Annotated in this window: 48 protein-coding genes (1 of these 48 only partly in view); 30 read left to right on the top strand and 18 right to left on the bottom strand. The window is 67.1% G+C overall.

Going from position 1 to position 52,577, the window contains the following annotated elements:
* The coding region (locus tag ABR323_RS03175; RefSeq protein ID WP_439448159.1) for a MerC domain-containing protein at window positions 1-366 on the bottom strand (366 nt) is incomplete at its 3' end.
* Window positions 367-435: 69 nt separating this feature from the next.
* On the opposite strand from ABR323_RS03175, the gene ABR323_RS03170 reads away from it, so the two are divergent.
* On the top strand, window positions 436-1,761 hold the full coding sequence (locus ABR323_RS03170; protein ID WP_439448158.1) for a GTP-binding protein: 1,326 nt from the start codon (window positions 436-438) through the stop codon (window positions 1,759-1,761).
* 164 nt (window positions 1,762-1,925) lie between these two features.
* Here the strand turns inward: ABR323_RS03170 and ABR323_RS03165 are convergent, their stop codons facing one another.
* A complete protein-coding gene (locus ABR323_RS03165; protein ID WP_439448157.1) occupies window positions 1,926-3,533 on the bottom strand; it encodes an ATP-binding cassette domain-containing protein in 1,608 nt (535 codons plus the stop codon).
* Between the two features lie 210 nt (window positions 3,534-3,743).
* Entirely contained in the window at window positions 3,744-4,643 is a 900-nt protein-coding gene (locus ABR323_RS03160; RefSeq protein ID WP_439448156.1) for a LysR family transcriptional regulator, read from the bottom strand.
* A 227-nt stretch (window positions 4,644-4,870) separates the two neighbouring features.
* Between ABR323_RS03160 and ABR323_RS03155 the strand changes: the two genes are divergently transcribed.
* Both ABR323_RS03155 and ABR323_RS03150 read left to right on the top strand, forming a co-directional pair.
* Window positions 4,871-6,049 (top strand): serine hydrolase domain-containing protein, encoded by a 1,179-nt coding sequence (locus tag ABR323_RS03155; protein WP_439448155.1) that lies wholly within the window; start codon window positions 4,871-4,873, stop codon window positions 6,047-6,049.
* The gene (locus tag ABR323_RS03150; RefSeq protein WP_439448154.1) at window positions 6,046-7,230 is read left to right on the top strand and encodes an MFS transporter; all 1,185 of its coding nucleotides are present in this window, start codon (window positions 6,046-6,048) and stop codon (window positions 7,228-7,230) included. The genes ABR323_RS03155 and ABR323_RS03150 overlap by 4 nt, the downstream gene beginning before the upstream one ends.
* Before the next feature lie 312 nt (window positions 7,231-7,542).
* Here ABR323_RS03150 and ABR323_RS03145 read toward each other — a convergent pair whose 3' ends face one another.
* Complete coding sequence (locus ABR323_RS03145) at window positions 7,543-9,159, bottom strand: EAL domain-containing protein (protein WP_439448153.1); 1,617 nt, start codon at window positions 9,157-9,159, stop codon at window positions 7,543-7,545.
* A gap of 230 nt (window positions 9,160-9,389) precedes the next feature.
* Here ABR323_RS03145 and cycA point away from each other — a divergent pair, with 230 nt between their 5' ends.
* Together cycA and ABR323_RS03135 are read left to right on the top strand one after the other, a co-directional pair.
* Window positions 9,390-10,763: a D-serine/D-alanine/glycine transporter gene (gene cycA, locus ABR323_RS03140; protein WP_439448152.1), complete on the top strand. Its 1,374-nt coding sequence runs from the start codon at window positions 9,390-9,392 to the stop codon at window positions 10,761-10,763.
* A gap of 167 nt (window positions 10,764-10,930) precedes the next feature.
* Entirely contained in the window at window positions 10,931-11,707 is a 777-nt protein-coding gene (locus ABR323_RS03135) for a lytic transglycosylase domain-containing protein (protein WP_135272136.1), read from the top strand.
* 67 nt (window positions 11,708-11,774) lie between these two features.
* On the opposite strand, the gene ABR323_RS03130 is transcribed toward ABR323_RS03135, so the two are convergent.
* Entirely contained in the window at window positions 11,775-13,295 is a 1,521-nt protein-coding gene (locus tag ABR323_RS03130; RefSeq protein ID WP_439448151.1) for a hypothetical protein, read from the bottom strand.
* A 165-nt stretch (window positions 13,296-13,460) separates the two neighbouring features.
* Here ABR323_RS03130 and ABR323_RS03125 point away from each other — a divergent pair, with 165 nt between their 5' ends.
* The gene (locus tag ABR323_RS03125) at window positions 13,461-15,542 is read left to right on the top strand and encodes an NHL repeat-containing protein (RefSeq protein ID WP_439448150.1); all 2,082 of its coding nucleotides are present in this window, start codon (window positions 13,461-13,463) and stop codon (window positions 15,540-15,542) included.
* Here ABR323_RS03125 and ABR323_RS03120 read toward each other — a convergent pair.
* The gene (locus tag ABR323_RS03120; RefSeq protein ID WP_005412102.1) at window positions 15,520-15,927 is read right to left on the bottom strand and encodes a YciI family protein; all 408 of its coding nucleotides are present in this window, start codon (window positions 15,925-15,927) and stop codon (window positions 15,520-15,522) included. The genes ABR323_RS03125 and ABR323_RS03120 overlap by 23 nt on opposite strands.
* A gap of 717 nt (window positions 15,928-16,644) precedes the next feature.
* On the opposite strand from ABR323_RS03120, the gene ABR323_RS03115 reads away from it, so the two are divergent.
* The 12 genes from ABR323_RS03115 (at window position 16,645) to ABR323_RS03060 (ending at window position 28,777) form a co-directional block, all read left to right on the top strand.
* The gene (locus ABR323_RS03115; protein ID WP_439448149.1) at window positions 16,645-17,058 is read left to right on the top strand and encodes a YciI family protein; all 414 of its coding nucleotides are present in this window, start codon (window positions 16,645-16,647) and stop codon (window positions 17,056-17,058) included.
* A gap of 61 nt (window positions 17,059-17,119) precedes the next feature.
* A complete protein-coding gene (locus tag ABR323_RS03110) occupies window positions 17,120-17,542 on the top strand; it encodes a VOC family protein (protein ID WP_043403337.1) in 423 nt (140 codons plus the stop codon).
* Window positions 17,543-17,575: 33 nt separating this feature from the next.
* Entirely contained in the window at window positions 17,576-17,986 is a 411-nt protein-coding gene (locus tag ABR323_RS03105; RefSeq protein ID WP_439448148.1) for a VOC family protein, read from the top strand.
* A 58-nt stretch (window positions 17,987-18,044) separates the two neighbouring features.
* Window positions 18,045-19,307, top strand: a complete 1,263-nt coding sequence (locus ABR323_RS03100; RefSeq protein ID WP_439448147.1) for an RNA polymerase sigma factor — start codon at window positions 18,045-18,047, stop codon at window positions 19,305-19,307.
* Window positions 19,308-19,414: 107 nt separating this feature from the next.
* On the top strand, window positions 19,415-20,611 hold the full coding sequence (locus tag ABR323_RS03095) for a hypothetical protein (protein ID WP_439448146.1): 1,197 nt from the start codon (window positions 19,415-19,417) through the stop codon (window positions 20,609-20,611).
* Entirely contained in the window at window positions 20,602-21,702 is a 1,101-nt protein-coding gene (locus ABR323_RS03090; RefSeq protein ID WP_136639237.1) for a hypothetical protein, read from the top strand. The genes ABR323_RS03095 and ABR323_RS03090 overlap by 10 nt, the downstream gene beginning before the upstream one ends.
* A gap of 133 nt (window positions 21,703-21,835) precedes the next feature.
* On the top strand, window positions 21,836-22,525 hold the full coding sequence (locus tag ABR323_RS03085; RefSeq protein ID WP_135272145.1) for a hypothetical protein: 690 nt from the start codon (window positions 21,836-21,838) through the stop codon (window positions 22,523-22,525).
* A gap of 16 nt (window positions 22,526-22,541) precedes the next feature.
* A complete protein-coding gene (locus tag ABR323_RS03080) occupies window positions 22,542-24,194 on the top strand; it encodes a CsgG/HfaB family protein (protein ID WP_439448145.1) in 1,653 nt (550 codons plus the stop codon).
* 360 nt (window positions 24,195-24,554) lie between these two features.
* Entirely contained in the window at window positions 24,555-26,204 is a 1,650-nt protein-coding gene (locus ABR323_RS03075) for a M28 family metallopeptidase (protein ID WP_439448144.1), read from the top strand.
* 175 nt (window positions 26,205-26,379) lie between these two features.
* Window positions 26,380-27,639, top strand: coding sequence for a sensor histidine kinase (locus tag ABR323_RS03070; RefSeq protein WP_135272148.1), 1,260 nt, complete (start codon window positions 26,380-26,382; stop codon window positions 27,637-27,639).
* Window positions 27,629-28,399, top strand: coding sequence for a LytR/AlgR family response regulator transcription factor (locus ABR323_RS03065; protein WP_439448143.1), 771 nt, complete (start codon window positions 27,629-27,631; stop codon window positions 28,397-28,399). Before ABR323_RS03070 ends, ABR323_RS03065 begins: the two co-directional genes overlap by 11 nt.
* A gap of 33 nt (window positions 28,400-28,432) precedes the next feature.
* Window positions 28,433-28,777, top strand: coding sequence for a hypothetical protein (locus tag ABR323_RS03060; protein WP_439448142.1), 345 nt, complete (start codon window positions 28,433-28,435; stop codon window positions 28,775-28,777).
* A gap of 39 nt (window positions 28,778-28,816) precedes the next feature.
* Here ABR323_RS03060 and ABR323_RS03055 read toward each other — a convergent pair whose 3' ends face one another.
* Complete coding sequence (locus ABR323_RS03055) at window positions 28,817-29,431, bottom strand: hypothetical protein (protein ID WP_439448141.1); 615 nt, start codon at window positions 29,429-29,431, stop codon at window positions 28,817-28,819.
* Between the two features lie 406 nt (window positions 29,432-29,837).
* Entirely contained in the window at window positions 29,838-30,425 is a 588-nt protein-coding gene (locus ABR323_RS03050) for a TetR/AcrR family transcriptional regulator (RefSeq protein ID WP_439448140.1), read from the bottom strand.
* Window positions 30,426-30,557: 132 nt separating this feature from the next.
* On the opposite strand from ABR323_RS03050, the gene ABR323_RS03045 reads away from it, so the two are divergent.
* Window positions 30,558-31,772, top strand: a complete 1,215-nt coding sequence (locus ABR323_RS03045; RefSeq protein WP_439448139.1) for an MFS transporter — start codon at window positions 30,558-30,560, stop codon at window positions 31,770-31,772.
* A complete protein-coding gene (locus ABR323_RS03040) occupies window positions 31,769-32,962 on the top strand; it encodes an MFS transporter (protein WP_439448138.1) in 1,194 nt (397 codons plus the stop codon). The genes ABR323_RS03045 and ABR323_RS03040 overlap by 4 nt, the downstream gene beginning before the upstream one ends.
* 112 nt (window positions 32,963-33,074) lie before the next feature.
* Here ABR323_RS03040 and ABR323_RS03035 read toward each other — a convergent pair whose 3' ends face one another.
* Window positions 33,075-35,186 (bottom strand): M13 family metallopeptidase, encoded by a 2,112-nt coding sequence (locus tag ABR323_RS03035; RefSeq protein WP_439448137.1) that lies wholly within the window; start codon window positions 35,184-35,186, stop codon window positions 33,075-33,077.
* A gap of 177 nt (window positions 35,187-35,363) precedes the next feature.
* Between ABR323_RS03035 and ABR323_RS03030 the strand changes: the two genes are divergently transcribed.
* Window positions 35,364-38,426, top strand: a complete 3,063-nt coding sequence (locus ABR323_RS03030; RefSeq protein ID WP_439448136.1) for a bifunctional diguanylate cyclase/phosphodiesterase — start codon at window positions 35,364-35,366, stop codon at window positions 38,424-38,426.
* 142 nt (window positions 38,427-38,568) lie between these two features.
* Here ABR323_RS03030 and ABR323_RS03025 read toward each other — a convergent pair whose 3' ends face one another.
* Window positions 38,569-39,450 (bottom strand): LysR family transcriptional regulator, encoded by an 882-nt coding sequence (locus ABR323_RS03025; RefSeq protein WP_439448135.1) that lies wholly within the window; start codon window positions 39,448-39,450, stop codon window positions 38,569-38,571.
* Window positions 39,451-39,546: 96 nt separating this feature from the next.
* Between ABR323_RS03025 and ABR323_RS03020 the strand changes: the two genes are divergently transcribed.
* The 3 genes from ABR323_RS03020 to ABR323_RS03010 all read left to right on the top strand — a co-directional run bounded on the left by ABR323_RS03020 (window position 39,547) and on the right by ABR323_RS03010 (window position 42,544).
* On the top strand, window positions 39,547-39,957 hold the full coding sequence (locus ABR323_RS03020; RefSeq protein WP_439448134.1) for a DoxX family protein: 411 nt from the start codon (window positions 39,547-39,549) through the stop codon (window positions 39,955-39,957).
* A gap of 31 nt (window positions 39,958-39,988) precedes the next feature.
* On the top strand, window positions 39,989-40,777 hold the full coding sequence (locus ABR323_RS03015) for a dioxygenase family protein (protein ID WP_049443501.1): 789 nt from the start codon (window positions 39,989-39,991) through the stop codon (window positions 40,775-40,777).
* Between the two features lie 117 nt (window positions 40,778-40,894).
* Entirely contained in the window at window positions 40,895-42,544 is a 1,650-nt protein-coding gene (locus ABR323_RS03010) for a Na+/H+ antiporter (RefSeq protein ID WP_439448133.1), read from the top strand.
* A 49-nt stretch (window positions 42,545-42,593) separates the two neighbouring features.
* On the opposite strand, the gene ABR323_RS03005 is transcribed toward ABR323_RS03010, so the two are convergent.
* Window positions 42,594-42,842: a DUF3297 family protein gene (locus tag ABR323_RS03005; protein ID WP_012509930.1), complete on the bottom strand. Its 249-nt coding sequence runs from the start codon at window positions 42,840-42,842 to the stop codon at window positions 42,594-42,596.
* Window positions 42,843-42,931: 89 nt separating this feature from the next.
* Here ABR323_RS03005 and ABR323_RS03000 point away from each other — a divergent pair, with 89 nt between their 5' ends.
* Entirely contained in the window at window positions 42,932-43,474 is a 543-nt protein-coding gene (locus ABR323_RS03000; protein WP_135272161.1) for a DUF6630 family protein, read from the top strand.
* Window positions 43,475-43,597: 123 nt separating this feature from the next.
* On the opposite strand, the gene ABR323_RS02995 is transcribed toward ABR323_RS03000, so the two are convergent.
* From ABR323_RS02995 to msrB, 5 genes are all read right to left on the bottom strand, one after another.
* Window positions 43,598-43,873 (bottom strand): DUF4031 domain-containing protein, encoded by a 276-nt coding sequence (locus tag ABR323_RS02995; RefSeq protein WP_439448132.1) that lies wholly within the window; start codon window positions 43,871-43,873, stop codon window positions 43,598-43,600.
* Between the two features lie 13 nt (window positions 43,874-43,886).
* On the bottom strand, window positions 43,887-44,399 hold the full coding sequence (locus ABR323_RS02990) for a hypothetical protein (protein ID WP_135272163.1): 513 nt from the start codon (window positions 44,397-44,399) through the stop codon (window positions 43,887-43,889).
* A 139-nt stretch (window positions 44,400-44,538) separates the two neighbouring features.
* Window positions 44,539-45,501 (bottom strand): flagellar motor protein MotB, encoded by a 963-nt coding sequence (gene motB, locus ABR323_RS02985; RefSeq protein WP_439448131.1) that lies wholly within the window; start codon window positions 45,499-45,501, stop codon window positions 44,539-44,541.
* A 3-nt stretch (window positions 45,502-45,504) separates the two neighbouring features.
* Window positions 45,505-46,359: a flagellar motor stator protein MotA gene (gene motA, locus ABR323_RS02980; RefSeq protein ID WP_089238437.1), complete on the bottom strand. Its 855-nt coding sequence runs from the start codon at window positions 46,357-46,359 to the stop codon at window positions 45,505-45,507.
* A gap of 91 nt (window positions 46,360-46,450) precedes the next feature.
* Window positions 46,451-46,918, bottom strand: coding sequence for a peptide-methionine (R)-S-oxide reductase MsrB (msrB, locus tag ABR323_RS02975; protein WP_439448130.1), 468 nt, complete (start codon window positions 46,916-46,918; stop codon window positions 46,451-46,453).
* Between the two features lie 140 nt (window positions 46,919-47,058).
* On the opposite strand from msrB, the gene ABR323_RS02970 reads away from it, so the two are divergent.
* Window positions 47,059-47,430: a classical arabinogalactan protein 4 gene (locus tag ABR323_RS02970; protein WP_135272166.1), complete on the top strand. Its 372-nt coding sequence runs from the start codon at window positions 47,059-47,061 to the stop codon at window positions 47,428-47,430.
* A 160-nt stretch (window positions 47,431-47,590) separates the two neighbouring features.
* Window positions 47,591-47,773 carry a hypothetical protein gene (locus ABR323_RS02965; protein WP_044569475.1) on the top strand — a complete coding sequence of 61 codons (183 nt, stop codon included), beginning with the start codon at window positions 47,591-47,593 and terminating at the stop codon, window positions 47,771-47,773.
* Between the two features lie 56 nt (window positions 47,774-47,829).
* Here the strand turns inward: ABR323_RS02965 and ABR323_RS02960 are convergent, their stop codons facing one another.
* The gene (locus ABR323_RS02960; RefSeq protein WP_004140558.1) at window positions 47,830-48,309 is read right to left on the bottom strand and encodes an Lrp/AsnC ligand binding domain-containing protein; all 480 of its coding nucleotides are present in this window, start codon (window positions 48,307-48,309) and stop codon (window positions 47,830-47,832) included.
* A gap of 149 nt (window positions 48,310-48,458) precedes the next feature.
* On the opposite strand from ABR323_RS02960, the gene ABR323_RS02955 reads away from it, so the two are divergent.
* Together ABR323_RS02955 and alr are read left to right on the top strand one after the other, a co-directional pair.
* A complete protein-coding gene (locus ABR323_RS02955; RefSeq protein WP_135272168.1) occupies window positions 48,459-49,763 on the top strand; it encodes a D-amino acid dehydrogenase in 1,305 nt (434 codons plus the stop codon).
* Complete coding sequence (gene alr / locus ABR323_RS02950; protein ID WP_439448129.1) at window positions 49,742-50,812, top strand: alanine racemase; 1,071 nt, start codon at window positions 49,742-49,744, stop codon at window positions 50,810-50,812. The genes ABR323_RS02955 and alr overlap by 22 nt, the downstream gene beginning before the upstream one ends.
* A 73-nt stretch (window positions 50,813-50,885) precedes the next feature.
* Here the strand turns inward: alr and ABR323_RS02945 are convergent, their stop codons facing one another.
* Entirely contained in the window at window positions 50,886-51,449 is a 564-nt protein-coding gene (locus tag ABR323_RS02945; protein WP_135272170.1) for a DUF3016 domain-containing protein, read from the bottom strand.
* A gap of 244 nt (window positions 51,450-51,693) precedes the next feature.
* Between ABR323_RS02945 and ABR323_RS02940 the strand changes: the two genes are divergently transcribed.
* Window positions 51,694-52,577: the start of a hybrid sensor histidine kinase/response regulator gene (locus ABR323_RS02940; RefSeq protein ID WP_135272171.1), read on the top strand. The gene runs 1,105 nt beyond the window's last position; the window shows 884 of its 1,989 coding nt (coding positions 1-884); it begins with the start codon at window positions 51,694-51,696; its stop codon lies off the right edge, out of view.

Here is a 52,577-nt window from a genome sequence, read left to right as displayed (position 1 = left end):
GTGCCGGTGCCGTGCGTTCCAGATATGCGTTGCGGCCAGCAGCAGGCTGCCGATGACCGTCATCGGCGTTTCCCAGTCATGCGAGGGCAGTGCGAGCGCGCCGGCCAGCAACAGGCCCAGACCGACGCCGGCGGTGGCCCAGGCCAGCACCGGTAGTGGGTGACGACGCTCGGCCCGCCACAGCACGTAGCCGGTCAACGGCAGGGCGATGGCCACGAACAGCAGGTGCACCCATTCCGCTTCGGCCCAGGTGCCGAACAGCGGCAGCGCGGCGGCAAGCAGGGGCAGCGCCAGGCAGTGCAGCAGGCACAGGCTGGACAGGGCGACCGCGCCGGCATCGAGCAGGGCGGCAGAAGGTGACTTCATCGGGGGAGGTTCCTTGCGCAACAATTGTTATACAGTAACATTTCCGTTCCGCAGCCAACCCGCTCCGACATGAACACTGTTTCCCGCGCCGACCGTCGCCTTCCGGTCACCGTACTGTCCGGCTTCCTGGGGGCCGGCAAGACCACCCTGCTCAACCAGATCCTGCGCAACCGCGAGGGCCTGCGTGTAGCGGTCATCGTCAACGACATGAGCGAGGTCAACATCGATGCGCAGCTGGTGCGCGAAGGTGGCGCCGAGCTGCGCCGCACCGAAGAGACGCTGGTGGAATTCAGCAACGGCTGCATCTGCTGCACGCTGCGTGACGATCTGCTGCAGGAAGTACGCCGCCTGGCCGACGCTGGCCGCTACGACTACCTGTTGATCGAATCAACCGGTATTGGCGAGCCGATGCCGGTGGCGGCCACCTTCGCGGTGCGCGACGAGCATGGCTTCAGCCTGAGTGACATCGCGCGCCTGGACACGATGGTGACGGTGGTCGACGGCAGCGCGTTCCTTGCAGACTTCGGTTCGACTTCGCGACTGGCCGAGCGCGGCCAGCAGGCTGGCCCGGAGGATGACCGCGGTGTGGTTGACCTGCTGTGCGAGCAGGTCGAGTTCGCCGACGTGATCGTGGTCAGCAAGGTGGACCAGGTGGACGACGAAGTGCTGCAGGACACGCTGGCCGTGCTGCGCGGGTTGAACCGCGACGCCAAGCTGCTGCTGTCCAGCTTCGGCGATGTGCCACTGGCCGAGCTGCTCGATACCGGTCGCTTCGACATGGAGCGTGCGCAACGCGCGCCGGGCTGGGTGAAGGAACTGCGCGGCGAGCACACACCGGAAACCGAGGAGTACGGCATCGGCAGCTTCGTCTACCGCTCGCGGCGTCCGTTCCACCCGGCGCGTTTCGCACGCGCGCTGCAGTCGGGGATGCCGGGCGTGATCCGCAGCAAGGGCTGGTTCTGGCTGGCCAACCGCATGGATTGGGTGGGCGAGCTGAACACCGTGGGCGCGGCGACGCGCACGCAGGCGGCAGGCTTCTGGTATGCCGCGCGCGATCGCGTGCGTGCCGGCCTGGAAGATACCGCGCCGTTGTTGCCGCCGACACCGCTGCCTTACAGCGACCTGGGCTGGGCGCGGCAGCAGGCCGATTGCTGGAGCGCGCCATTGCCGGGGCTGGAGGAATTCCCGGATTCAGCCGCGCACGCGGCGATGCAACGGCTGTGGCACCCGTTGTGGGGTGATCGCCGCCAGGAGCTGGTGGTGATCGGCGTGCACATGGATGAGCGCGCGGTGCGTGCGGAGTTGGATGGCTGCCTGCTCAACGACCAGGAGCTGCGCGCGGGGCCGCTGCTGTGGCATCAGCTGCCGCAGGCGTTCCCGGTGTGGAAGCGCTGAGCTAGCGGCTCCTGTAGATCCACGCCATGCGTGGATGGCTGACATGGCGGAGTCGAGCATGGCTCGACTCTACAGAATCGAATCCACGCCATGCGTGGATGGCTGACATGGCGGAGTCGAGCATGGCTCGACTCTACAGAATCGAATCCACGCACGGCGTGGATCTACAAGGCGTCACGCCACTGCCAACCCTCGGTGCTCACCTGCAGCACGTGGGTCGGTTGCAATGCCTGCAGCAGGTGCCGGTCGTGGCTGACCATCACCAGCGCGCCCGGCCATGCCATCAGCAGTTCCTCCAACGCCTGCAACGCACTCAGATCCAGCGCGTTACCCGGCTCGTCCAGCAGCAACAGCTGTGGCGCGGGATCGGCAAACAACACGCTGGCCAGCGCACCCTTCACCCGTTCGCCGTCGCTGAGGCTGCTGGCGTTCTGCTGGATCCGCTGCGCGTCCAGCCCGAGCAGGGCCAGCCGTGTGCGCAGTTCACCAGCATCAGCCGCCGGGTTGGCGGCCTGTACGGTGTCGAGGATGTTGCGTTCGCCGGACAATCCCAGCAGCTGCTGGTCGAGCAGCGCCAATGGGGCATGGCGTTGCACGGTGCCACTGCGTGCAGGCAGCTGGCCGGCCAACACACGCAGCAGGGTGGATTTACCGCTGCCGTTGTCACCGACTACGGCGATGCGCTGGCCGCGACGGATCTCCAGCTGCAACGGCGCACTGCAGCCATGGGGCAGCACCAGCGAATCCGCCTGCAGCAGCCGCGTGCTGCCACGCTCGCCTGCACCGGCAAACAGTGCCAGTTCCGGGGCGGCATGCACTGCGGATGCTGCTGCGCGCAGCTGCTTTGCGCTGGCCTGCAGGCGCTCGGCCTGGACCTGTTGTGCGCGGCCATGACTGGCCTCGGCACGCTGCTTCTGCCGGCCCAGCAGGATCGGTGCCTGGTTGGCTTGCTTCGCCTCGCGGTTGCCACGTGCCTGGCGCTGCTGCTGGCGTTCGTGTTGCTCGCGCGCGCTGCGTTGCTGCTGTCGGTGCTGGGCGCGGGCATGGTCGAGCTGGGTGGCAGCGGCCTCGCGTTCGGCGGCGCGCGCGTCGGCGTAGTGCTGCCATGGTCCGCCATAGCGATGCAGCCCGCGCGCGTCCAGCTCGACGATCTGCTGCATGTGCGCCAGCAGTTCGCGATCATGACTGATCACCAGCAAGCCACCACGCCACTGCTGCAGGTGTTCGTACAGCTGTTGGCGATGGCGTACATCGAGGTGGTTGCTGGGTTCGTCCAGGATCAGCCAATCGGCACCACTGGCCCAGGCACCGGACAGCGCGACCTGCATGGCCTGGCCACCGCTTAGGCGCGCGGCGGGCTGTGCAGGATCAAGATCATCGGGTAGCCGGAGCGCCTGCCAGCGCTGCTGCAGGCGGTCGCGCAGATCCCAGCGCTCGCCGACGCAGGCGAAGTCGGCGTCGTCCACGCTGCCGGCTTCGATGCGTTGCAGTGCCGCCAGCGCTTCGCCCACGCCTGCGAGCTCGCCCACGGTGCCGGACGGTGGATAGCCCGGTGTCGGAAGCACGAACACGCGGCCGCTGCCGCGTACCTGGCCGCTGTCGGGTAGCAGCCGGCCGGCCAGCAGGCGTGCGAGCACGCTCTTGCCGGCGCCATTGGCACCGACCAGACCGGTGGCGATTGGATCAAAGGAAAACGTCAGATCGGAAAACAGCAGGCGGCCGTCGGCCAATCGATACGACACGCGATCGAGCGTGAGGGAATGCGGGGTCATGCGACCTCCATGGATGCCGGGTTCTCCCCTGCGCGCAGGGGCGGGAAGAGTCAGGCCGTCTAGTGGGAAGACGGCGGCATCAATGGCGCATTGGTCGCGAGCCTCTTGGAGGAATGAGGCGCCAGTATAGCGGGGTTGGCTGAATGGCTGGGTGCAACTGTAGAGCCGAGCCATGCTCGGCTGATTGAAGCATCCACGCATGGCGTGGATCTACGGTACGGTTCCCAAGCGCGTTCCGATGAAATCGATGAACACGCGCAGCTTCGGCAGTACGTGACGTCCGGAAGGCCACAGCAGATGGAAGGTGCCGCAGGAGTGCACATGATCGTCCAGCACGGTCACCAGCCGGCCGTCGGCCAGTGCATCGCGCACCGAGTGCACCGGCACGAAGGCCAGGCCGATATCGCGTAGTGCCAGCGCCACCCGCGCTTCGATGGTATTGGCGACCATGTGCACTGGAAGCTCCAGCGGGGTCTCGTCATCGAGCCAGTGGATCGGCCACGGCTCCAGTTTGCCGCTGCTGGGGAAGCGATAGTGCAGCAGCGTGTGCTGCACCAATTCGACCGGCGTGCGCGGAACACCCCGGCGCTGCAGGTACGCGGGCGAGGCAACGATGCGGCGCGGAAACACGCCAAGGCGTCGTGCGTTCATGCGTGAGTCGCTGGGCTCGCCGACACGCAGCACGGCATCGAAACCTTCCTCGATGACATCGACCAGACGGTCGCTGAAATCAAGATCGAGGCGGATGTCCGGGTAGGCCGCCATGAACTCGGCCATCAGCGGCAGGGTCAGGTCGCCAACCAGCGGCAGGCTGATGCGCAAGGTGCCGCTGGGCGTGGCATGCGGTTGCGCAAGCTCGGTGCGCGCGGCATCGCGCTCGTCGAGGATGCGACGGCAACGGGCCAGGAACAGCTGGCCCTCGGCGGTGAGGGTGATGCTGCGCGTGCTGCGGTGGAACAGGCGCACGCCCAGCGCGTGCTCCAGCCGGGCAACGCATTTGCCGGCGGCCGAAGCGGAGATGCCCTGCAGGCGCCCGGTTTCGACGAAGCTGCGGGAATCGGCGGCGTGCACGAAGGTCTGCAGGTTGGCGAGGTTGTCCAGGACTGACATGGGCGTGTGGGCAATGAAAGCAGCAGGGTAGGGGCGCACGAACGCGGTGGGGGCGCCGCCATCGCAAAACTGTGGTGCGGGGCGGAGCGGGAGCCGTTGCGGCCTTGAAGTTCCGGCCATCATGCCGATTGCGGACTGCACGGTCCATGATGCCCGGAGCGGCAACCGGCTTTTTGCGCGGCGGCGGGCTGCCTAACGTGGCGGGCCTCTCCCCACGGACCTTCGCGATGAACGCTGCTCCTTCCCTTGAACCTGTGCCGACGCTGCCTTCGGTGCAGCGGCTGCTGCAACAGGTGCACCCGCAGCGCCTGGTCGGTGCGGTGGTGCTGGTACGCGAGCACGGCGTGCTGCGCCATGCCAGCGCCAGCGGCCTGGCCGATCGCGAGTCGGCCAGGCCGATGCAGCGCGACCAGTTGTTCCGGCTGGCGTCGGTCAGCAAGCCGCTACTGACCACGGTGATCCTGCGCCTGGTAGCGGAAGGCGTGCTCGACCTCGATGCGCCGGTACAACGCTGGTTGCCGGACTTCCGCCCTTCGCTGGCCGACGGCCGCACGCCACCGATCAGCCTGCGCCAGCTGCTCAGCCACAGCAGCGGCTTGGGCTACCGCTTCCTTGAAGCGGATGCGGACGGCCCCTATGCACGCGCTGGGGTCAGCGATGGCATGGACGCGAACCCGCTGTCTCTGGCGGAGAACGTGCGCCGCATCGCGCAGGCGCCGTTGTTGTTCGCGCCGGGCAGCCAATGGCTGTACTCGCTGGGCGTGGACGTTGCCGGTGCCGTGGCCGAAGCAGCGACGGGTGACACCCTGCAGGCACTGTACGAGCGCTTGCTGGCCGCACCCTTGGGTCTGCGCGACACTGCATTTGCGGCACGCGACGCGGCACGGTTGGCCACGCCCTATGTGAGCGACGCGCCGCAGCCGCATCGCCTGCAGGAAGGCGAGTTGGTCGCTCCGTTCGAGGGTACGGTCGGCATCGAGTACAGCCTCGCGCGTGCCACCGATGCCAGCCGTTTCCCTTCGGCCGGCGCCGGCCTGGTCGGCACCGCCGATGACGTAATGGCGGTGCTGGAAGCCTTGCGCGATGTGCGGGCTTCGAATCTGCTGCCGCCCGCACTGGTGGCGGAGATGGCCAGCCCGCAGGTAGGCGAGCAGGGGCCGCCGGAACCGGCCGGCTGGGGCTTCGGGCTGGGCTTTGCAGTGCTGCGCGACGCCGCCGCCAGCGGTACACCCCAGAACGTAGGTACATGGCGTTGGGGTGGTGCCTATGGGCATAGCTGGTTCGTCGACCCTGCGCGTGGGCTGAGCGTGGTGGCGCTGACCAACACTCTGTACGAAGGCATGGACGGTGCCTTCGTCGATGAACTGCGCGATGCGGTCTACGCGGATCTGGAGACGGCCCGATGAGCGGCCATGCCATCGATGCCGCCAGCCCGGCCGGTGAAGCCACGCGCCTGCCGTGGGCGGGACTGTTGGCGCTGGCTGGCGGCGGCTTCATCACCCTGCTGACCGAAACCCTGCCGGCCGGCGTACTGCGGCCGATGGGCGAAAGCCTCGGTGTGAGTGACGCGGCGGTGGGCCAGCTGGTCAGCGTGTACGCACTGGGCTCGGTAATGGCCGCGCTGCCGATGACCGCGTTGACCCAGCGTCTGCCGCGACGTCCGTTGCTGCTGGCCGCCATTGCCGGCTTCGTGGTGGTCAACACGCTGACCGCACTGAGCAGCAGCTACCCGCTGATCCTGGCCGCGCGCTTCCTGGCCGGCGTGTGTGGTGGCCTGCTGTGGTCGCTGGTGGCCGGTTACGCCGCGCGCATGGTGGTGCCATCGCTTCAGGGCCGCGCGATTGCGGTGGCGATGGTCGGATCGCCGCTGGCGTTGTCGCTGGGCGTACCGGCCGGCACGTTGCTGGGCCAGCAGATCGGCTGGCGCTGGGCGTTCGCGCTGATGAGCGTGCTGGCGGTCGTGCTGCTGGGATACGCGCGCTGGGCACTGCCCGCGTTGCCGGCGGCGGCTGCAGGTCAGCGCACGTCGCTGGGCGTGGTGTGGCGCATGCCCGGCGTGCGCAGCGCGTTGGCGGTGATGGTGCTGTACGTGCTGGCGCATAACGTGCTCTACACCTACATCGAACCGCTGGCGGTGGAGGCCGGCGCCGGCCCGTGGCTGGACCGGCTGTTGCTGGCCTTCGGCGTGGCCGCCATCGCCGGCATCGGCATTGCCGGCTGGGGCGTGGACCGCCATCTGCGCACGCTGGTGTGGGCTGCGGTGATCGGTTTCATCCTGCCGGTGCTGACCCTGCTGCTGTGGCCGGGGCAGGCCACTCCGCTGCTGCTGGCGACGATCCTCTGGGGCGTGGCCTTCGGCGCGGTGCCTACGTTGTTCCAGACCGCATTGGCACGGCGTGCCGGTGCCGCTGCGGATCTGGCGCAGTCGATGCTGGTGACCGGCTGGAACCTGGCCATCGCCGCCGGTGGCGTTGCAGGGGGGGTGCTGCTGCAGGCGGGTGGCCCGAGCCAGCTGGGATGGCTGCCGTTGCTGCTGCTGGCGGTGAGCGTGGCGTGGCTGCTGGCACGGCCGAAGGCCTGGGCATAGGCGCAGGCCAAACGTTACGGAGGTGCTGGGCAGCGGCCTGCACCGTGGTCCACGCCATCCACGCATGGCGTGGATCTACCGAGCGCAGCGACCCGCGTTTGCCTTTGCATTCTTCTGTTGATTCCGTGGTGGGACGCCGCCGGAACCTGTCAGAGGTCGGGGCGGTCGGGTTCGCGGGGGTGTCCGCGGCATGGATGCCGCGGCCAAGCCCCCATGGACGGGTTTACGGCGTCCCCCGCGAACCCGACCGTCCCGGCCAACCCTGGGATAGCAGTACGCGATCCACCACGAGGGGCTCCGCCGTTCGCCGTCCTACTCCACTCCCTCACGCTCGATCGGCACGCTGCGCGGATTCTGCATGTGCTCCCGCGCCGCGCCATAGCGCTGCTGCCGCTTGTGGTGGAACACCACGAACTCATCCCGTGGCAGCGGCCGCGAGAACAGCCAGCCCTGCGCGAACTCGACCTTCCGGGTATGCAGATAGGCGAGCTGTGCTTCGGTTTCCACGCCCTCGGCCACTACCCACAGGCCCAGCTCCTTGGCCATGTCGATGATGTGCGGCGTCACCGGGCTGGTTGCGCTCTCGGTGCCGATCGCATCAATGAACGACTTGTCGATCTTCAGCGCATCCAGCGGCAGCTGCTCCAGGTACTGCAGGCTGGAGAAGCCCACGCCGAAATCATCGATGGCCACGCTGTGCCCGGCCCGACGCGCCTGCGCCAGCATCGTGCGTGCGCGGTCCAGGTCCAGGAAGCCGTGCTCGGTGGCTTCCATCCAGATCTGCTGCGGCAGGATGCCGCTGCCTGCCATGTGCTTGGAGATCATCTTCAACGCGCGGCCGCTGCTGATGTCTTCGGCGGCCAGGTTGATCGCGATGTGCGCGCTGCGGTCGGTCACCAGCAGTTCGCGCATGTCGCGCACCACGTTCTCGATCACCAGATCGGTGACGGCGGCGATCATGCCGGCTTCTTCGGCCAGCGGAATGAACAGGTCCGGCCGCACCTGGGTGCCGTCCGGGCGCTGCCATCGCACCAGGGCTTCGGCGCCGACGCAGATGCCGGTATCCAGTTCGATGATCGGCTGGTAGTGCAGGTACAGCTCGCGGCGGCGGATCGCCGTGGCCAGCTCGCCACGCAGCGACAGGCGGCGCCGCGACAGCCAGATCACCAGGCCGGCACCGACCGCGGCCAGCAGAACACCGATCGGCACGAACAGCCACGCCTGCTGGCGGAAGGTTGCAGCGAGCGCGGTTCGCGGCGTGGTCGCGATCGCCAACCACGCCTCGTTGCGGGCGGTGGCGTACAGGGTGTTGTGGTCCAGGCCCTCACCGGGCGCGCGCAGCAGGGTCTCCAGCAATGCGGGATCCATGCCCTCCTGCTGGGCCAGAAGGCGGCCATCCGGGCTGGCCAGGGCAAGGCGTACGTTCGGGTCGGCGATGACGTCGACGAAGCGGCGCGGATCGACCAGCACGTCGTAGTTGCCATACAGGATCGACAGGACCTGGCGCCGTCCGCTTGCTTCGGGGCGCACATCCACGGCGATACCGGCGCCATCGCCGGTGACGTGGTCGGCCTTGGGCTGGCTCACGTCCGACAGGAACGGCCCCCACGACGTGCAGCGCAGCTTGCCACCTTCGAAGTAGCCCATCTGGTCGATCGACGGCGTGGTCATCACCAGCGTCTGCATGCGCCGGATATGGTCGGGCCCACACGCGTCGTGGGCGCCAACCTCGGCCGATTTCAGCGCGGCCAGTGCTTCCTGGTAGGACTGGTCGGCACGGCGCAGGGCGCGGCTGGCGATATCGTGCAGCCGCTGCTGCTCGACGCTGACGGCGCGGTCCCAGGTGGCATAGGCCATCACCGCGATCGGCACCGCCGCGGCCAGCAGCGCCAGTGCGGTGCCGCCGATGATGACGCGCAGCCGGCTCATGGCCGGAGCTCCAGCGGGGCAGGCAGGGCAAGGCGCATGGTCGGGCCGATCCTTGGACAGGTGCGGCTATCTGAGCATGGCGCCGGGCCGGGCGGAATGGGGCGAATCCGGTATTCGGTCACATTGTGATGAAAGCGGCCAAGTTTGACGTGATCGACCCGCTCGGTGCTGGCGCTCCGGCCCGTGGAGGACTACCGTCGAATGCTTCGCCCGCCCTTTTGCCCGCGCCCATGACCGAGCCCGCAACGCCCCCCGAGCACCTGCGCCGCAGCCTGTCCAACCGCCACCTGCAACTGATCGCCATTGGCGGTGCCATCGGCACCGGCCTGTTCATGGGGTCGGGCAAGACCATCAGCCTGGCCGGCCCCTCCATTGTCTTCGTCTACCTGATCATCGGCGCGATGTTGTTCTTCGTGATGCGCGCGATGGGCGAGCTGTTGCTGTCCAACCTGCAGTACAAATCCTTCATCGATTTTTCCACCGACCTGCTCGGCCCTTGGGCAGGCTTCTTCTGTGGATGGACGTACTGGTTCTGCTGGATCGTCACCGCCATCGCCGATGTGATCGCCATTGCCGCCTACGCGCAGTTCTGGTTCCCCGGCCTTGAAGCCTGGAAACCGGCACTGGCCTGCGTGATGCTGCTGCTGGCATTGAACCTGGTGACGGTGAAGCTGTTCGGCGAAATGGAATTCTGGTTCGCGCTGATCAAGATCGTGGCGATCTGCGCGTTGATCATCACCGGCGCCGGGCTGGTGGCGTGGGGCTTCACCTCGCCCAGCGGCCACACCGCCGCGCTGTCGAACCTGTGGAATGACGGTGGCATGTTCCCGATGGGCCTGGTCGGCTTCTTCGCCGGTTTCCAGATTGCGGTGTTCGCCTTCGTCGGTATCGAGCTGGTCGGCACCACCGCCGCCGAAACGGCCGACCCGGAGCGCAATCTGCCCAAGGCGATCAACTCGATCCCGATCCGCATCATCATCTTCTACGTGCTGGCGCTGGTCGCGATCATGGCGGTCACCCCGTGGCGCCAGGTGGTGCCGGACAAGAGCCCGTTCGTGCAGCTGTTCGTGCTGGCCGGCATTCCCGCTGCCGCCAGCCTGATCAACTTCGTGGTGCTGACCTCGGCCACGTCCTCGGCCAACAGCGGCATCTTCTCCACCAGCCGCATGCTGTACGGCCTGGCTGAGGAAGGCCACGCACCGAGCGGGCTGTCGAAGTTGTCGCGCGCTGCAGTGCCGGCCCGCGGCCTGCTGTTCTCGTGCCTGTGCCTGCTCGGCGGCACCCTGCTGATCTACCTGATTCCGAACCTGGTGACCGCCTTCACCCTGGTGACGACGCTGGCGACGGTGCTGTTCATCTTCGTCTGGTCGTTGATCCTGGTGGCCTACATGGCCTATCGCCGCCGCTACCCGGAACGCCACGCTGCCTCGATCTTCAAGATGCCCGGTGGCGTTGCCATGTGCTGGGCCTGCCTGGTGTTCTTCGCTGCCGTGCTGGTGCTGCTGAGCCTGCAGGCCGACACCCGCCAGGCGCTGATCGCCAGCCCGGCGTGGTTCGTGCTGCTGGGCGTGGGGTATTGGGTGCGTCGGAGGACGGCGAAGTAACCCAGCGTTTCCGTTCCATTGATTGAACCATCGTCTCCAGAGGGTTTCATCCACGCATGGCGTGGATCTACTGTCAGCCGCAGGAAATCGGCCGTTGCCGTTGCCGTTGAGGTTGCCGACCCCCATTCACCCAACATTAGCGGGCGCGGCCGGATGATCCGGCCGCCATGTCCCGTCGCCCTCTCCTGCTTGCGCTGTTGCTGCTGCCCAGCCTGTGGCCCGGGCCGGCAGCCGCGCGTACCGTCTACCGCTGCGTGCAGGGCAACACCGTCAGCCTGGCCACCGCGCCGGAACCCGGCTCGCGCTGTACCGCCAAAGAGATCGACGACAACGCCATTCAGACCCCCAACCTGTGGGGCAACATGGGCGTGTTCAGTGGCGTGCTGTACGAACGCGAACAGGACGGCACGCTGGTCTATTCCACCCGCAACCTGCCCGGCTCGCGGGTGTTCCTGAAGTTCACCATGGCCACGCCGCCAGGCGAGCCTGCACATGAAGGCCTGGGCAAGGTTGGCACGCCGCAGCTGGCGCAGCACGCCAAGCAGTTCAAGGCCGCGGCCAAGGCCACGGGCGTCGATGACGCATGGTTGCGCGCGATCGCCCATGCCGAAAGCAACTTCGATGCGCTGGCGGTCTCGACCAAGGGCGCACAGGGCGTGATGCAGCTGATGCCGGACACCGCGCAGGAGTACGGGGTGAATGATCCGTTCTCGCCGCAGCAGTCGATCGATGGCGGCGCCCGCTACATGCGCGCGCTGCTGCGTCGCTACAACGGTGACCGGCCACTGGCGGCGGCGGCCTACAACGCCGGCATCGGGGCGGTCACCCGCTACAAGGGCGTGCCACCCTATGCCGAAACCCTGGCCTATGTGGACAAGGTGATGGCCCTGTACGCACGCTACCGCGAGGCGATGGGCATCCGTACCGAGGTGCCGGCGCGCTAGGCGGGCGGTGCTGGGAGCACGTGGCGTTGTAAAGCCGAGCCCATGCTCGGCTCTACAGGGCATCTGCTCAGCGCGAGGTGGAGGTGCTGACCAGTTCGTAGCGTTCGATGCGACCCAGGCGGGCGACCTCGGCCTGCACGTCGGTGCGCTGCTTGAGTGCGCGCCAGGCCGCATCGATCTTCACGTCACCGGGCAACGACGGATAGGTACGCATGTCCTGCAGGGAAGCCAGCGTCTCGCCGCGCTCAACGGGGGAACGCAGCTGTTCGATCAGCACGGCAGCGGCGCCGTCGAGATTGCCCTCGTCCAGCAGCATTTCGCGATGGAACAGGCGGGCGTCGTCGCCCTCGGCGAGGATCGCAGCGCGAGCGGTCTCCATTGCCTTGGCATCGCCACGTTCGCGGGCGGCAGCGAACTGCAGCAACGCCTGCGCCGCCTTGCCGTAGCCGGCCAGGCCCGGCATGTCGTTCACCGCACCGGCCGCGTCCTGCATGCGGCCCAGCGAACTGAGCACGAAACCCACGTTGAACTGGTGTTCGGCGCCATCCGGGCCCAGCGCACCGATGCGTGCGGCCAGCCTGGCTGTGGCCAGCGCATCGTCGGCACGTCCCAACCGGCGCAGTGCGGTGAGCCGGCTGTTGAGCAGCCACGCCACCCATTCGGCTTCCGCCGCCGAAGGCGACTCGCCCTCGGCGGCCGCACCGGCCATGCCATCGGTCAGCGCCAGCACTTCCTCGTTGCGGTCCAGCATCAACAGCGTGCTGCTGAACTCGGCCATGCGTGCGTCCAGCGCCCGGTCGAGCAGGCCGGAAACCCGCAGTTGGTCGAGATGCTTCTGCGCGGCCTGCACCGGATCGAAGCTGGCATCGTTACGGTCGACATAGCGATCAAACCGCTTGTCACTACGCAGCCGGATGATCTCGGCGGGGGCGGTGATGCGCGCCAACGTGGCCGGGATGTCATCGGCTCGGCCGTTGTCGGCCTGCAGCGTGGCCAACGCCAACCACAGCCCGGTCGGTTCCAGGCCAGCGCTCTTCCAGCCGTTGTCGAACAGTGCCTGCAGCAGTTCCATGCGCCGCTGCGGCTGGTCGCGCAGGCGGAACTGCAGGTAATTGATTGCCTGGCGCTCGATCGGCAGCGGACCCTCGGCATGCTTCAGTGCCTGCACCAGGTACCGGGTAGCCGGTGCAGGCTGGTTCTCGGACAGTTCCAGCGAGACCAGGGTCAGCAGGATCTGCGCATCGTCCGGCAACGACTCCTGCGCCCGCTGCAGATAGCGGCGGGCCTGTGCCGGCTTCTTCTGCACCATCGCGGTCCAGCCGGCGACCTGCGCGGCGCGGCCGCGATGTTCGGCGTCGAAGTCATCCAGCATCGGATCTTCCATCAGCCGTTCCATCGCGATCAGCGCGCCCAGCGTGTTGCCACTGCGCGATTGCTGGATGGCCTCATCCCATCGCGTGGCATAGGCCTGGTGCATCGCATCGGCGGTGACGGACGGCTTCTGTGGCGCCACCGTGATCGAAGCGGTGGCGGATGTGCTGGCCAATACGGCGGCCAGCAGTGCGGCGAGGGGGAGGATGCGGGGCATGGAGGATCTCCATCCGTGGGAACCGCATTGAACCCGCTGCAGCCAGCGAGAACAAGCGCGATGGATGGAACTCTGGCGTTTGACCGCACGATTGACCGTGGCGGATCGTGCGTTCAGCGTCTATTGTCGGTGCCTCTTCAGACAGCAGGCAGGCAGCGCAGCACGATGGCACGGTGGCAATGGATGGCGGCAGGGGTAGCGTTGGCAACGGTGGTGGCATTGGCCGCAACCTGGTGGGAGACTCCGCTGCATACGCTGGCTGAACCGGCAGGCCCGGTTCCCACGCCGCTGGCGTGGACTGCGCAGATCGAGGCGCTGGCCGGTGATGGCCACCCGGGTGACCGTGACGGTGCATCCGCGCAGGCGCGTTTCGCCGATCCCTACGCGTTGCTGCGCAGCGCCGATGGCAGCGTCTATTTCACCGATGCCGGTGACAACAACCGTATTCGTCGCCGCCTGGCCGACGGTCGTGTTGAAACCGTAGCCGGGCAGGGCGAGGGGCGCGTTGATGGCCCGGCACTGCAGGCAAGTTTCAATACGCCCTCGGGCATCGCCGCCGACGCGCAGGGCAATCTGTACGTGGCCGACACCGGCAACCATGCCATCCGCCGCATCGGCACCGATGGCCAGGTGACCACGCTGGCCGGCGGTGAACAGGGATATGCCGATGGACCGGCCGCGCAGGCGCGCTTCGATGCGCCGATGGGCATCGCAGTGGATGCGCAGGGCCAGGTCTACGTGGCCGATACCTTCAATGACCGCATCCGGGTGATCGGTACCGATGGCAACGTGCGCACCCTGGCCGGCGGCGATCGGCCGGGCCTGGCCGACGGCACGGGCGCCACTGCGCGTTTCGATACGCCGGTGGCCTTGGCCTTCGATGCGCAGGGCGCGCTGCTGGTGGCCGATCTGTTCAACAACGCGGTACGCCGCGTAGGCGCCGACGGTACGGTCAGCACCGTGGTCGCCGCCGGTGGCGTGATCAATGGACCACTGTCGCTGGCCACCACCCACGACGGTGTGCTGTACGTGGGCGATCTTGATGGCCGCATCGTGCAGGTGACGCCGCAGGGCCACCAGATCGCGCTGGTCGGCAATGGTCGCCTGCCGCGCCTGGCCCGCCCCAGCGGATTGGCGATGGATGCCGATGGCAGCGTGCTGGTGGCCGACGCCGCCAGCTACCGTCTGCATCGCCTGCGCCCGCTGCCGGTGGGTGAACTGCCGGCACCGGCACTGGTCGGCCCGGCTGCCGATGCCGCGTTGCCGAAGACGGGGGGGCGTTGGCCGCTGGCACCGCAGGACGGTTGGCATGAAGTGGTCGGTACGCTGGGTGAGGTGCGCGGCAACTTCACCGGTGAGAGCCGCCACCACCTGCATGGCGGCTTCGATGTGCGCGGTGATGTGGGCCAGACCGTGCTGGCGATCGCCGAAGGCAAGATCAGCAGCCCGGTGGCGGCCTGGAACCTGGGCGAGCAGGCCGAGGGCCTGGCCGTGGACCGCCTCAAGTACATCCACATGCGGGTCGGCCGCACCCCGCGCGACGAACCCTACGACGCGCGCTGGCAAGCGCTGTACGACGAGCAGGGCAAGCTGCAGCGGATGCGCGTGCGCCGCGGCATGCGCATCCACGTTGGCGACCGCCTGGGCAGCATCAACAACCAGGCGCACGTGCACCTGGCCGTGGGTACCGGTGGTTTCGAGACCAATGCCGTGGCGCTGGGCTTCCAGAACTACGCCGACCACTTCGCACCGCGCATCACCGATGTGGCGCTGCTGGACGACAACGACCAGCCGATGGCCGCCGGCAGCGATGGCGTGGTGATGGTGGCGCGGCAGGGCCGCGGCGTGCAGATCGTGATCGAGGCCTGGGACCAGGTCGACAACAACCTGCCGCGCCGCCGCCTGGGCATGTACCAGGTGGGCTACCAGATCCTCGATGCCGGCGGACAGCCCCTGCAGGGCTACGAACAACCACGTTGGAACATCGTGTTCAACCGCATGCCGCCGCAGAAGGAAGCGGTGCGGGTGGCCTACGCCCCCGACAGCGGCATCACCGTGCATGGCAGTGCGGTGACCCGGTTCCGTTACCTGGCCACCAACACCGTGCGTGACGGCCTGATGGAAACCGGGCGCTGGCAGCCGGCGGCGCTGCCACCGGGCGAGTACACCGTGCGCGCCAGCGTGCGCGACTACAGCGGCAACGAAGGCGTAGGCCCGCGCGAGATCAGAGTACGGCTGCTGCCATAGCCGCAGCCGGGGCGCCGCAGCGTTCGCGCTCGGCGTCCATGTCTTCCAGCGGCCGCACCTCGATGCTGCCGAAGCGCGCCCACGGGAAGTCGCGGGCGATGCGCATGGCTTCGTCGCGATCGCGGGCGACGATCAGATTGAAGCCGGCCAGCAGTTCGCGGGTTTCGGCGAACGGTCCATCCAGTACACGGCTGTGGCCATCACGCACGCGCAGGGTCTGTGCGGTGTCGACCGGCTGCAGCTTCTGCGCGGCCAGCAGCGTGCCCTCGGCCTGCAGCTTGTCGGCATGGGCCAGGCAGTCGCGCATCAGCGCGTTGAACTCTTCGGTGGGCAGGGCCTGCAGCAGAGCAGGCTCGATATAGATCAGAAGCAGGTACTGCTGCATGGCACGGTCCAGGCGGGGCGGGTGCTCATGATGGCGCAGGATTGCGCGTGGGCATGTTGCAGCGCGGGAGGCGGCGCCTTCGGCGGGGGACGGCGAACGGCGGAGCCCCTCCGTGGTGGGGGTGGGTTGGTCGCTGAAAGCTGGGTTTCTGGCGGTTGGCCGGGTGGGGAGGCAGGGCAGGGGGCGCTGCAAGTACGTCCATGTAAGCTCGGTCGCCGCATCCATGCGGCTCACGTCCCTGCCCTGCCTCCCCACCCGGCCTTGGACAGATCTCTGCGGCTGACCCATCACGGGAAATCAACAACAAGGGCAAAAGCGGGTCGCTTCGCTCGCAAAGCCGAGACCGCCAGCCAATCGCTGTTGCTGTTGCTTCTGCCTTTTTTCTTGATCTTCCCGTGGTGGAACGGAGACAGGAACTTGTCCGTGGCCGGGTGGGTAGGCGGGGCGGGGGTGTCCGCGGCATGGATGCCGCGGCCAAGCCCCCAGGGACGGGTTTACGGCGTCCCCCGACCCGCCTACCCACCCGGCAAAGCCCAGGAACCCAGCTTTCAGCGACCAACCCACCCCACCACGGAGGGGCTCCGCCGTTCGCCGACTCCCGCCGAAGGCGCGCTCTCCGCGGAAGAAAAAATTTCCAACAGACGTGTCGATTCCCAGCCCCCTGGTTCGTTGTACCCAGTGAAGGGCACGCACCACGCGTTCCCACGGGAGACCGCAATGAAAGTGATGGTCATCGTGAAGGCCAACGCCGACTCCGAAGCCGGCCGCATGCCTAGCGAACAGGAACTGTCCGAAATGGGCGCCTTCAACGAACAACTCGTGGCCGCCGGCATCATGCTGGCCGGGGAAGGCCTGCATGCCACCCAGCGCGGCCGCCGCATTCACTTCGGCAGCAGCGCGCCCAAGGTCGAGGTCGGTCCGTTCGGCCCCGCCGGCGACCAGATCGCCGGTTTCTGGCTGTGGGACGTGCGCTCGCTGGACGAGGCCGTTGAATGGGCCAGCCGCGCGCCGTTCAACAGTGGCGGCACGCTGGAGTTGCGCCCGCTGATCTCCGCCGAAGACTTCGGTGAAGCCTTCACCCCCGAATTACAGCAGCAGGAACAGCGTCTGCGTGCACAGCTGGAAGAGTGATTGGATTGCGGTGACCCTTCGCCGGGTATGACCCGGCGCTACCAACCAACGGAGCATTGCCATGAAATTGATCCCCTTCCTCGGCTTCAGCGGCCAGGCCCATGACGCGATGGCGTTCTATGCCAAGGCACTCGGTGGCCAGGTCACTTCGGAAATGAAGTACCGCGACATGCCGCCTTCCGATGGCTCGCCGGGTTGCAATGAAATGCCGCCGGAAACCCTGGACCACGTTGCGCACAGCCAGCTGGAAATCGGCAGCGCCATCGTGATGGCGGCCGATGGCCCCGGCGGCGGCGAGGGTGGCTCGACCACCATCAATGTCGATGTGGACAGCATCGAAGAAGCCGAGCGCGTATTCGCTGCACTGGCTGAAGGTGGCCAGGTGCAGATGCCGATCGCCGAAACGTTCTGGGCGCACCGCTGGGGCATGTTGATCGACCGCTACGGCAAGCCGTGGATGGTCAACTGCATGAAGCAACCCTGATCCCATCTTCTCCATCCACAAGGAGCTTCACCGATGAGTGCACCGCAACCGCAGATGATCTTCGTCAACCTGCCCGTGCAGGATCTGAACGCATCCAAGGCCTTCTTCGCCGCGCTGGGCTACCGCTTCAACCCGACCTTCACCAATGACGACGCGGCCTGCATGGTCATCAGCGAGAGCATCTTCGTGATGCTGCTGACCCAGCCGTTCTTCAAGCAGTTCACCACCAAGCCGGTTGCCGATGCGCACAGCCATACCGAGGTGATCACCTGCCTATCGGCGGACAGCCGCAATGCAGTGGACGTGATGGTGGACAAGGCACTGGCGGCCGGCGCCAGTGAACCGCAGCCAGCGCGTGACTACGGCTTCATGTACCAGCGTGGCTTCCAGGACCTGGATGGCCATCTCTGGGAAATCGCACACATGGACGGCGAGCCGGGATGACCGTCGATGCGGTGCGGTGGCGCTTGTGCGGGCCGGGCGTGCGTGCTGTGATCGGCGCATGCTCGATCCCGCACTGACGCAGCGTCTGGAAACCCTCTGGCGGATGGAGTCGCCGGTGTTGATCGCGCGCCTGGCGCGGCTGCTCGGAGGTGATGTCGGCCGCGCCGAGGAGCTGGCCCAGGACACCTGGCTGGCCGCGCTGGAGCGCTGGCCGGAGCAGGGCATCCCGGACAACCCCGGAGCCTGGCTGATGACCACCGCGCGCAACCGTGCCATCGATGTGTTGCGCCAACACCAGCGGGTGGCGCAGCAGCACGCGCAATGGGGCGAAGAACTGCACCCGGCACCGCTGCCGGCACCGGATGACAACCAGGCGCTTGAGGACGACCTCGGCGATGACCTGCTGCGGCTGATGTTCGTGGCCTGCCATCCGGTGCTGCCGGCCGATGCACGGGTGGCACTGACCCTGCGCCTGCTCGGAGGCTTGACCACGGTGGAAATCGCGCGTGCGTTCCTGCAGCCCGAGCCGACCATCGCCCAGCGCATCGTGCGTGCCAAACGTACGCTGGCGCAGAAGCAGGTGCCCTACGAGGTCCCGCGTGCTGACGTGATGCCCGAGCGGCTCGGTTCGGTGCTGGAGGCGATCTACCTGGTGTTCAACGAGGGCTACGCGGCCAGTGCCGGTGACGACTGGATGCGCCCGGCGCTATGCGAGGAAGCGCTGCGGCTTGCACGCATCCTGGCGCACCGGCTGCCGGTGCCGCCGGTGCTTGGCCTGCTGGCGTTGATGGAGCTGCAGGCCTCGCGTGCCGCAGCACGGACCGATGCGCAGGGTGCGCCGGTGCTGCTGGACCAGCAGAACCGTGCGCGCTGGGACTGGCTGCAGATTGAACGTGGGCAGCAGGCGCTGGCGCGCGCGCTGGCCGCCGGTGGCGGCGATGATCCTTATGTGCTTCAAGCATGCATCGCGGCCTGCCATGCAGCTGCGCGTCGTGCCGAGGCTACCGACTGGCCGCGCATCGTGTCGCTTTATACGCAGCTGTTGGAGATGCAGCCCTCGCCGGTTATCGCATTGAACCGGGTGGTGGCGGTGCTGCGCAGCGAGGGTGCCTTCGCGGCCTGGGCGCAGCTGCAGCCGTTGCTGGACGATACGCGCCTGCGTGACTACGCGCCGTTGCATGTGGTGCACGGCGAGCTACTGCAGGCGCTGGGACGTGATCCGGACGCACGTCACGCTTTTGCAGAAGCCGCCCGACTCAGCCAGAACCAGGCGGAGCGCGGTCTGCTGCGGCAACGGGCGGGTCTGCCCCCCGAGGAGTGACCCCGACGAAGGCAGCACTTGTCGGCAGGCGCGCGAGCCGTTATGTTTCGCGCCCAGTGGACGCGTGCGCGTCTGCTTTCCGTGCGTATTGACCGAGGAGCGGTTGGATGTATTCAAGGACGAAGAGCGCATCGCGCGCTTTTGCGCGCCTGCTTGCCTGTGCCCTGTGCTTGGCTGTGTGGCCGATGGCCGTGCAGGCCGCAGACAAATCGCAGCAGGCCTACTGGGCCGGTTTTGCTTATACCGCTGATGCCGCTGCCGTGCAGGCGACCACGCCGCATGCGCACGCGGTGCTGGAAAAGCGTGGCTTGATCCCACTCAACCAGACGCTGGTGCAGGCACTCAAGCGCCGTCCGCCGGCCAACCTGGAACTGATCGATCAGCCGGTGGCGATGCTCGACGGCACCACCAGCGCTACCGTACTGGCCGCTGCACTGGACCGCGAACTGGTGTCGGTCGAGCCGATCGGCAACCAGTACAAGGTGCTGGTGGAAGTGGCGCTGCAGGCGCTGTTCTTCGATTTCCGCGAGCGCCAGGTGATCGCGTCCTATCCGCTCACCCTGCAGCGTATCGACGTACAGGACTACCGGCCGGACAGCGACGATATCGACGCGATCGTCGCCGATCTGCTCTACGGCAACGCCGCCACCAGCCTGTCGCAGGTGCTGGCCGCCAGCCTTGCCCAGGCCAAGCTGCCCGATGCAGCGGTGCGCCGCCTGCAGGTCGGTGGCGTGACCTTGTCCGATGCCGCGCGCGCCAAGCTGCCGGACCCGAAGTGGGAAGCGCCGTTGCGCGCCACGCTGGCCCATGAATTGTCCAAGACGCTGTCGTCCAACACCGGTGTCGGCCTGCTGCCGCCGGCCTCGGGCCAGGCGATCGGCGGCGCGATGGCCGCCCGCTTTGCCGACGGCAAGGTCTACCAGCTGAAGATCCCCGAGCCGGACTACGTCATCAGCGTGCAGGTCGATGCGCTGAAGAACGGTGTCATCGAAGAAACCGCGGCGATGAAGACGATGCTGTTCGGCGCCTTCTTCACCGCCAAGGTGACCGAACCGTTCTCCGGCAAGGTCTATTTCGAACAACCGCTGCGCAAGGGCGCCACCAAGGTGGTGCCGGTCACGCAGTGGCAGGTTGACCAGTGGTCGGCCAGCTACGAAACCCTGCTGGCCGGCTTCGATGCCTTCGCCGGCGCCGCCGCCAAGCGTGCCGATTCGCGCGCGTGGCTGGACGAGCAGAAGCCGGGCGGCCGCCCGTTGCAGCAGCAGACCCAAGCCCTCCAGGAGTTGATCAAGTCATGTCGTTGATGCGTACCATCCTGCTGTTCCTCATCGCCCTGGCGGTGGCCTCGCCGGTCGCCGCGCAGACCGCCAGTTCGCGCGGCACCGGTTCGGCCAGCTACAGCCTGCGCCTGAGTGCCGATACCCGCGCCCAGGCCATGAACAAGGCCAAGGTCAATGCACTGGAGGCGTACATCGCCGAAACCGGTGCGGCCAAGCTGCGCCTGTTCGAAGCGCGCCGCGCCGAGTTCATCGGCGAGATCGACCGTTACGTGCTCAGTGCCGTGCAGTTGTCGGACACCGAAGACAAGAAGGCCAAGACCTACAGCGTCACCGTCCGCGCCGAAATCAACACCACGCTGCTGCAGACCAAGCTGGATGCCGGTTCGGCCGTGGCCGGTGCCACCGCTGCACAGCGCTCGCTGCTGACCTTCCTGTTCATGGCACGCTCGCAGGACACCGTGCAGTCGTTCCAGGACAAGGAATACCGCCGCACCGACGTCAGCTCCAGCTACAACGAGAACACCCGTGAAGGCGACAGCTTCCGTGGCAACTCGGTCAGCACCAACGGCAGCATCAACCAGAATGCGTCGATGTCGGTCACCAGCGGCGGCAGCACCACCCAGCGCAGCGACAACATCAGCTGGAAGGTGGCCAACGCCGCCGAAGTCAACACCGCGATGACCGGTGCCTTCAGCGCCGCCGGTTACGAAGTGGTTGAAGCCGAATATGTGGAAGGCGAGTCGCGCGGACTGCTCAGCATCGAGCGCATCCGCAAGGATTTCAGCACCGGCAACGACCTGTCCGCTGCCACCCTGCGTGACACCGCCAACGGCATCCGTGCGGCCAACATCCCGTACATCGCCGTCGGCACGCTCGACGTTGGCATGCGCGACCGCGATCCGGCCAGTGGCAACACCCGCGTGTTCGTCACCGTCACCGGCAAGGTGCTGGATGTGACCGGTCGTTTCCCGCGCACCGTGTCGTCGGTGGGCCCGGTGCAGTTCTCCGGTACCGGCCCGAATGAAACCGTGGCCCGTACCAACGCCCTGCAGCTGGCGGCCGAAAAGGCTGCCCAGCAGATGATCAACGAACTGAACGTCAAGGCGGTCCGCTGACGTTACCGCTGCGCTCGCCGGGCATGGCCTGGCGCTACCGGTTCTGGTGGGTGCCGAGCTTGCTCGGCATCGCCGCAGAAATCCCGTGTTTCCACGCGCCGCATCGCGGCCGTCTCTCCCAAAGGAATCTTCCATGATCCGCAATACCGCTCTTGTCGTGGCCATCGCGGCCGCCACCCTGTCGATGCCGGCCCACGCCCAGTTCGGCAAGCTGAAGGACCTGGCGGGCGCCGCCACCGGCACCTCCAGCAGCAGCGCTTCCGGCGCCGCCGCTCCGGACGAAGCCGCGCAGGAAGCGCTGGTGCGTCGTTTCGTCAGCTCGCAGTCGCATTCGCTGCAGGCCCAGACCTCGTTCGCCCGCGCCTTCGGCCTGGCCGAGCAGGTGCAGCTGCTGGAAGCAGAGCGCCAGGCCCTGTCGTCCGGCTCGGTCAGCGTTGATGCGATGAAGAAGTCGGTGTCGGTCAGCGAAGCTGCCCAGGCCGCGATTAACGAGCGCCAGGCCGCACAGCCGGAACTGAACGCTGAATCCAAGCAGCACTATGCCGAAGGCCTGGTCTCGCTGCTGTCCTCGGCAGCCGAAGCACAGAAGCTGGGCGGCGAAGCCGGCAACTTCACCGCAGGCATGAAGAACCTGGGCGCGACCCAGCTGGCCACCGTCGGCCGCAAGCTGGCCGCCGGTGCATGGGTGGCCAAGGAATCGCCGGGCTTCATCAAGGGCCTGTACGGCTCGTCGAAGCAGGCACTGACCTTCGCCAAGCAGAGCAAGGTGAAGGTGCCGTCCAACGCCGACTCGATGCTGGGCCAGCTGGACAAGATGGGCTGATACGAGGCGAATCTCCATGCGTATGACAACCCGTTTGATCGGCCTGGGCCTGGCCGCTGCGCTGCTTGCAGCGTGTGGCAAGCAGGACACCCCGGCCGAAGCGCCCGCACCCGCCAAGGACAAGGCAACCAGTGCACTGGCCAGCAATGCGCCAGTGGAAGCAGCGCCCCTGCGTGGCACGCCGGATTTCGGTGGCACCACCCAGGTCGCGCGCGAAGCCGACGGCATCGGCAGCACCCCGGAACTGGCGGTGTTGGCGGCATTGCAGTCGGCAGTGGCGCAGGTCAACGGCGTACGTGTGGCCAGCCAGATGCAGAGCCTGCGCGCAGGCCTGCATGTGGATGTGGATGGCGAACACGTCGGCGATATCCGCGCCGACGCGTTCACCCAGCAGATGATTGCCGGCTCGCAGGGCGCGGTGCTTGGCTATGAAATCCTGTCGCAGGATGAAGTGCGTCAGCTGGACGAGGAAACCATCGCCCGCGTGCGCGCCAGCGATGAAGGCTGGAGCTTCAAGGGCTCGGCGTCGGCCAGTGCGTCCGGCGAAGCCTCGGCCAAGGGCGGTTCGGCCTCGGCCAGCGTCAAGCAAAGCTACGACGAGAAGGTGAGTGTCGATGCCAAGCGTGGCGCCAGCTCGTTCGACTCGGACGTCACGCATCGCAGCATGCGCAGTTACTGGAAGGTGCGTGTGCGCGCACAGATCGCCCAGTACCGCGCACCGGACGAGCAGGGCAAACCGAAGATCGTGGTCGCCCTGCCGCGCACCAAGTCCGGCAGCTACGCCGTGGGCGATGGCCGCGTGGACGCCGATGAAGTGGCCGATGCGATCCGTGCGCGCCTGTCCGACACGCTGACCCAGACCCAGCGCTTCATCGTGCTGGATCGCGAGTTCGGCGACGAACTGCAGGCCGAGATCGACCACATCAACAGCGGCAACGTGCGCCTGCAGGACACTGCACGCGTTGGACAGCAGCTGGCGACTGACCTGATCCTGATCCCGACCATCGAACGCTTCGAGTACCCGCGCAGCGTGCGCAACCTGCGCATGTCCGACCGCCAAGTGACCTCGTACTCCGGTGGCGGCCGCATCACTCTGCGCCTGATCAACGCCACCACCGGTCAGGTGGTGATGTCCGACAGCTTCGACCACCAGTTGGCTTCGACTGGCCCGAGCACCCTGCCGCGCGTGGTCAACGGCCGCAACATGGCTGCGGCGATGATGGAATCGCTGTCCGGCCAGATCGGCAGCACCATCGTCACCACCCTGTTCCCGGTGTCGGTGGTTTCGGTGGACGGTGACCAGGTGGTGCTGAGCCAGGGCGGAGACACCGTGCAGGCCGGCCAGCGCTGGCAGGCCGTACGCCTGGGCGAAGAACTGAAGGACCCGCAGACCGGCCGCTCGCTGGGCCGCAGCGAACACCCCTGCTGCACCATCCGCATCGACCGCGTCGCCGCACAGACCTCGTACGGCACCATCGAAGACGGCGTCGACGCGATGCGCGGCGGCTTCCGTCCGGGCCAGATCGAACTGCGCCAGAAGCTGGGCAGCAAGCCGGCTGCCGCTGCCGCAGGTGCGACGGCCTCGGCCGCTCCTGCAGCCGCCGCTCGTCCGGCAGCCAAGCCGAAGCCCAAGCCTGCCGCCGCCCCGGCCGAAGACCCGAACTGGTAACAGGCTCAAGCAACACACAGATGGGGTCAGAGCCCTTTCCCGCCGGGAAAGGGATCTGACCCCTTCGTGTTTCCGTGCGTGTCGACCAAGGTCGACACCTACCAACAGCGGCGGAAATCTGCCGAAGGCGGGGTGGGTCCGGTTGCGGGGGTGTCCGCGGCATGGATGCCGCGGCCAAGCCCCCAAGGACGGGTTTACGGCGTCCCCCGCAACCGGACCCACCCCGCCATCCCACCGAATGCCTGCTTCTGCTGTTGCTGTTGCTTCGGCTGTTGCTGTTGCCCTGGCTTCGGCAGGTGCAGGGCGCAGCCCTGCCGAATCCCATTACACTCCAGAAGGATTTCCCTGCTGGAGAGAGCAATGAAACGAGTGGTACTGGGCGTGCTGGCCCTGTCGGTGTCGAGCACACTGATGGCGGCCACCCCGAAATTCGATGGCGCGCGGATTTCCGCCGACGTCAAGGAACTGGCCTCCGACGCCTACGAAGGCCGCTCGCCGGCCACTGCCGGCGAAGAAAAGACCATCGCCTTCCTCAGCAAGCAGTTTGCCGATGCCGGCCTGCAGCCGGGCGGCGACCTCAAGGAAGGCAAGCGCCTGTGGACCCAGGCCGTGCCCCTGCGCAAGGGCGACATCGTCGGCGCACCGCAGCTGGCACTGCACCAGGGCGGCAAGACCGTTGCACTGGAACAGGGCAAGCAGATTGCCGTGCGCGCCGCCATGAACGGCGCGAGCAACGTTGATATCAGCAAGGCCCCGCTGGTGTTCCTCGGCTACGGCGTGAAGGCGCCGGAGCGCAACTGGGACGACTTCAAGGGCGTGGACCTGAAGGGCAAGATCGCCGTCGTGCTGATCAATGATCCGGACTTCGAAACCGGGCAGGGCGACTTCGACGGCAAGGGCATGACCTACTACGGCCGTTGGACCTACAAGTACGAGGAGGGCGCGCGCCAGGGCGCGCTGGGCGTGCTGATCGTGCACGAGACCGCACCGGCCTCCTATGGCTGGGCCACCGTGGCCGGTTCCAACACCAACACCATGTTCGATGTGGTGCGTGACAACCCGGCCGACAGCCACCCGCTGCTGGAAGGCTGGATCCAGCGCGACCTGGCCGTGGAGCTGTTCCGCTCGGCTGGGCAGGATTTCGAGGCGTTGAAGAAGAAGGCGCAGCAGCGCGACTTCACCCCGGTGCCGCTGACCGGCGCCAGCCTGGATGCGAAGTACGCGGTGAAGACCGAAGTGATCACCTCGCACAACGTGGCCGCGCGACTGGAAGGCAGCAGCCATCCGGACGAGACCGTCATCTACAGCGCGCACTGGGACCATATCGGCGTGGGCGAACCCGACGCACGCGGCGATCGCATCTTCAACGGCGCGCTGGACAATGCCAGCGGCACCGCCTCGCTGATCGAACTGGCGCGCGGATTCGCCAAGGTCAAGCGCCCGCAGCGGTCGATCCTGTTCCTGGCGGTCACCGCCGAGGAGAAGGGCCTGCTGGGTTCGGAGTACTACGCCACCCATCCGCTGTATCCGCTGGAAAAGACCGTGGCGATGATCAACATGGACGGCATGGCGCCGTTCGGTCCGTCGCGTGATTTCGGCATCTATGGCGCCGCACGCTTCGAGCTGCTGGACCAGCTGAAGGACCTGGCCAAGGGCTGGGACATCCGCTACACGCCGGACCCGAAGCCGGAAGCCGGCCTGTTCTTCCGCTCCGATCACTTCCCGTTCGCCAAGCGCGGCGTGCCGGCGCTGTCCTGGTCGGCCGGGCAGGATTGGGTGGACGGCGGCGTGGCCGCAGGCAAGAAGGCTTCGGAGGACTACACCGCCAAGCGCTACCACCAGCAGGGTGACGAATGGCAGCCGGACTGGGTGTTCGCCGGTGCTGCCCGGGATCTGGAAGTGCTGTATACGCTGGGCAACCAGCTGGCCAACTCGCGCAGCTGGCCGAACTGGAGCAGGGACGAGTCGTTCCGCGCCGTGCGCGACGCCAGCGCTGACCAGCGCAGGTAAGGGGGCTCGGTAGTGCCGGCCGCTGGCCGGCATTGCAGCCCACGGTAGCGCCGGGCCATGCCCGGCGTTTCCGTAACGGCTTCCATCCCCAGTTTCCGGCCCTTCGTCGCACACCGCTTGTTTGCTCGAAGCGCCGCCCTATGCTCGGCTCACCCCCTTCCACCAAGGCGCCGCCGTGATCGCCAGCCTCTCCCTCATCCTCCGTCACCTGCTGGCATGGGCCGCGGCACTGTTTGTGGCCGGCATGGTCTGGAGCGGCATCTTCAGCGGCATGCGCGATGGCCCGGGCTGGGTGTTCGGGCTGTTGGTGATGTTCCTGATGATTTCCGCGCTGGGCAGTGCAGTGACCCATGTGCGCCGTGTCTGGCTGGTGGCCGGTCGCCTCGATGGCGCCACCCTGTCCGGGCGCCAGCGCCGTCAGATCGAACTGCCGATGGACGCCGGCCACGCGTTCGCGGTGGTCGAGGCAGCAGTGGGCGAGCTGCCGCGGGTGGAAGAGGTGGAAAGCTCGGCCGGCAGCCTGCAGGTACGTGCCTATGTGCGCCGCGTCGATCTGTGGAACGGCCGCCAGCCGTCGCGCTGGAACCTGCCGGCGCGGCTGGCGATCAAGCGCAACAGCGTGCTGGCCACGGTCACCCCGGGGCAGGGCACCAGCACCGTCACCTTGTTGTTCGAACCGGACGCTGGCTGGTGGGCCGACCTGCTGGCGCTGGACGAGGGCAGCAACTACGAGAATGCCGAAGCGGTCACCCGTGCGATCAGCCGACGCGTTGCTGACCAGCGTCGCGACGAGCAGGCCGCTGCCGAACAGACCCAGGTCGAGAAGGAACTGTCGGTGGCGCGTCTGAACCTGCTGCATGCACAGGTGGAGCCACACTTCCTCTACAACTCGCTGGCCAACGCGCAGGTGCTGACCCGCACCGATCCGGCGCGCGCCGAACAGATGCTCGGCCATCTGATCCAGTACCTGCGCAGTTCGCTGCCGCAGGTGGATGAATCGGTGTCCACGCTGGGCGTGGAGCTGGACCGCACCCGCGCCTATCTGGAGATCCTGCGCATCCGCATGGGCGCGCGGCTGGCGGTGGAGGTGCAGGTTCCCAATGAACTGCACGGTGTGCACCTGCCGGCGATGGCGCTGCAGACGCTGGTGGAGAACGCGATCAAGCACGGCCTGGAGCCCAAGCCGGGCGGTGGCACGATCTGGATCCTGGCGCGGGGCTTCGATGACCATGTCACCGTGACGGTGGCCGATGATGGCCTGGGCTTCGGCCAGGGCACCAGCGGTACCGGCATCGGCCTGAAGAACCTGCGCGAGCGCCTGCGCCTGACCTGCGGCGAGCAGGCCGGCGTGGCGATCGTCGCCAATTTCCCCACGGGTGTCGCAGCGACCATGACCCTGCCGCAGTCGAGCAAGGAGCGCAGCCATGCCGCTTGAAGCGTTGATCGCCGAAGACGAGGAACTGCTGCGCCAGTCACTGGTCGAGCAGTTGGGCCGGCTGTGGCCGGAACTGAAGCTGGTAGCCGAGTGCGAGGACGGTGCCAGCGCACTGGAGCAGCTGGCCGAGACGCAGCCGGACATCGCTTTCCTGGATATCCGCATGCCCGGCATCAGCGGTATCGAAGTGGCACGTTCGCTGTCCGAGCTGAGCCCGCGGACCCAGGTGGTGTTTGTTACCGCCTATGACCAGTACGCCATCGACGCGTTCGAGCAAGGGGCGATGGACTATCTGCTGAAGCCAGTGAGCGACGAGCGTCTGTTGGCCACGCGCGAGCGCATCCTGTCGCGGTTGCCGGCGACACGCCAGGATGACGCGGTGCTGGAGCGCCTGCTGCAGCGGCTGGGTCCATCGAAGGCCAGCGCCGATCACCCGCCGCTGGCCTGGATCACCGCCAGCAACGGCCGCGAGACGCAGCTGATCATGCTGGAAGACGTGGCCTACTTCCGCGCCGACAACAAGTACACCACCGTGGTCACTGCTGCAGGCGAAAGCCTGCTGCGCACGCCGCTGCGTGAACTGCTGGAAGTGCTTGATCCGCAGCACTTCCGCCAGATCCATCGCTCGACCATCGTCAACATGAAGGCGGTGGCGGCGGTGAGTCGCGACGATACCGGGCGCGGCGTGTTGCGTCTGCGAGGGCGCGCGGAGACGCTGGTGGTCAGCCAGCCGTTCATGAGTCTGTTCCGCGGCATGTAGCCGCGCCGCACCTTCCGCTACCCGGAGCATTGCATGCGTTCCTTCCTGCTTGTGGGCCTCGTCGCGCTGGCGCTTGCCGGTTGCCAGAAGTCCACCGAAACCGCGATCACCCGCACCACTGCCAATGGCGTGGACACGCTTTACAGCAAGCGCACCGTGGTGGATGGAGTGGCGCGCTTCGAGTGCATCGCCAGCCGCAGTGGCCAGTGCCACTACCTGGTGCTGGACCCGGCCTGCCGTCCTGACGCTGCCTGTGCGAAAGCGCCGATACGGTCGTTCGCGGTAGCGGCCGGCGATACCCGGGAGTTCAGCGACCTGCCGAAGGGCTTCGGCCAATGCGTCAGCGAGGATCGGAAAGAACAATGCCACCCTGAGTGATCACGGTGGCATTGTGGGTCCCCCCGCTTCCCTGAAGGGTCAGTAGGCCGGCTGCAGCGTCAGTTCGTGGTGGTGCTCGGTCTCACCCACGTGGTTGAGGCGTCCCACCAGTTCCGAGTGCTGCTTCATGCGGCCGATCTCGGTCATGATGCGGATGTCCTCGTGGCGCAGCTCGCGCCTGGCGGTGACCGCCTGCTTGTAGTCCAGCACTTCCGGGTAGTGCTCGGCCAGGTCCAGTGCCTCGGCCACGTGCTCGACGCTGTCGGCCTTGGAGCTGATCCGGGCGCGGCTGTTGAAGGCCTTCATCCAGCGCTCGAAACCGGCGGTGCGGTCGAACATGTTGGCCATGAACCAGATCACGAACAGGATCGACACCCACGAGCCGAACACGATCACCACGCGGGTGAAGGTGATATGGAAATCATCGCGCCACAGGTAGTTGGCGATCAGGCCGAGGATCAGCAGCGAGGCTGCCTGCCAGCCGACGATCGAGGCAATCAGCCATTGGCATTTGGCCTGCGCCAGCACGCCGACTTCGTCGCGGATCTGCTGCTCGCTGAGATTGCGCCAATGCGCGACCTGTTTGTCGAACGGGCTGCTGTAGAGCTCGTTGTCGCGAAGCAGAATTCCCAAACCCTTGAACAAAGCAATCATGGCTGGCTCCTTGTGGAACGTGCGTCGATCAGCGTTGGACGGTGTGGCAGGTTCAGTTCTAGCACTTCCAGCGAGCCGTGCAATGGGGCCAATGCCAAGGGGCGCAAGGCTTCTGTCTGAATGGGTGAATGTTGCTGCGTCGCAGCATCACGGCTGCGGCCTGCGACAAGATGTCGCAGGGTGAAACGTGCTGCGGCCGCACATGAAACCGTGGCTGAGCACGGAGGCTCGGCGTTGCTGTCGTCATCGCCCAGAATCGGGGCCGACCGCGCAACGCGCGGCCGTTTTTCGCCCCGCCGCCCTGCAATCGGCGCAGAGTTTCATCCAGGCATGGCGTGGATCCATCTGCTCCCGATGCGTACCGATCCGGGAAGGTGCGTAGATCCACGCCATGCGTGGATGGGCCTCACCCCGCCGACTTCAAACCACGCAGCAGCATCTCCAGGGCCGCCGTTGCCTGCCTCAGGCGTACATCGCCCTGTTCACCTTCGGCGATCCAGAACGCGGCCTCGGCCAGGCTGCCGTAGATCAGCGACGCCAGCGCCTGCGCATCCACCGGCGCCACCACGCCCTGCGCGATCAACTGCTCGATCAGGCGCTGCATCGAGTTCACGCAGTACTGCTGCGATTCCGGTGAGGCGCCACCGAGCACCGCGCGCGCGTCGCGCAGCACGATGCGCTGGATCTCCGGTTCCAGTGCCATCTGCAGGTAGGCGCGGCAGCGCTGCACGAAACCGTCCCAGGCATCGTCGGCACCATCGCTGATCGCCTGCAGGCGCACATCGGTCTCGGCATCGAGCTGGGCGACGACCGCTGCCAGCAGCCCTTTCTTGTCGCCGAAGTGGTGGTACAGCGCGCCACGGGTCAGCCCCGCCTGGGCGGTGAGGTCATCCATGGACGTAGCGGCATAGCCCAGCTCGCTGAACACGCGGCGCGCAGTGGCCAGCAGGGTGGCGCGGGTTTCTTCCATCTCGGCGCGGGTGCGGCGGACCATCGAAGCTCCTTACATACGTCGTGCATGATTATTTACATACGACGCGTATGAATGTAGTCTCATATTCATACGCTCTGTATGTATTGTCGTGGCGCGCTCCGTGCCAGGCAAGTCGCCGCCCTGGAGATTGCGATGGCCACCCCTTACCGCGAGCTGTTCGCCGCCCCCGGCACCGTCGGACTTGCCCTGGCCGGGTTGCTGGCGCGGCTGCCATTGCCGATGACCGGCATCGGCATCATCACCCTGCTGTCGCAGCTGCGCGGGAGCTATGCACTGGCTGGAGCGGTGTCGGCCACCTTCGTGCTGACCTACGCGCTGCTGTCGCCGCAGGTATCACGCTGGGTCGATCGCCATGGGCAGGGCCGGGTATTGCCGTGGGCGACTGCAGCCAGCGCGACCGGACTGTTGTTGCTGCTGGCCTGCACCGTGCTGCAGGCGCCGGACTGGACGCTGTTTGCCACGGCGATGCTGGCCGGCTGCATGCCCAGCGTGTCGGCGATGGTGCGCGCACGCTGGACCGCGATCCATCGTGGCCGCCCTTACCTGCAGACCGCGTACTCGCTGGAAACCGTGTTCGACGAAGTGACCTTCATCGCCGGCCCCCCATTGGCGGTGGGGCTGTCAGTGGCGATATGGCCTCAGGCCGGTGTGTTGGCGGCGGCTCTGCTGCTGGTGGCCGGCATGGTGGCGCTGGTACTGCAGCGTGGCACCGAGCCGCCGCTGCAACCGATTGATGGCGCGACACCCCGCCGCTCCCTGTTGCGGCAACCGGAGATCCGCCTGTTGGCACTGCTGATGCTGGCGATGGGGGTGATCGTCGGCACCGTCGACATCACCAGCGTGGCCTTCGCCGAGCAGCGCGGACAGCCGCTCGCAGCCAGCATCGTGCTGTCTGCCTACGCCATGGGCAGCTGCGTGGCCGGCCTGCTGTTCGGCGCGTTGAAGCCGCAGGCACCACTGCGTCTCCAGTTGCTGCTGGGCGCCGCCGCCACGGCGCTGACCGCACTGCCGCTGCTGTGGGTCGGCAACCTGCCCTCGCTGGCGGTGGCGGTACTGGTGGCCGGCCTGTTCTTCGCCCCGACCATGATCGTGGCGATGGCACTGGTTGAACGGTGCGTGCCTGCCTCGCGCCTTACCGAAGGCATGACCTGGCTGCTGGCCGGGCTGAACATCGGCGTCGGCGTCGGGGCCGCGCTGTCAGGGCGGCTGGTCGATGCAGGCGGTGTGCGCAGTGGTTTTGTCCTCGCGCTGTGCGCGGGATCCATCGTGCTGCTGATGGCTGTGTTCGCACAGCGTCCGCTGCATCGCTCCTCTTCGTCTGTCCCTGCTGAAGGAATCATCCCGTGAGTGCTTCTTCGCCCGAACGTGCCGCTCCCGCGGTCCGCCCTGCCTGGTGGGCGGTGTCTGCCATCGGCCTTGCCACCTTCTCGGTGGTCACCACCGAGATGCTGCCGGTCGGCCTGCTGACGCCGATCGCCGGGACCTTCGGTGCATCCGAAGGCACTGCCGGCCTGATGATCTCGTTGCCGGCACTGCTGGCCGCAGTGTTCGCCCCACTGGTGGTGATCGTCGCCGGGGGTATCGATCGCCGCCGCATCCTGTGCGCGCTGCTGGGCCTGTTGTGTGTGGCCAACATCGCCTCGGCGCTGGCGCCGGGCATCGGCTGGTTGCTGGCCGCACGGGTGCTGGTGGGGTTCTGCATGGGCGGCATCTGGGCCATCGCCGGTGGCCTGGCGGCGCGTCTGGTACCGGCACAGCGCATTGGCCTGGCCACGTCGATCATCTTTGGCGGCGTCGCCGCCGCATCGGTGCTGGGCGTGCCGTTGGGTGCGCTGATCGGGGAAGCACTGGGCTGGCGCAGCGCATTCGCGGCGATGGCGCTGTTCAGTGCTGCAGTCCTGCTGCTGCATGCCAGGGTGGTCCCCGCGTTGCCGGTGGAAACCTCGGTACGCGCGGCGCAGTTCGTGCAGCTGCTCGGCCATCGCGGCCTGCAGCACGGCCTGTGCCTGACGCTGCTGCTGGTGACCGGGCACTTCATCGCCTTCACCTATGTGCGGCCGTTGCTGACCACGGTGTCGGGCGTGGATGCGATGTGGATCGGCGCACTGCTGTTCGCCTATGGCCTGGCCGGCATTGCCGGCAACTTCATCGCCGGTCCGATGGCTGCACGGCATCCGCGTGGAATGCTGCTGGCGATTGCCCTGGGCCTGCTGCTGACGCCGCTGTTGCTGCTGATGGTGGGAGGCGCACCGTTGGGGGGCGTGGTGGTGCTGCTGCTCTGGGGCCTTGCCTATGGCGGTGTGTCGGTGGGCCTGATGACCTGGATGATGAAAGAGGTCCCGCAGGCGCTGGAGATCGCCACTGCCCTGTACGTGGGCGTGTTCAACATCGGCATCGCAGTGGGTGCGTGGGGCGGTGGCCGCTTGCTGGATGGCATGGGCCTGCACGCCAACCTGTGGGCCGCTGCCGCGTTCGCGACGGCTGCGCTGCTGGTGGCCGCCGGCCTGCGTAGATCCACGCCATGCGTGGATGCCTGAGCGAGGCATGTGCCGACCAGGGTTGGCACCCACCAGAGCGAGGCATGTGCCGACCAAGGTTGGCGGCTAGCGGAAATGAAACGGGCGCCTTGCGGCGCCCGTTTCGGTTACATCACCACACCTTGACCCGCTTGTCCGGGGCCAGGTACAGCTTCTGGCCTTCCTTCACTTCGAACGCCGGGTACCAGGCGTCGATGTTGCGCACGGTCAGTGCGCGGAACTGGCCCGGTGCATGCACATCGGTCAGCAGCGAGTTGCGCAGCGCCTGCTCGCGGCTCTTGCTGCGCCAGGCCTGGGCAAAGCCGAGGAAGAAGCGCTGGTCCGGGGTGAAGCCTTCCAGGGTCTGGCCCGGCTTGCCCTGCAGCGACAGCTGGTAGGCGTCATAAGCAGTGCCCAGGCCGGCCACGTCGGCGATGTTCTCGCCCAGGCTCAGCTTGCCATTCACGTGCACGCCGGGGAACGGTTCATAGCTGCTGAACTGCGCGGCCAATGCATCGCCGGCAGCGTTGAACTGCTTCAGGTCCTCAGCGGTCCACCAGTTGTGCAGCTTGCCGGTTTCGTCGAACAGCGCACCGGCGTTGTCGAAGCCATGGCTGATCTCGTGGCCGATCACCGCGCCGATCGCACCGTAGTTCACCGCATCATCGGCGGCACCGTCGAAGAACGGCGGCTGCAGGATCGCGGCCGGGAACACCAGGCGGTTCTCCAGCGGCACGTTCATCGCGTTGATGGTCTGCGGCAGCATCGCCCACTCGCTGTGGTCGACCGCCTTGCCCAGCTTGGCGACGTTACGCTGGTATTCGAACAGCTCGGCGCGCTGCGCGTTGCCCAGCGCGTCATCACGGCGGATGTCCAGGCCGGTGTAGTCACGCCACTTTTCCGGGTAGCCCATGCCCACGGTCAGCCCGGCCACCTTGGCCTTGGCGCTGGCCTTGGTCTGCGGCGACATCCAGGCGAGCGCATCGATGCGCTTGGCGAAGGCGGCGATGATGTTCTTCGCCATTTCGTCCGCGCGTTCCTTGGTCTTGGCGTCGAAGTGCTTTTCGACGTAGCGCTTGCCGATGGCCTCGCCCACGGCGTGGTTGGCGTCGTCCACCGCGCGTTTCCAGCGGTCGCTCTGCTGCGGGGTGCCGCTCAGTGCGGTGCCATGGAAGGCGAAACGGGCATCGGCGAACTTCTTCGGCAGGTAGGCAGCGGCACGGTCCAATGCATGGAACGCCAGATAGTCCTTCCAGGCGTCCAGCGGCTCGGTGGCGACCAGCTTGGACAGGCCAGCAACGGCCTTGGGCTGCCACACGATGAAGTCCTGCTGCTTGCCCAGCGCCGCGGCATCGAGGAAGGCATTCCAGTCCATGCCCGGCGCCTTGGCATTGAAGTCGGCCTGGGTCCAGGGGTTGGCACCCTTGGTCACGTCATTGGTTTCTTCCTGGGTGGCGTGCGCCTGCGCGATCTTCGTCTCCAGCGCGAGGATGCGCTGCGCCTTGCCGGCCGGGTCGGCAACGCCGGCCAGCTGCAGCATCTGCGCGATGTAGGCCTGGTACTGCTTGCGCAGCTCGGCCATGCGGCCACCGCCCAGGTAGAAGTCGCGGTCGGGCATGCCCAGTCCGCCCTGCACCAGATACGGTGCGTTGCGGTCCGGCTGCAGCAGGTCCACCGACATCCACAGGCCGAACAGGCGGTCGGTGTAGAAGTTGGTGGCGTTGAGCAGGTCGACGTCGGCGCGCACATCGCCGCCGAGCGCTCGGGCCAGCCCGGCCTTGTCGGCGATCGCCTCGATCGCCTTCAGCTGCGGCTGCACAGGCGCGATGCCGTGCTGCTCGATGCCGGCTTCGTCCATGAAGGCGGCGTAGTAGTCGCCGATCAGCTTGTCGTCACCGCTGGCCTGCGCGTTGCCGGCAGCGCCTTCGAGGATGGCGCGGGTATCGGCCAGGGTCTTTTCGGCAATGACGTTGAAGCTGCCGAAGCGCGAACGGTCGGCCGGAATCTCGGTGTTCTTCACCCAGGTGCCGTTGGCGAAGCCGAAGAAGTCGTCACCGGCGGCGATGCTGCGGTCCATGCCGCTGGCATCGAAGCCGAAGCTGCCCAGCATCGGCTTGGCCGCCGCGGGCGCAGCATCGGCCGGTGCGGCCGTGCCGGCGGCCGGTTCGGCCGGGCGGTCGCAGGCGGCCAGGGACAGGCTGGCAACGATGGCCAGTGCCAGGGTGGGACGGCGCAGCTTGGACATGGACTTCTCTTGCAGCGGAAAACCCCAAGTCTAATCCGCCCCGGCCCGGCTGACCGTTCCGTTGCACCGCAGCGCCTGTGCAGGATCTGGCTGAACGCGCGGACGCGATCTTCACGGCGCCATCTGCGTGGTGCATGCTGGCCGCTTGGAACCCTGCGCGGACACGGGGCGGTGGCCATGCGGGGTGGGGTCAGGCGTCAAGAATGGCGTCCGCCGGCCGTTGAGGTCGGGGACGTGGAGGATTCGTTCGCGCATGAAGCCAGCTCACTGCACAAGGAAGACCGACCGATGCCCGCGCTGAAACGGGGGTTGGCCCGGCCGCTGCGCGCCATTACCTGGGGCGGCGTACTGCTGGGCGTGCTGCTGGTGGCTGGCTTGACCACCATGCTGGCCAACGACCATCACCGCCGGCTGGAGGCTGCGCAGCGCCAGAGCCGTGCGCTGGCGGTGGGCAGCGAACGCCTGCTGGCACTTGAACTGCGCAACCTGGAGCGGGCGATGTCCGGCATCGCCGCCGACGCGGCCGAACTGTTCGGCCGCGTGCCGTTGCAGGCGCCGGCCCTGCTCGATGCCTCCATCGGCGGCGTGCTGCGCCGCCATGCCGAGCTGCACAGCATCGTGGTGCTGGACCGCCATGGCCGTGCGGTCACTGCCGGCAAGGGCGATCTGAACTTGCCGCTGTGGACCGATCCGCAGCGGCGCGGGCAGGGCAGCGCGCTGTACATCGGTCCGCCGCAGCAGGCCGGCGACGACGGCTGGGTGGTGCCACTGGCACTGTCGATGGCCGATGATCGCTGGCTGCTGGCGCGGCTGCGCTGCGGTGAGCTGCAGCGCATCATCGGCGGGCTGGATGTCGGCCCGAACGGACTGGTCTCGATCAGCGATGCCGAGGGTTACATGCTGGCGCGGGTACCTGACCCACATGGCACGGTCGGCCGTCGCTTTGACCTGCCGCGGCGCGACCTGCTCGGCAAGCAGGCAGTGGTCGAACTGGGCAGCCTGCCGGGCGTGGTCGATGGCGTGCCACGGATCATCACCATCAGCACGCTCGAGCGCAGTCCGCTGGCAGTACAGGTCGGGCTGGCCGATGAGGATGTGCTGGCGCCCTGGTGGCCGTACCTGCAGGCATCGGTGGCGATCGTGCTGGCCTACGTGGGGGTGCTGCTGGTACTGCTGTACGCCGTGCGCCGCAGCACCCGCAGCCAGCAATCGATGGCGGAGGAGCTGAAGACCGGCCACGCCGAACTGCGGCTGGCCCACCAGGTGGGCCGTGTCTGCACCTGGTACGTGGACGAGGACGCGGCGCTGCTGCGCTGGTCGCCGTTGGCGCGCGAGATCTTCGGGGTGCAGACCGATGCGTTGCCGGTGGCCGATTTCTTCGCGCGCGTGCATCGCGATGATGCCGCGCGCCTGCAGCAGGCGTTCGACCAGGCCTTTGCTGGCAGCGCGGTGCTGGACCAGGTGTTCCGCCTGGTGCTGCCGGGTGGCCAGGTGCGCTGGGTGGGGGCGCGCGGCCAGCGGGTGGAAGTGGCCGACAGCGAGCGGCGCATGATCGGCGCACTGACCGACCTGAGCGAACGCTACCATGCGCGGGAGCAGATGGGCGAAGCGGAGCGTCGTTTCCGCTTGCTGTTCGACCGCAACCCGGCGCCGTTCTGGGTGTTTGATCCGGATACGCTGCGCTTCATCGAGGTCAACGATGCGGCCGTGCGCCAGTACGGCTACAGCCGCGAAGAATTCCTGGCGATGAGCATCCTCGACATCCGCCCGCGCGAAGGCTGGGAGGAGGTGAAGGGCGCCATCGCCAAGGCCCGCGTCGGCGAGCTGCAGGACGCGACCGTGCGCCTGCACCGGCGCAAGGACGGCAGTGTGTTTGAAGTGCGCGCACACCTGTCCAAGCTCGATTTCGATGGCCAGCCTGCGTGCCTGGTGCTGGCCGAGGATGTCAGCGAACGGCTGGCCTACGAACGTGACCTGGCCTACCAGGCACGGCACAACCCGGCCACCGGCCTGCTGAACGTGCGCGCGCTGACCGATCAGCTGGACGAGCACGACGTGGGTTACACCATCGCCTTCGTGCAGCTGCGCGGCCTGCAGCTGGTGGCCGATACGCTGGGCCGCGAGATCGGCGATGCAGTGCTGCAGTCGATGGCGACCCGGCTGGGCGGCCTGGGCGCGCGCTGCGGCACGCTGGCGTTCCAGCCAGCAGAGGATTTCGTGTTCGCCATCGCAGCCGGGCAGGATGTCCAGCGCGTGCTGGACGACCTGCTGCAGATCGTGTCGGCGCCGATGCGGGGCAAGGATTCGCTGCACCAGTTCGAGCCGCGTATCGGCGTGGCCACGCACGTGGCCGGTGACGGCCATGGCGCCGAGCAGGTGATCGGCATGGCGGCACAGGCGGCGCATGCGGCGCGCGCCGAGGGCAATGTAGTGGTCTGGTTCGACGCGGCGGTGACCACGCGGTTGGCCGACCGCCTGCGCCTGGCCGGGCGCATCCACGCTGCCATCGACAACGAATTCCAGTTGTACTTCCAGCCGATCCGGCACGCCGGTGATGGCAGCCCGGCGGCGCTGGAGGCCTTGCTGCGCTGGCCGCAGGCCGATGGCAGCTTCATTCCGCCCAACGAGTTCATTCCGTTGTGCGAAGACACCGGGTTGATCCTGGCGTTGGGACGCTGGGTGATCCGTGCTGCGGCCAAAGCACAGCGGCGGCTGGTCGATGCCGGTTGGGGCGAGCTGCCGATCGCGGTCAACGTGTCGGCGGTGCAGTTCTTCAACAGTGACCTGGTGACCGAGTTCACGCGTGCGCAGCAGGACTTCGGCCTGGCCCGTGGTGCGCTGCACGTGGAGCTGACCGAGAGCAGCCTGATGCGCAAGCCGGCGCAGGCGATGCAGACCATGCAGCGCCTGCACGAGCAGGGCATCAGCGTGTCGCTGGATGATTTCGGCACCGGCTATTCCAGCATGTCCTACCTGCAGCATCTGCCGCTGGACATCCTGAAGATCGACCGCAGTTTCGTGGCCGACGTGGAGACCAACCCGCGCAATGCCTCGATCTGCCGCGCGCTGTTGTCGCTGGGCCACAGCATGGGCCTGACCATCATTGCCGAAGGCGTGGAAACGCCGGGGCAGCTGGACTGGCTGGCTGCGCACGGTTGCGACCAGGTGCAGGGTTACCTGTTGGGGCGGCCTGCACCGCTGGAGAAGATCATCGACGCGTTGGATGAGGTGGCTGTCTAGGCCGCGCTTCGCGTTCGCCGGGCATGGCCCGGCGCTACCGGAACTGATCGGGGCCTGATGCGTTCGCCGGGCATGGCCCGGCGCTACCGTGTCACGTGGGCGCGCCTCTGGTAGCGCCGGGCCATGCCCGGCGGACGCACCCTTACACCCCGGTTTCCACCAGGTGGTCGATGAAGCTGCGTACCTTTGGTGCCAGGTGGCTGCGGCTGGTATAGACCGCGAAGATGCCGATCGGCGAGGCCTCCCACTCGGGCAGCACGCGCACCAGGCGGCCATCGGCCAGCGCGTCTTCCAGTAGAAAATCCGGCTGCAGGATCACGCCCATGCCAGCAATCGCGGCTTCGCGCAGCACATCGCCGTTGTTGGCGTGCAGCAGGCTGTTCACCGCCACCTTCACTTCACCGCCGGGCCCCTGCAGTGGCCAGTTGTTGCCGGCCACCCAGTAGCTGTAGCTCAGGCACGCGTGCGCCTGCAGGTCCTGTGGGGTTTGTGGGGTGCCGCGTGAGGCCAGGTACGAGGGCGCGGCGCACAGGCTTACCCGCGATTCGCCCAGGCGGCGTGCGATCAGCGTGGGGCCGGGCTCGCGGGTGATGCGGATGGCCACGTCGTAGCCTTCCTCGACCATGTCCACCAGGCGGTCGGACAGGGCTAGGTCCAGTTCCACCTGCGGGAAGCGTTCGCGGTAACTGGCCAGCAGCGGACCGAGGCGGGCGATGCCCCAGCTGACCGGTGCGTTGATGCGCAGCGTGCCTGAAGGCTCCAGCGCCTGCGCGCCGATGCTGGCCTCCAGCGCGTCGAACTCAGCCAGCAGGCGCACGCACTGGGCGTAGTAGGCGGCACCGGCACTGGTCGGGCTGACCCGGCGCGTGGTGCGGTGGAGCAGGCGGGTGGACAGGCGCTTTTCCAGCGCGGCGACTTGGCGGGTGACGCCGGCGGTGGACATGTCCAGGGCCAGGGCGGCGGCACTGAAGCCATTGCGCTCGACCACCGCCACGAACACGCGCATCGCCTCGAGGGTGTCCATTGTTGCGCCTTTTGAAATAAATACGGTCAAACGATCGTATTTATCGGCCCGTGAAGGCGCAATAACCTGTACCCACTTCCTTCAAGGTGCTTCCCCATGCACAGCACGACCGCTCCTGTTTCGCCGCTGGCCCCCTATGGCGCCACCCTGCTGCGCCTGGCCCTGGGCGTGCTGTTCCTGGTCCATGCGCTGACCAAGCTGCTGGTGTTCACCCCGGCCGGTACGGCGGCGTTCTTCGAGTCACTGGGTCTGCCCGGCGTGCTCGGCTACGTCACCCTCGGCGTCGAGCTGGTGATCACCGTCGCGCTGCTGCTGGGCATCTATGCGCGCTGGGTGGGCCTGGTCGGTGTGCCGCTGCTGCTGGGCACCATCGTCACCGTGCACGGCGCCAACGGCTTCGGCTTTGCCAACGCCGGCGGCGGCTGGGAATACCCGGCGTTCTGGGCGCTGGCGCTGCTGGTGCTGTTCCTGGTCGGCGATGGCAAGTGGACCCTGCGTTCGCGCTGATCGCCGCCTGATCCTGCAACTGGAGAATTCCATGTCCCGCCTGCCTTCGCTGTACATCTCCCATGGTTCGCCGATGACTGCCCTGCATCCGGGCCAGGTCGGTGTGCGCCTGGCCGAGCTGGCCCGCGACCTGCCGACGCCGCGCGCCATCGTCATGGCTTCGGCACACTGGCTGGGCCGGCAGCCGCTGGTCGGCGCGCATCCGCAGCCGCCGACCATCCACGATTTCGGTGGCTTCCCGCGCGCGCTGTTCGAACTGCAGTACCCGGCACCGGGCGATCCGGCGCTGGCCGAAGAGGTGGCCGGCCGTATCGCCGCCGCAGGACTACCGGTGGCGCTGGATCCGCAGCGTGGGCTCGACCACGGCGCGTGGGTGCCGCTGCGGCTGCTGCGCCCGCAGGCCGACATCCCGGTGGTGCCGGTGTCGATCCAGCCACTGCTCGGCCCCGAGCACCAGTTCGCGCTGGGCCGTGCGTTGGCGCCGCTGCGCGAACAGGGCGTGCTGCTGGTCGGCTCGGGCAGCATCACCCACAACCTGCACGACTGGGGCGACTACCAGGACGGCAAGGAAGCGCCCTACGTGCGGCCCTTCATCGAGTGGGTGGAGCAGCGCCTGGCCGCCGATGACCGCCAGGCCCTGCTCGATTACCGCCGGCAGGCGCCGTTCGCCGAACGCGCGCACCCGACCGACGAGCATCTGCTGCCGCTGTTCTTTGCGATGGGCGCGGCGGGCGAGGGCGGCTTCGGCGCACGTCGCATCGACGCCGGCATCGATGCCGGTTTCCTGGCCATGGACCTGTATCGCTTCGACGGGGCATGAGCCGGGGCTGACGCGCGGCGGCCCCGGCCGTCGCGGTCGTGGCCGCATGTGGTAATTTTTTCCGGGTTTCCGGCGCTGGCCCTCGAGCCTCCCCGCGCGCCGCTTCCTGGAAGAAGCATGCATACCATTGAAGTCGTCCTGGCGATGCTGGTGGCCGTTGTCGCCAGCGGCTACCTGGTTCGCGTCCTGCCGTTCTCGTTGCCGCTGCCGTTGGTGCAGATCGGTCTGGGCGCGGTGATCGCCGGAGTGTTCAACCGCGGTCATGCGCTGGAGCCGGAGGTGTTCTTCCTGCTGTTCCTGCCGCCGCTGCTGTTCCTCGACGGCTGGCGCATCCCCAAGCAGGGCCTGTTCCGCGATAAAGGCGCGATCCTCGAACTGGCGTTCGGCCTGGTGGTGTTCACTGTCATCGGCGCCGGCCTGTTGATCCATTGGATGATTCCGGTGATGCCACTGGCGGTGTGCTTCGCGCTGGCGGCGATCGTGTCGCCGACCGACCCGGTGGCGGTCGGCGCGATCGCCTCCAAGGCGCCGATTCCCAAGCGCCTGATGCACATCCTGGAAGGCGAGTCGCTGCTCAACGATGCGTCGGGCCTGGTCTGCTTCCGCTTCGCGGTGGCGGCGGTGATGACCGGCACCTTCTCGCTGGCCACCGCTTCGCTGACCTTCCTGTGGGTGGCGGTGGCCGGCCTGGTCGTGGGCGTGGCGGTCACCCTCGGTGTTTCCACCTTCCAGCGCTGGCTGTGGCGGCGATTCGGCGAAGAGCCGGGTGCGGCGATGCTGGTCAACCTGCTGATTCCGTTCGCGGCCTACCTGCTGGCCGAAGAAATCAACGCCTCCGGCATCCTGGCTGCGGTCGCAGCCGGCATCTCGATGAGCTATGTGGAAATGACCGGCCGCGTCTCCGGCAGCATGCGCGTGCAGCGTGCCGGGGTCTGGAACATGCTGCAGTTCAGCTTCAACGGCATCATGTTCGTGCTGCTGGGCGAACAGCTGCCGGGCATCGTCGAACGCGCCACCACCACCATGAACGAGAGCGGCCACCAGAGCGCATGGTGGTTGCTGGTCTACGTACTGGTGATCAACGCTACGTTGATCGCGCTGCGCCTGCTGTGGGTGTGGCTGTCGCTGCGCTGGAACCTGCTGCGCGCGCGGCGGCGCGGGCTGGAGCGTGGCGAGGCGCCGAACTGGCGCATCGTGGTGGCCACTTCGGTGGCCGGTGTGCGTGGTGCGATCACCCTGGCCGGTGTGCTGACGCTGCCGTTGTTCCTGCCCGATGGCAGTCCGTTCCCGGCGCGCGACCTGGTGATCTTCCTGGCCGCGGCGGTGATCCTGTTCTCGCTGGTTGGCGCCAGCGTGGCACTGCCGCAGCTGCTGAAGGGCCTGCAGCTGCCGGCCGATTCGGGCGAGCGCAAGGAAGAAGACCTGGCACGCCGGTTGTCATCGAAGGCCGCGCTGGCGGGGGTGGAACGCATGCGCCAGCAGATGGTGATGAACCAGAACACCGAGAATGTGCAGCTGTACAACGATGCCGCCTCGCGGGTGAGCCTGCTGTACCAGCGGCACCTGGAGAAGGACAGCGACGGGCCCGACGTGGACCCGGAGAAGGTGCAGCGCATGGAGCTGGGCTATCGCCAGCTGCGCAGCGCCGGCCTCAATGCCGAGCGCGAGGAATTGTTCCGGCTGACCCGGCGCGGGGTGATCTCCGATGAGATCTCGCGGCGCCTGATCCGCAACCTGGACCTGCTGGAATCGCGCAAGCGCGAATGACCGTGTACCCCGGGTGGGTGCGGACCTTGGTCCGCACACCTTTCAGCCCTTACTCCGGCTTCGTTTCCAGGAAATACGCTTCGACCTTGCCCTTGACCTTGATGGTCATCGGGTTGCCGCGGCGGTCGCGGGCCTTGCCGGCCTGCACGCGGATCCAGCCTTCGCTGACCGAATATTCCTCGACGTTGTCGCGCTCGACGTCGTTGAAACGCACGCCGACACCGCGCTCCAGCGCCTGCGCATCATGGAAGGGGCTGGCCGGGTTGATCGCCAGGTGGTCGGGAGGGGTATCGCTCATCGCTTCATTCAGGGTGACGGCCACCAAGGCCGACTTCAGCGCTACAGGATAAACCGTAGAATGCCTGCCTGCCCCAAGGACTGCCCGCCATGCCCGACAACAGCGATTATTTCGACTTCGAAGAAGATGCCCAGGATTTCGACGAGGCCGATTTCGAGGCGCGTGTCTGGAACCTGCTGGTACTGATCAACCCGGGCGATGACGAGCAGGCCCTGCAGCAGTTCAACCGCTGGCGCGAGCAGCTGGCAGAGCAGGGGCAGCCGCTGGAGGCTGACAGTGATTGGCTGCCGGCCCTGCTCACGGCCATTGCCTGGCAGTCCGGCTTCGACGTGGAGCGCGATGACCTGGATTCCCTGCAATCGGCGGTCAACGAGCTGTCGGCGCGCTTCAACGTGCAGCTGGACTGGGGCGGTGACCTGGACGACGAGGACTTCGCCTCAGACCTGGACGGGGTGCAGCTGATGTCCACCGCCTTCGATCGCCTGCGCGAACACAACTACACGCTGTGGAGCGTGGATGCCGGCAGCGATGGCTTTACCGGCGTGATGGCACTGACCCGCGACGACGACGCGATGCTGGCCCTGTGCTCGCTGCTGAACGTGGAAATCCGCCTGGGCAGCGACCCGTTCTGATCAGGGCAGGTGGGTGCGGAGCCCGCCTATGGGTGGATGCCAACCTTGGTTGGCATGCCCTCTGCCCGATGTGCGGACCAAGGTCCGCACCCACCACAGCAAGCGGTAGCCTCCAATGCCTGCCTACGGCCGGTATTGCGCCCGGGCATTGGCGATCACCGCTTTGACCAGCGCGCGGTCGGTATGCCGGGAAATAGCACGCGCACCCAGCGCGATCGCCTGTGCACGCAGGTCTGCAGTGACATCGTAATGCGCACCACTGGCCTTGTTCTGGAAGGCCCGTGGTGGGATGCCGAGCTGCGCCGCCATCGCGTGCAGCTCGGCCAGGGTATCGGCCATCAAGTGCGCCCAGCGCTGTCCGCGCCAGGGATGCACCGCGTCGTCGACGTAGACCGACACCGCCGCGGCCGGATCAGGCCTGCGGCTTGCCGTCGGCGTCGGCGGCCGGGGTGGCCTCGGCGTCGGCAGCGCCTTCGGCGCCGGCGGTCTCTGCAGCGGCGTCATCGGCAGCCGCCTCGCTTTCTGCGGCTGCGTCTTCGGCCTGCTCGCTGGCGAACTCGGCCACCAGCTTGTCCAGGTACTCCTCAGCGGTCTGGCCGGCTTCAGCAGCCAGGGTGTCCAGCAGCTTCTGCATCAACTCGGAGTATTCCAGGGTAACCGTGCGGCCTTCGGCTTCCTGCATGTTCGACAGGTGCTTGAGCATGGCCAGCATCGGCACCGGGTTGTCGGCGTTGCCCATGGTCTGGCCGCCGATGGCCAACAGCCACTCACGGCCCTGCAGGCCGATGGCGGCGACGGCCTGGCCGTCTTCGCTGAGCAGCACGGCATGGTTCTGCACCTGCTCGCGGGCGTTCAGACGGAGGAACGGACGCTTGACCTGCTGCTTCTTGCGCTTGTCGCGCTTGGCCTTGGAGTTCTGGGACATGGGGTGGGGACCTGAAAAGGAAAGACCGCCATTGTACTGGGTGCCGCGCTGCGCGCTCGCCGGGCATGGCCTTGGTGGGTGCGGACCTTGGTCCGCACGCTCTGCGCCCGATGTGCGGATCAAGGTCCGCACCCACAGTTTATTCTGCTTGCCCCTGCACAGATTGTTCTGCCTCACCCTGCGCAGCCTGCACGTCGGGGTCGGCGGTCGGTGCCGACAACCCCACCTGCGGGCCCGCACCGGCCAGCGCAGCCGCCTCGGCAGCCTGGGTCATCACCACGATGCTGATGCGGCGGTTGATCGGGTTCTGTGGGTCTGCCTTGTCGAACAGCACCGAGGAGGACAGGCCGACCACGCGGGTGATCTTGCTGTCTTCCAGGCCGCCATCGATCAACGCGCGCCGTGCGGCGTTGGCACGGTCGGCGCTCAGTTCCCAGTTGCCATAGCCACGCGCGGCCGAATAGGCGGTGATGTCGGTGTGGCCGGTCAGGCTGATCCGGTTCGGCACGTGGTTCAGGTACTCGGCCAGCTCGTGCAGGATCTGCTGCGTGTACGGCTTCAGCGTGGCGCTGCCGAGGTCGAACATCGGCCGGTTCTGCTTGTCCACGATCTGGATGCGCAGGCCTTCCGGGGTCAGGTCCAGCAGCAGCTGGTCCTTGAACGGTTCCAGTGCCTGGCTCCTGCTGATCGCCTCCTGCAGCTCCTTCATCAGCGCTTCCAGCTGTTGCTTGTCGCGCTGCTGCTCGTCCACCGGGCGCGGTACCGATTTCTGCTGGTTCTGGAAGGGGTCGCTGCTGTTGCCGCGGGAAATATCGGTGGCGCCACCCAGCTTGATCATCGAGGTGCTGGCGCCGCCCGGCCCGGCCATGCCCGGGGCCGGCGTGGCGCTGGAACCGACCAGTGGGCTGGGGTTGCGGAAGTACTCGGAAATGGCCGCGCGCTCGGGCTTGCTGGTGCTGGCCATCAGCCACAGCACCAGGAAGAAGGCCATCATCGCGGTCACGAAGTCGGCGTAGGCGACCTTCCACGAACCACCGTGATGGGCAGCGTGGCCGGCCTTCTTGACCCGACGGACGATGACGGTGGGCTTGGTCTCGGCCATGGCTTACTTGACCGTCTTCAGGTGCTGCTCGAAATCGGAGAAGGCCGGACGCACGTTCGAAGGCAGCGTCTTGCGGGCGAATTCCAGCGCGATCTTCGGGTTGTAGCCGCGCAGGCAGGCCAGCAGGGCGGTCTTCACCGACTCATAGATGCGGCTGTCCTGCTCGGCACGGGCTTCCATCGCCGAGGCCATCGGGCCGACGAAGCCGTAGCCCAGCAGAATGCCCAGGAAGGTGCCGACCAGCGCGCCGGCCACATGGCCACCCACTTCGACGATGTCGCCGCCGATCGAGCCCATGGTGATGACGATGCCCAGCACCGCAGCCACGATGCCGAAACCGGGCAATCCGTCGGCGACCTTGTTCATCACCTGCGACGGTGCCATCGCCTCGGCGTGGTGTTTTTCCAGCTCCAGTTCCAGCAGCGGTTCCAGCTCGTGCGGCTCGATGTTGCTGCCGATCATCAGGCGCAGGCAGTCGGTGATGAAGTCGATCAGGTGGTGGTCGGCCTGGACCTTCGGGTAGTTGCCGAACAACGCGCTTTCAGCCGGGCGCTCGACATGGTCTTCCAGCGCCATGAAGCCCTCGCGGCGGGCCTTGTTGAGCAGTTCGTAGACCAGGCTGAGGACGTCGATGTAGTCCTGCTGCTTGTAGCGCGGGCCCTTGAACACACCGACCATGGCCTGCAGGGTCTGCTTGACCGTCTTGGCCGGGGTGCCGACCAGGAACGCGCCCAGTGCGGCACCGCCGATGATGACCAGTTCGTAGGGCTGCCAGAGGGCACCCAGGCGTCCGTGGGCCCCGAGGTAGCCCCCGAGCACGCTGATGATGACGACCAGGAATCCAACGATGATGAGCATGGGGCGACGCAGGGAGGGGGGATATCTCCTTGTCGGCCCGTCGCCCGGTTTTCTGAAGAGGGAATTCTGTGAAATCGGTCAGCGGGGAATTTCAGCCCGCCACGCCGCTTTCCGCACTGCCGCGCTGCAACGGGTCAGGCCAAGGCTCACCATTGCCGGTGAATGAAAGTGAGACGGAGTTCAGGCAGTGGCGCTCGAAGGTGGGCGGCGGACCGTCCGGGAACACGTGGCCCAGATGGCTGCCGCAGCGCGCGCAGGTGATCTCGGTACGGACCATGCCGTGGCTGGTATCGCGGATCTCGCGCACGTGCGCCGGGTCGAACGGAGCAAAGAAACTGGGCCAGCCGGTGCCGGAATCAAACTTGGTGCTGGAGCGGAACAGTGGCAGCGCGCACAGCCGGCAGCAGTAGACGCCCTCGCGCTTGTTGTCCAGGAACACGCCGCAGAACGGCGCCTCGGTGCCGTGCTGCAGCAGCACGCGGCGCTCCTCGCTGCTGAGGCCGGCTATCAGCGCCTCGGTCTGGGTGGCAGTGGGGGGCGTCAGGTCGAAAGCAGTCATGCCGGCTCTCCGTGGGGTCGATGGCCTGGGGATGCCGGAAAACGTGGGGGTTCCGGCGCAACCTTGCAAGTGTGATGGCCGTTCATGGCCGGCACACAGCTTCGGGCGCAAGGTGAATGCGAACCGCGCTGGAGCGTGCCATGAAACCGTCCTTCCCCCTGTTGCTGATGACGCTGGTGCCTGTGCTGGCGCTGGCCCAGGTGCCGACCGGCAATCCGACGGCGACCCGCAGCAGCACCACCGTAGCCCCACCGCCCGTGGTGCCGCCTGTGCAGCCTGCGCGCCCGCAGCCGCAAGTGCTGCCCTCGCCGCAACCGGCACAGCCCATCAAATCCACCGGCCCGGCCCAGGTTGCACCGGTTCCGGCACCGAAGCCGGCCGACAAGGTCTACGACCGCAACGGCCGCATCATCCCCGGGGTACGCCCGGCCGGACCTAACCGTGTATTCGATTCGCGCACTGGCCGCTATTACGACAGCGTGCCCAGCGGCGACGGCCAGCAGATCCGGTAGCGCTGGGCCATGCCCGGCGGTGGGGCAGTGCGTTGCCGACCCAGGTTGGCAGCCACCGGGCCTGAACCCACGAAAACAGCCTCCTGGCGATCACTGCTTTTTCGCCTGCGATTAACCGTTGCGGGACCACCGTGGCCCTGCGCCGGCACTCTGCCGCCGCATGTCCTTCGTCCACTGGATCGCGATCATGAAAAACCAGCAGAACCGTCATCCCGGCAAGGAACCGCAGGGCCGTAACCCGCAGCAACAGCAGCAGCAACAGCAGCAGATGGACCCGCAGCAGCCGCACAAGGGTGGCAAGCAGCAGGAACAGCGCTCGCAGAAGCACCCGCAGCAGCGCTGACCGGTCCCGGGGTCGGATCCCGCGTAGCGGGCTCTGACCCCACCCTCGCAACCGCCTCAATCGGGAATCGGCAGGCTCAGCGTCTCCTTCACCTCTTCCATCACGATGTAGCTCTTCGACTCGCGTACGTGCGGCAGCGTCAGCAACGTGCTGCCGAGCAGCTTGCGGTAGGAGGCCATTTCACTGATCCGTGCCTTCAGCAGGTAGTCGAAATCACCCGACACCAGGTGGCACTCCAGCACGTTCGGCAGCTTCAGCGCTGCGCGCCGGAATTCCTCGAAGATGTCGCCGGACTTGTAGGCCAGGCTGATTTCCACGAACACCAGCAGGCTGGCCTTTACTGCCGCCGGGTCGAGGTGGGCGTGGTAGCCGGTGATCACCGCTTCGCGCTCGAGCCGCCGCACGCGCTCGGTGCACGGGGTGGTGGACAGGCCCACCCGCTCGCCCAGTTCGGTGAAGGAAATCCGGCCCTCGGCCTGCAGGATGCGCAGGATCTTGCGGTCGATCTTGTCCAGTTCGCGGGTACGGGTGGCCATGGCCGTCAACCTTGGGGAATGAATTGCAGGAGAACATCCTGCCGGTTGATTGTAAATCAGGCGAATCAACTGGTATTGGCTGTCTATACTTCCCCAATTATGGTCCCGGCACGCTCCAGTGCAGGGAATGATCGGGTTGGAGAAGTCCCATGCGAGTCCTAGTCCTCGGCAGCGGCGTGATCGGCACTACCAGTGCCTGGTACCTGCGACAGGCCGGGTTTGAAGTCACGGTCATCGACCGTCAGCCCGGCCCGGCGCTGGAAACCAGCTTCGCCAATGCCGGCCAGCTGTCGTTCGGCTATACCTCGCCGTGGGCCGCCCCGGGCGTGCCGAAGAAGGCGATCGGCTGGCTGTTCGAAAAGCACGCGCCGCTGGCGATCAAGCCGGGCATGGACCTGGCCCAGTACCGCTGGCTGTGGCAGATGCTGCGCAACTGCACCCACGAGCGCTATGCGATCAACAAGGCGCGCATGGTGCGCATGTCCGAGTACAGCCGCGACTGCCTCAATGAGTTGCGTGCGCAGATCGGCATCGAGTTCGAGGGCCGCGACCTGGGCACCACCCAGCTGTTCCGCACCCAGCAGCAGTTGGATGCCTCGGCGCAGGACATCGAGATCCTGGCTCAGTACGGCGTGCCGTACGAGGTGCTGGACCGTGCCGGCATCATCCAGGCCGAACCGGCGCTGGCCCATGTCGATGGTCTGGTCGGCGCGCTGCGCCTGCCGCGTGACCAGACCGGCGACTGCCAGCTGTTCACCCGCCGCCTGGCGCAGATGTGCGTGGACGCCGGCGTCGAGTTCCGCTTCGACCAGGACATCACTGGCCTGGTCTCTGATGGTGAGCGCATCACCGGCGTGCACGTCAACGGCGCGCTGGAAACGGCCGACCGCTTCGTGGTCGCGCTCGGCAGCTATTCGCCGGCACTGGTCGCACCGCTGGGCATGCGCCTGCCGGTGTACCCGCTGAAGGGCTATTCGCTGACTCTGCCGATCACCGATCCGGCAATGGCACCGACCTCGACCATCCTCGATGAGAGCTACAAGGTGGCGGTCACCCGTTTCGACGACCGCATCCGCGTCGGTGGCATGGCCGAAGTGGCCGGCTTCGATCTGTCGCTGTCGCAGCGCCGCCGCGAGACCCTGGAGCTGGTGGTCAGCGACCTCTATCCGAAGGGCGGCGACCTGTCGCGCGCGCAGTTCTGGACCGGCCTGCGCCCGGCCACGCCGGACGGTACGCCGGTGATCGGCGCCACGCCGTTGCGCAACCTTTACCTCAACACCGGCCACGGCACGTTGGGCTGGACCATGGCCTGCGGCTCGGGCCGCTACCTGGCCGACCTGATGAGCGCGCGCCAGCCGCAGATCAGCACGGAAGGCCTGGATATTTTCCGCTACGGCCAGTACGGTCACGCGCCGCAACACGAGAACCGCACATGCGTCCTGCCCGCGCGCTGATCGATCTGGGCGCCCTGCGCAGCAACTACCGCCTGGCCCGCGAACTGGGCGGTGGCAAGGCCCTGGCGATCATCAAGGCCGATGCCTACGGGCATGGCGCGGTGCGCTGTGCGCAGGCGCTGGAAGGCGAGGCCGATGGTTTCGGTGTAGCCACCATCGAAGAAGCACTGGAACTGCGCCAGGCCGGCATCCGTGCGCCGATCCTGCTGCTGGAAGGCATCTTCGAAGCCAGTGACATGGCGCTGGTGGCCGAACACGATTTCTGGTTCGCCGTGGGTTCGCCGTGGCAATTGGAGGCCGTTGCTGCCTTCGACAGCCCGCGCCCGCTGACGGTGTGGCTGAAGCTGGACAGCGGCATGCATCGCCTCGGCCTGGACGTGGACAGCTTCCGTGCGGCGCACGCGCGCCTGTTGGCGCTGCCGCAGGTTGCGCACATCGTGCTGATGACCCACCTGGCGCGCGCCGATGAGCTGGACAGCGAACGCACCCACGAGCAGGCGGCAACGTTCGCCCGTGCGATCGACGGCCTGGAAGGTGAGACCAGCGTGTGCAATTCGCCGGCCCTGCTGGGCTGGCCGGATGTACGCAGCGACTGGGTGCGCCCGGGGCTGATGCTGTACGGGGCCAATCCGTTGCCCGACAACAGCGATCTGACCGCACGCCTGCGCCCGGTGATGACCATGCAGTCAAAGGTGATCGCCGAGCGCTGGATCGAACCCGGAGAACCGGTGGGCTATGGCGCCCGCTTCGTGTCGAAGGTGCGCACCCGCGTCGGCGTGGTCGCGCTGGGCTATGCCGACGGCTATCCGCAGTTCGCGCCGAACGGCACCCCGGTGCTGATCGACGGCCAGCCCGGTGCGCTGATCGGGCGCGTGTCGATGGACATGCTGACGGTGGACCTGACGGCGCACCCGCAGGCTGCGGTTGGCAGCGTGGTGGAGCTGTGGGGCAGTGCGCCGACGCTGTCGGAGCTGGCACCGCGCTGTGGCGTGAGCGCTTATCAGTTGCCGTGCGCGGTCAAGCGCGTGGCGCGCGTGTACGTCGATTGATGCATCGCCGGGCATGGCCCGGCGCTACCTCTGGACATCCGGTAGCGCCGGGCCATGCCCGGCGGTTGTTTGATCAACGCGCAGCGGTCGCCTGGCTGGCCAGCTGCCGCTTCACCCAGTCATCGATCAGGCGCTTCTCGTAGCGCAGCGGATCACTGTCGCTCTTCAGCCCCAGGTTGTGCAGATAGCCGGTGTCGCTCAGGCGCGCATCGCCTTCGCTGATGATGCGGCCGCTGGCATCCTTCAGTGTGTACTGCAGGCTGATGCGCGGCGGGTAGATGTCACGCATGATCCGGATGTCGCTGCCGCGTGGGCCGTGCCACGGCTCATAGTCGCCGGCACGCTTGATGTCGACCAGGGTCACGTCCAGGGTCTGCCCCGGTTGCAGCGGCTTGGCGGCGGTGGTCTGCAGGTAGCGCGCCAGCTGCTGCACCCAGTCGCCGCGCTCGGCTTCGAAGCGGTTGGTGCTCTGGCGGATCTCGGTGAACTTGGCCGGATCATCCCATTTCACGCTGACCGGGCCATCGGCCTGCAGCGCACGCGGGGCTTGCGCGTCGGTCACGGTGCGCGGGGCCGCGTTGGCACCGCCCGCCACCAGGGCGCCTGCCAGCAGGGCAATCGCGAGTGAGCGTTTCATGACGGTCTCCTGCGTCCCGCCCATGGGGACGATGTTGATCACAGATCGAGTGTGATCCTGCTTTCAGGCAACGGCAATGGCCGATTGCGTCACGGTCAAGAGTGGTTGCCGCCAATTCATTGTCGTCAAGCATGACTGACGGCGCTTGACGCTGTGAATACGCTCTTTGGAAGATGCTGTGCCTCCAACCCGGCCTGTCCAAACGCCCTTGTCCACACTGCCGCCCCTAGTGGAGCGCCCACCGATGATGGTGCCAGCGCCCGAACCCGACCTGCATCATGGCGTGCTTGAGCGCATCAACGCAGGCTTCTGCGTGATCCAGGTGCTGTTCGAGGGGGACCGTGCGGTGGATTACCGTTTCATCGAGGTCAACGACGCCTTCGAACGGCACACCGGCCTGAAGGACGCACGCGGCCAGCACATGAGCGCGTTGGAACCGAATCACGAGGAAGACTGGTTCCGCATCTACGGTGAAGTGGCCCGCAGTGGCCGGCCGGCGCAGTTCGAGATGGAAGCGCGGGCGCTGGGCCGCTCGTTCGCGGTCGATGCGGTGCGTGTGGGGCGGCCGGGAGAGGACAAGGTCGGCATCCTGTTCTTCGACATCACTGCGCGCAAGCAGATGGAAGTGGAACTGGGCGAGAGCGAAGCGCGTTTCAGCGCGCTGGCCGATGGCCTGCCGATGCCGGTATGGGTGCTGGACGAACGCGGCCATGCCCGCTTCGTCAACAGCGCTTTCAGCGAGTTCTTCGGTGGCGACGAGACGCGCGTTCCGGAAGACGTGTGGCGCGGCCTGGTGCACCCGGATGACGCATCGGTGTTCGAGTACGAACTGCAGGAAGCGCTGAAGGCGCAGCGTTCGATGCACGCGCTGGTGCGTGCGCGCCGGGCCGATGGCCAGTGGCGCTGGCTGGAAATGAATGCGCGCCCGCGCTTCTCGCGGATGGGCCGTTTCATCGGCCTTGCCGGCAGCAGCCCGGACGTGACCGAGCGCCGCGAAATCGAACTGGCCCGCGAAGAGCTGCTGCAGTCCGAGCGTGCTGCGCGCAGTGCGGCCGAGAACATGGCGCGGCTGAAGGATGAATTCCTGGCCACGCTGTCGCACGAACTACGCACGCCGCTCACCACCAT

This window comes from Stenotrophomonas sp. ATs4 (assembly GCF_051861585.1).
GTDB lineage: Bacteria > Pseudomonadota > Gammaproteobacteria > Xanthomonadales > Xanthomonadaceae > Stenotrophomonas > Stenotrophomonas maltophilia_AS.
The sequence above is the reverse complement of the archived record's forward strand: the minus strand, read 5'-3'. Positions and strand labels throughout refer to the sequence as shown.

Coding starts and splice junctions, on each gene's coding strand:
- ABR323_RS03015 (WP_049443501.1), top strand. CDS start 39,989: ATGTCCCGCCTGCCTTCGCTGTACATCTCCCATGGTTCGCCGATGACT.
- ABR323_RS03125 (WP_439448150.1), top strand. CDS start 13,461: ATGGCACGGTGGCAATGGATGGCGGCAGGGGTAGCGTTGGCAACGGTG.
- ABR323_RS03120 (WP_005412102.1), bottom strand. CDS start 15,927: ATGCAGCAGTACCTGCTTCTGATCTATATCGAGCCTGCTCTGCTGCAG.
- ABR323_RS02965 (WP_044569475.1), top strand. CDS start 47,591: ATGTCCTTCGTCCACTGGATCGCGATCATGAAAAACCAGCAGAACCGT.
- ABR323_RS03055 (WP_439448141.1), bottom strand. CDS start 29,431: ATGATTGCTTTGTTCAAGGGTTTGGGAATTCTGCTTCGCGACAACGAG.
- ABR323_RS03085 (WP_135272145.1), top strand. CDS start 21,836: ATGATCCGCAATACCGCTCTTGTCGTGGCCATCGCGGCCGCCACCCTG.
- ABR323_RS03100 (WP_439448147.1), top strand. CDS start 18,045: ATGCTCGATCCCGCACTGACGCAGCGTCTGGAAACCCTCTGGCGGATG.
- alr (WP_439448129.1), top strand. CDS start 49,742: ATGCGTCCTGCCCGCGCGCTGATCGATCTGGGCGCCCTGCGCAGCAAC.
- ABR323_RS03165 (WP_439448157.1), bottom strand. CDS start 3,533: ATGACCCCGCATTCCCTCACGCTCGATCGCGTGTCGTATCGATTGGCC.
- ABR323_RS03035 (WP_439448137.1), bottom strand. CDS start 35,186: ATGTCCAAGCTGCGCCGTCCCACCCTGGCACTGGCCATCGTTGCCAGC.
- motA (WP_089238437.1), bottom strand. CDS start 46,359: ATGCTCATCATCGTTGGATTCCTGGTCGTCATCATCAGCGTGCTCGGG.
- ABR323_RS03065 (WP_439448143.1), top strand. CDS start 27,629: ATGCCGCTTGAAGCGTTGATCGCCGAAGACGAGGAACTGCTGCGCCAG.
- ABR323_RS02970 (WP_135272166.1), top strand. CDS start 47,059: ATGAAACCGTCCTTCCCCCTGTTGCTGATGACGCTGGTGCCTGTGCTG.
- ABR323_RS03145 (WP_439448153.1), bottom strand. CDS start 9,159: ATGAGCCGGCTGCGCGTCATCATCGGCGGCACCGCACTGGCGCTGCTG.
- ABR323_RS03105 (WP_439448148.1), top strand. CDS start 17,576: ATGAGTGCACCGCAACCGCAGATGATCTTCGTCAACCTGCCCGTGCAG.
- ABR323_RS03020 (WP_439448134.1), top strand. CDS start 39,547: ATGCACAGCACGACCGCTCCTGTTTCGCCGCTGGCCCCCTATGGCGCC.
- ABR323_RS03030 (WP_439448136.1), top strand. CDS start 35,364: ATGCGGGGTGGGGTCAGGCGTCAAGAATGGCGTCCGCCGGCCGTTGAG.
- ABR323_RS03095 (WP_439448146.1), top strand. CDS start 19,415: ATGTATTCAAGGACGAAGAGCGCATCGCGCGCTTTTGCGCGCCTGCTT.
- ABR323_RS03000 (WP_135272161.1), top strand. CDS start 42,932: ATGCCCGACAACAGCGATTATTTCGACTTCGAAGAAGATGCCCAGGAT.
- ABR323_RS03010 (WP_439448133.1), top strand. CDS start 40,895: ATGCATACCATTGAAGTCGTCCTGGCGATGCTGGTGGCCGTTGTCGCC.
- ABR323_RS03155 (WP_439448155.1), top strand. CDS start 4,871: ATGAACGCTGCTCCTTCCCTTGAACCTGTGCCGACGCTGCCTTCGGTG.
- ABR323_RS03090 (WP_136639237.1), top strand. CDS start 20,602: ATGTCGTTGATGCGTACCATCCTGCTGTTCCTCATCGCCCTGGCGGTG.
- ABR323_RS03110 (WP_043403337.1), top strand. CDS start 17,120: ATGAAATTGATCCCCTTCCTCGGCTTCAGCGGCCAGGCCCATGACGCG.
- ABR323_RS02945 (WP_135272170.1), bottom strand. CDS start 51,449: ATGAAACGCTCACTCGCGATTGCCCTGCTGGCAGGCGCCCTGGTGGCG.
- ABR323_RS03170 (WP_439448158.1), top strand. CDS start 436: ATGAACACTGTTTCCCGCGCCGACCGTCGCCTTCCGGTCACCGTACTG.
- ABR323_RS02960 (WP_004140558.1), bottom strand. CDS start 48,309: ATGGCCACCCGTACCCGCGAACTGGACAAGATCGACCGCAAGATCCTG.
- ABR323_RS03075 (WP_439448144.1), top strand. CDS start 24,555: ATGAAACGAGTGGTACTGGGCGTGCTGGCCCTGTCGGTGTCGAGCACA.
- cycA (WP_439448152.1), top strand. CDS start 9,390: ATGACCGAGCCCGCAACGCCCCCCGAGCACCTGCGCCGCAGCCTGTCC.
- msrB (WP_439448130.1), bottom strand. CDS start 46,918: ATGACTGCTTTCGACCTGACGCCCCCCACTGCCACCCAGACCGAGGCG.
- motB (WP_439448131.1), bottom strand. CDS start 45,501: ATGGCCGAGACCAAGCCCACCGTCATCGTCCGTCGGGTCAAGAAGGCC.
- ABR323_RS02990 (WP_135272163.1), bottom strand. CDS start 44,399: ATGTCCCAGAACTCCAAGGCCAAGCGCGACAAGCGCAAGAAGCAGCAG.
- ABR323_RS03050 (WP_439448140.1), bottom strand. CDS start 30,425: ATGGTCCGCCGCACCCGCGCCGAGATGGAAGAAACCCGCGCCACCCTG.
- ABR323_RS03025 (WP_439448135.1), bottom strand. CDS start 39,450: ATGGACACCCTCGAGGCGATGCGCGTGTTCGTGGCGGTGGTCGAGCGC.
- ABR323_RS03115 (WP_439448149.1), top strand. CDS start 16,645: ATGAAAGTGATGGTCATCGTGAAGGCCAACGCCGACTCCGAAGCCGGC.
- ABR323_RS03080 (WP_439448145.1), top strand. CDS start 22,542: ATGCGTATGACAACCCGTTTGATCGGCCTGGGCCTGGCCGCTGCGCTG.
- ABR323_RS03150 (WP_439448154.1), top strand. CDS start 6,046: ATGAGCGGCCATGCCATCGATGCCGCCAGCCCGGCCGGTGAAGCCACG.
- ABR323_RS03060 (WP_439448142.1), top strand. CDS start 28,433: ATGCGTTCCTTCCTGCTTGTGGGCCTCGTCGCGCTGGCGCTTGCCGGT.
- ABR323_RS03005 (WP_012509930.1), bottom strand. CDS start 42,842: ATGAGCGATACCCCTCCCGACCACCTGGCGATCAACCCGGCCAGCCCC.
- ABR323_RS03135 (WP_135272136.1), top strand. CDS start 10,931: ATGTCCCGTCGCCCTCTCCTGCTTGCGCTGTTGCTGCTGCCCAGCCTG.
- ABR323_RS03160 (WP_439448156.1), bottom strand. CDS start 4,643: ATGTCAGTCCTGGACAACCTCGCCAACCTGCAGACCTTCGTGCACGCC.
- ABR323_RS03130 (WP_439448151.1), bottom strand. CDS start 13,295: ATGCCCCGCATCCTCCCCCTCGCCGCACTGCTGGCCGCCGTATTGGCC.
- ABR323_RS03045 (WP_439448139.1), top strand. CDS start 30,558: ATGGCCACCCCTTACCGCGAGCTGTTCGCCGCCCCCGGCACCGTCGGA.
- ABR323_RS02955 (WP_135272168.1), top strand. CDS start 48,459: ATGCGAGTCCTAGTCCTCGGCAGCGGCGTGATCGGCACTACCAGTGCC.